Raw genomic sequence first — 57,671 nt, 5'->3', positions numbered from 1 at the left:
GGGAGCGTGAGTACCGCTCCGGCGGCCATCAGCCCTGGCACCTCGACCCGGAGCAGACCGCCCTCTCCTTCACCCGGAACTACCTGGGCTTCGAGGAGGTCGACCGGGTCACCTCACGGTCCGTCGACGGCAGGGAGGCCCGGATCGGCGTCGGCCTGAGCGGTGCGGAGACCACGGGAACCGCGGCCGTCATCCACCTCGTGCGCTTCGGCACCGGCCCGGACGCCCCGTGGGAGGTGGTGGGCACCGACGACACGACGTTCTCGATGACCGCGCCCGCCTACGGCTCCGTCGCACGTTCCCCGATGACGGTCGGCGGCCGCATCACCGGCGTGGACGAGAGCGTCCGCGTGGACGTCCGCCAGCCGTCGTCGCGGGATCTGCTGGGCACTTCCTGCTGCATGTCGGCGGGCGGCAAGGACCGGCCGTGGACGGCTTCCGTCTCCTTCACCGGCGCCGTCGACCCGGTGCTGACGGTCGTCGCCTCCACGGGCGGCCACATCGCCGAGGTCGAACGCTTCACGGTCACGGCGGTCCGCACCGGCTGACCTGGGGGCGGCCGCCGCGACGGCCGCCCACGGTGTTCAGGAGAGCCAGTCGGCGTAGTGGGTGGGGGCGAGGTGGGCGTCCTTGTCGGTGAGGACGTCACCCTTGACGGCGCCGAACATGCCGGCGGCGGGGTCGGTGACGACGGTGCGGCCGTCGGAACGGTGGGCCAGCGTGATCCGGCCCAGTTCGTCCAAGGGGAAGATCTCGGGGCCGGCGATGTTGTGAACGCCTCCCAGCGGTGTGCCCGCGGCGACGTCCGCCACCGCGCGGGCCACGTCCTTGGAGGCGATCGGCTGGATCGGCGTGGCGGGCAGCCGGACGGTGTCGCCGTCGGCGGTCCAGGACAGGACCGCGTCGATGAACTCCATGAACTGCGTGGCGCGGACGATCGAGTAGGGGACCGGTCCGGCCTTGAGGATGTCCTCCTGGAGCGCCTTGGCCCGGTAGTAGTCCAGCTCCGGCACCTGGTCCACACCGACGATCGACAGGATCACGAAGTGACGGACGCCGGCCTTCACGGCCGCGGCCAGCAGGTTGTCCATCGAGGTCCGGAAGAAGGCGGGGGAGGCTTCGTCGAAGGTCGGGGAGTTGGTGACGTTGACGACGACCTCGGCACCCGCCATCGCCTCGTCCAGTCCCTGGCCGCTGATGACGTCGACTCCGGTGGACAGCGCGTGCGGTACCGCCTCATGACCGGCGGCGTTCAGATGGTCGACGACCTGCGACCCGATGAGCCCGGTACCGCCGATGACCGCGAACTTCATGACATGCCCTTCGTCGGTGGAAATGCCCTGTCTCCGCGGATCACCCGCTGTCGCCAGGGGCGAGACGTGAGGTGACCCACGGGGCGAGGAAGTGGCCGAGGAGAGTGGCGCCGATGACGGCTCCGAAGGTGATGCCCCAGGCGACGGGCCCGAGCGGTGTGCAGCCGAAGAAGTGGCTGACGCCGGGGACCTGGATGATGGCGACGAGTACGGCCGCGGAGCCCAGTCCGGCCATCAGCACGTTGCGGTCGGTGCCGCCGGTGGTGAGGGTCTGGGCGAGCTGGGTGCCGACCACCGCCGCGAGGGCCACGGTGGCCGCGCGCCGGCCGCGGCCCGTGAGGCGGGCCGCCGTCCAGGCCAGGCCGGCGCCGAGGGCGGTGACGATGCCGCGGGCCAGCATCTCGTGGGTGAGGGCGGTGCCCAGCGAGCGGTGGGGGCCCTCGGCGAGGAGGCGCTCGCCGGTCTGGCCGGACGGCTCACGCACCGCGATGGCGAGGGACGGGGCGAGGTCGGTGAGCAGGTTCACGAGCATGATCTGACGTGCGTTGAGGGGCGTGGCACCGGTGATCGCGGAGGTGAGGACGCTGAAGGTGACCTCGCCGAGGTTCCCGCCGATGAGGATGGCGAGCGCCGCACGGACGGAGGTCCACATAGCCCGGCCTTCCATGAGGGCGGAGACGATGGTCTCCAGCCGGTCGTCGGTCACGACGAGGTCCGCGGCCGCGGTCGCGGCCGGGGTGCCGCGGCGCCCTAGTGCGATACCGACGTCGGCGAGGCGGATGGCGGGAGCGTCGTTGGCCCCGTCGCCGGTCATCGCCACGACTCTGCCGATGCGCTGGTAGGCCTGGACGATCCTGACCTTGTGACCGGGGCTGCAACGGGCGATGACGTCGACGGTGGGCAGCAGCTCGTCCAGGGCGTCGTCGTCCAGTTCGTCGATCTCCGGGCCGGTGCTGACCTTGAGCTGCGCGACGTCGTCACTGATGGTGGAGGCGATCGCGTCGGCGGTGGCCGGATGGTCGCCGGTGAGCATGACGGTGTGCACGCCGGCCTCGCGCAGCCGTGCCGTCGCGGGTGCCGCGCTGTCGCGTACGGGGTCGGCGAGTGTGACGAAACCGAGGAAGACCAGCCCCTGTACGGCTTCGTCCGTGAGCTCCTCACCGGTCTCCATACGGCGTTCGGCCACGGCCAGGACCCTTCGGCCCGCCGCCGCGAGTTCCTCGGCCGCTCCGGCGAGGGCTGTCCTGGCCGCTTCGTCCAGAGCGACGGCCCCGTGCGGCTGCCGGCGCCGGGTGCATCGGGCGACGACGTTCTCCGGCGCCCCCTTCACGCTGAGCAGGACACCGCCGCCGGTGTGGCCGACGGTGGCGTGGTACGCCCTGGCCGGCTCGAAGGGAAGAGTGTCCGTACGCCGCCAACGGGCCGCGCCGGTACGGGTGGTGACGTTCGCCCGGCGAGCACCGTCCACGATGGCGCGGTCGGTCCGGTGGGCCATCGGTTCGGCCTGACGGGCGGGCGGCGTTGCACGCAGCGCCGCGGCGAGAACGTCCTTGTGGAGGGTGTCGAGCCGGTCGAGGGCGACGGCGTCCTCGCCATGACTGACGCCGGAGAGCTCCAGGGTTCCCTCGGTCAGGGTCCCGGTCTTGTCGAAGCAGAGGACGTCGGCGCGGCCCAGCGCCTCGATCGTGCGGGGGTTGCGTACGAGGGCGCCCCTGTCGGCCAGGCGGCGCGCCGCGGCGAGCTGCGCGGCGTTGACGAGGAAGGGCAGGCCCTCGGGGACGGAGGCGACGGCGAGGTTGACGGCGGAGGCGAGATTGTCGGTCAGGGGGCGGCCGTGGAGGAGGCCGGAGAGGGCGACGGCGGCGGCGGACCCCGGGGCGATGGGCATGCTGGCGCGGGTGAGCGAGGAGAGCCGGGCCTCCACGCCCGTTTCCGGTGCGGCCTGGCGGGCGGTGGCGAGACTGCGTCCGGCTTCGGTTGCCGAGCCGGTCGCCACGACGACGGCGACGGCCCGTCCGGCGGAGACGGTCGTGCCCTCGTAGAGCATCGAGCGGCGTCCGGTGATGTGTGCGGCGACCACCGGCGCGGGATCCTTGCTCACGGCCAGCGATTCCCCGGTGAGGGAGGACTCGTCGACCTCGAGGCCTTCCGCCTCCAACAGTCGGCAGTCCGCCGGCACCACGAAGTCGGGCCGGAGCGAGACGATGTCGCCGGGGACCAGATCCCCCGAGGCGACCAGACGCTCGCGCCCCTCGCGTCGTACCCGGGCCCCGATGGCCGACCGGGCGAAGAGTTCGGCGAGCGCGTGATCGGTCCGCACCCGCTGCACGCCGCCGACCAGTGCGGAGACACCGGTGATGGCGGCGACCAGAGCGGCGTCGGTCCGGGAGCCCACGGCCGCGGCGAGAGCGGCGCCGGCGGCGAGGATCGGGGTGAGCGGATTGGAGAGCTCTTCGACGAAGGCGTACGGCAGGGTCAGCTTCGCGGGTTCCCCCGCGTGCGCCTCGGGGCTGCGGGCGGCCGCTTCCTTCGCGGAGAGACCTTCCGCGCGGGTTCCCAGCCGCTCCATGACGCGGTCGGCCGGCATGAGATGCCAGGGGACGCGGGTCACCGGCGGCGTGAAGGGACGGCTGAGCAACTGCCGGGCGCGCCAGGTGCCGAGGCAGAAGGCCACGGCCCCGGCCGTGTTGCTCACGGCGAGGACCCGCGCGGTCGCCCGCCAGGCGGGCCCCTGCAAGGCGGCGACAGCGCCGACCCCGCTCCCTCCCGCGGCCAGGTAGTGGCTGTCGCGGTCCACCACCGCGGCCACCCCCACCGCGTCGACGATCAGGCCCGCTGCCTCCAGGTCCGCTCCGACCAGCACGTGGGCACCCCATGGGGTGTGCTCGTCCTCGCGCTGCACACCGATCGCGCAGTCGGCCGCGCCCAGCGCGCGGCGATCACCGGAGATCAGCAGAACGACCGCGCCATCGGCCTGGAGGCCACGGACGGACGCCGCCAGGCGATCGCCCGCGGGCACCACGGCATCGGCGAACGTCAAGCCGGGGCTCTCCTGGTCGGACGCGACCACGACCCGCGCGCCGGCCCGTCGCGCCGCCGCGGCGACGGCCTCCGCTCCGGGCGCCGACTCGGTGCCCAGCCCCGCCACAGCCTGGAGCCGACGGCCCTGAGCCAGTCCGAGGGTCTTCTCGCTGCCCCGTCTCCGCAGCCGTTTCGCCGCCTTGTTACCGGTCCGTCCTTCCAGGTCCAGCTCGTCCAGCGGCCCGAGCACCCACTCGCCCGCGCGGCCGACGGCCAGCGGCGCATCGGAGTCGAAGATCGCGAACAGCCGCTCGGAGACCTGCTCGGGATCAGCGCCCTCCAGCAGCTCCAGGTCCACCGGCTCGTACCGGTCCCCCCGAAGCGCGTTCTCCTCCAGGACGATGGTGTCCACCTGCCCCAGGCGCCGCAGCGCGGTGCGGTCCATCGTCACCACGCCGCGCAGGGACAGATACCGGCCCAGAGCCGTTGCGAAGCCCTCACGCCCCGCGCCGGGCGCCTTCGGCACCGAGGCCAGCCCGATCGCGATCGCCTTGCGGACGCCGGCGAACGGCAGGGCGGCCGTAGCGGCGGCGATGCCCGCCCCCATCGACCGCTCCGCGTACCGGTCGGCGGCGTCCTGCGGCGGCCGGCCGGCCCGGCCGGTCGTGACCGCGTCGGCCGAGGCTTCTTCGGGTCCCCGGACGAGCGCGGCCTCGCGCTCGCGCCACGCCGTGCGTTCGGCGTCCGCCTCCCGCCACACCGCCAGACGCTGCAGCACGTCCAGGGCGAGCCCTCCACCGCCTGTGGCCACACCCTGGACCAGCGCGCCGATCACCGGAAGCAGCGAATCGACCTGCTCACGTGGGCCGAGGTCCTCGATCAGGTGCCGAAGCCGCGGATGCTGGCGAATCGCGTCGATGCCGCCGGAGATCTCCGGCGGCAGGCCGAACCAGGGCGCGAGTCGCCGGAACGTCACCAGGGCCAGTCCCAGAGTGTCCGCGACCAGAGCCGGTACCGCCGGGGAGGGCGGACCCTCCACCGGGTGCTGCGGCTCCGGCTGCCACTCGTCGAACGCCTCCGCGTCCGCGGCATGGTCGCCTTCGGCCTGCTCGACCAGCGCGACCAGCTCACTCTCGGGGGGAGCAGGCGAACCGACCGCGATGATCACCCGTTCCATGGGCGCGTTCACCCGGGCCCACAACACCCCCGGATGCCCCTCCACGGCTCGCACCACACGGCGGGCGACGGCCTCTCCGCCCGCGCCGTGGACACCGCAGACCGCGATGTAACAGCGCTCGGACGACCACCACACGTCACGGCCGGGCACGGTCAGCAGACCTTCCGCCATCCCCCAGGCGGCGCGGGCACCGGACGCCGCACAGGAGGCGACGCCGGAGACGATCGAACGCAGGAACGGCGGCGTTCCGAGGGCCGAGGCATGCTCCGGCGGCATGAGGCGTGCCTCCTCGCATCAGAGCGGTCGGTGCGAATGAACCTTCATCGGCAGTCTCATCGACGCTCATGAAAGAGGCGATACGGGATAGACCTATTGATAAGGGTTCCAGAAGTCCTGATCGAACAGTCGAGGCGATACCAGTGACCTCCACACCCCGAACGCACTTCCCGTCCGGCACCGGAACCGCCGCCCCGGGTGAGCGCCTTGCCGGGCCCCCTTCCGAGGGCAGCACACCATCGTCGGAGGCGAAGCAGCGCACGATCCCCCTGACCATGCCCTCACCCGGCCGGGTGGCAAGCGGCGCGCTGAACGCCGCGATGCTCCCCGTCGCCGTCGCCCGGCAGGTCCTGCCCGCCAAGAAGGGCCTCCCGCTCTACCTCGGCCTGGGCGTCCTCGGGGCCGCGGACGTACTGGAATGGCCCGTCGCCCTCGGCATAGGGGTCGGCTATGCCGTCCTGCGCCGGGGCGACGGCGTTCTCGCCGCCCCCGCCGGAACCGCGGGCGCACAAACCGTCACCGAGTCCACCGGGAACGATGAGGAGAAAGCCACGATGACGACCGCACGCGAGATCATGACCCCGGACGCCACCTGCATCGGCGCCAAGGAGACCGCCCTGGACGCGGCGAAGAAGATGACCGAACTGGGCGTCGGGGCGCTGCCCATCTGCGGCACCGACGAACGGCTCAAGGGCATGCTCACCGACCGCGACATCGTCGTGAAGGTTCTGGGCGCCGGCAACGATCCCGCCCAGGTGAAGGCCGGCGACCTCGCCCAGGGAGAAGTCGTGACCATCGGCGCCGACGACGAGGCCGAAGAGATCCTGCGGACCATGAGCCGGCACAAGGTGCGCCGGCTGCCGGTCATCGACGGCCACACGCTGGTCGGCATCGTCGCCCAGGCCGACGTCGCACGCGCTCTGCCCGACCCGAAGGTCGGCGACCTGCTCGAAGCGATCTCGACCTGACGCGCATGACGACGCGCCCCCTTCCGCCGGGCGGAAGGGGGCGCGCGGGTTCGTCCGTCAGATGTCGCGGAAGATCTCGATCTGCGCGCCCACGGAGTTGAGCCGCTCGGCCAGCTCCTCGTAGCCGCGGTTGATCACGTAGACGTTGCGCAGCACCGACGTGCCCTCGGCGGCCATCATCGCCAGCAGGACGACCACCGCCGGGCGCAGCGCGGGCGGGCACATCATCTCGGCGGCGCGCCAGCGGGTCGGGCCCTCCACCAGGACGCGGTGCGGGTCGAGGAGCTGGAGGCGGCCGCCGAGGCGGTTGAGGTCCGTCAGGTAGATGGCCCGGTTGTCGTAGACCCAGTCGTGGATCAGGGTCTGGCCCTGGGCGACGGCCGCGATCGCCGCGAAGAACGGCACGTTGTCGATGTTCAGGCCGGGGAACGGCATGGGGTGGATCTTGTCGATGGGCGCCTCGAGTTTCGAGGGCCGCACCGTCAGATCCACCAGCCGGGTGCGCCCGTTGTCCGCGGCGTACTCGGGAGTGCGGTCGTGGTCGAGGCCCATCTCCTCGAGCACCGAGAGCTCGATCTCGAGGAACTCGATCGGCACCCGGCGGATCGTCAGCTCGGACTCGGTGACGACCGCGGCGGCCAGCAGGCTCATCGCCTCGACCGGGTCCTCGGAGGGGGAGTAGTCGACGTCGACGTCGATGTTCGGGACACCGTGCACGGTCAGTGTCGTCGAGCCGACGCCCTCGACCTTGACCCCGAGCGCCTCCAGGAAGAAGCACAGGTCCTGGACCATGTAGTTGGAGGAGGCGTTGCGGATGACGGTGACGCCGTCGTACCTGGCGGCCGCCAGCAGCGCGTTCTCGGTCACGGTGTCGCCGCGCTCGGTCAGCACGATGGGGCGGCCGGGGGATACGGAACGGTCCACCACCGCGTGGTAGATGCCCTCCGTCGCCGTGATGTCCAGGCCGAAGCGGCGCAGGGCGATCATGTGCGGCTCGATGGTCCGCGTCCCGAGGTCGCAGCCCCCGGCGTACGGCAGGCGGAAGTTGTCCATCCGGTGCAGCAGGGGACCGAGGAACATGATGATGGACCTGGTCCGGCGGGCGGCCTCCACGTCCATCGCGTCCATGTCGAAGCCGGCCGGCGGGACGATCTCAAGGTCGTGCCCGTCGTTGATCCAACGGGTCCGTACACCGATGGAGTTGAGGACCTCCAGCAGCCGGTAGACCTCTTCGATGCGGGCGACGCGGCGCAGCACCGTGCGGCCGTTGTTGAGCAGCGACCCGCAGAGCAGTGCCACACAGGCGTTCTTGCTCGTCTTCACGTCGATGGAACCGGAGAGCCGGCGCCCGCCGACCACGCGCAGATGCATCGGGCCGGCGTAACCGAGAGAGACGATTTCGCTGTCGAGCGCTTCGCCGATGCGCGCGATCATCTCAAGACTGATGTTCTGGTTGCCGCGCTCGATGCGGTTCACCGCGCTCTGGCTGGTGCCGAGTGCTTCGGCGAGCTGCGTCTGTGACCAGCCACGATGCTGCCGGGCGTCACGGATGAGCTTGCCGATACGTACGAGGTAGTCGTCTGACATGACGGCGAGGCTATCTCACATATGAGATGACGTCGCATCGGGGTCGGCCGTCCGGGTGACGCTCTGTCAAGCGCAGAGTCTGTCTCGATGGTGAGCCCCTCGCCGGTCGACGGCAACCGGAAGGCGGCCGCACGAGCGAGCGGAAAGGGCGGAAATGCCCGATGAATCAGGACATACGGAGGTAGGGCAGGCCCTACCTCCGTTGTCCGTCTGGGCGGATGGCTGCGGCGCCGCCCCGGCTTCTACGGTGATCCGCATGCGTCCCCTCACCGTGCGGCAGGCTGTCGCGCACCCCCGCTACCTGCTCTCCGCATGGCCCTGGCGGGCGGCCGGATATCTGCTCAGCAGCGCACCCGTCGGCCTCCTCGTGCTCGTGGTGCTGCTCGTGGGCGTCGTCGTCGGCGGGGTGCTCGCGGTGGTTCTCGTCGGACTGCCGCTGCTCGTCGTGCTGGCGCTCTCCGGACTGCCGGTGGCGGCTCTCGAGCGGCGCAGGCTCCGGCTCGTCGACGGCAGGCCGGTCCGCAGTCCCCACCGGATGCCGGACGGGCCCGGGCCGGTGGTGTGGGCGCGTACCCGGTTCCGTGAGCCGGCGACCTGGCGGGAGCTGGGCTTCGCACTGGTCCTGGCGACCGTGCTGTGGCCGCTGGACCTGCTGGTGGCCGCGGTCGTGCTCGGCGCGCCGCTGGCACTGCTGGGCACACCACTGGTGATGGCCACGGTGGGCGGGGGCGAGGAGGTGCGGGTGCTCAAGCTGTGGCTGGCGACCTCGTGGCCCCAGGCGTTCGCCGCCGCGGTCGTGGGGCTGCTCATGCTCGCGGTGAGCGGCTACGTCCTCGGCGCCGTCGCCGCCGGGCGCGCCGAAATGACCCGGGTCCTCCTCGTGCCCGCGGACCCCGAGCGACGGGAGCGCGTCGCCGAACTGGTCCGCTCCAGGGTCCGGTTGGTGGACGCCTTCGAGGCGGAGCGGCGCCGGATCGAACGCGACCTCCACGACGGCGCCCAGCAGCGGCTGGTGGCTCTCTCCATGACCCTCGGACTCGCGCGTCTCGACGCGCCGCCCGGTCCGCTCGCCGACCAGCTCGCCAAGGCGCACGACGAGGCGGGCAAGGCGCTCGCCGAACTGCGCGACCTGATCCAGGGCATCCACCCCAAGGTTCTCGCCGACCACGGCCTCGTGCCCGCCGTCGCCGACGCCGCCGACCGGTCCGCCGTCCCCGTGGACGTCACCCTCGACCTGCCGGGCCGGCTGCCGGAAGCGGTCGAGGCCGCCGCGTACTTCGTGGTCTGCGAGGCGCTCGCGAACATCGGCAGACACAGCGGGGCGAGCCGCGCCGAGGTGACCGGCCGCCACGAGGACGGCCTGCTGGCACTCGAAGTGCGCGACGACGGCAGGGGAGGAGCCGACGCGGGGCAAGGCAGCGGACTGACCGGACTCGCGGACCGGGTGTCCGTGCTCGATGGCACAATCTCCCTGTCCAGCCCGCCCGGTGGACCGACCCTGCTGCGTGTGGAGATCCCTTGCGAGTGGAGGACCGAGCACTGCGCGTAGTGCTGGCCGAGGACAGCGTGCTGCTCCGGGAAGGGCTCATCGCCCTGCTGGCCCGCTTCGGACACGAGGTCCTCGCCGCGGTCGGCGACGCCGACGCCCTGCTGACCGCGGTCGCGGACCACACACCGGACGTCGTCGTCACCGACGTCCGGATGCCGCCCGGCTTCCAGGACGAGGGGATGAAGGCGGCCGTGCGGCTGCGGACCGAGCGCCCGTCCCTGCCCGTGCTCGTGCTCAGCCAGTACGTCCAGCGCACCTACGCCTCCGAGCTGCTCGACTCGGGGGACGGCTCCGGTGTCGGCTATCTCCTGAAGGACCGGGTGGGCCAGGTCGAGGAGTTCCACGCCGCCCTCCAGGAGGTCGCCTCCGGCGGCACGGTCGTCGACCCCGAGGTGGTACGCCAGCTGATCCGCCGCCGCCGCGACCCGCTGGAGCGTCTGACACCGCGCGAACGGGAGGTGCTGGGCCTGGTCGCCGAGGGGAAGTCCAACAACGCGATCGCCCGCCAACTGGTCGTCTCGGAAGCGGCCGTGGGCAAGCACATCGGTTCCATCCTGGCCAAACTCGACCTGCCGCCGGCGGAGGAGACGCACCGCCGGGTGCTCGCCGTACTGACGTACCTGCGCGCGTGACACCGGCTCGGCCGGACCCCGGACCCCGGACACCGGACCCCGGACCCCGGATCAGGGGATCAGGCGAGCGGGCATCGTGAGCGCGTGCATCAGGTACTCGAGAGGCCCGCGGCGGAAGAAGCGGGTCCACACGAGGGCGAAGAGCATGGCCGCCGCGGCGAACGAGAGGAAGACCGGCAGGGCGGCGGAGTCCGGCAGGTCGCCGGTGCCCAGCACCTTGATGGCGACGATGTGGCCGACGTACGCGGTCAGGGCGATCGATCCCACCGCGCTGACGGGCGTGGCGACCCACCGCAGACGCGCCGACCGGCCGGTGCAGACGAGACAGACGGCCACCACCGCCAGGGCCACGCCGGCGTTGGCCAGGACGGACAGCGTCGTCTGGCTGTGCGGGGAGGCCACCAGGAGCCATGCCGGCATGCCGGGGACGGGATCCGCGCCCACGGCGTCGGACCACCAGGCCGATGCCGCGCTCCCGGTGCCCGAGGCGTCCCGCACCCCTTCCAGTGCCCCCGGAACCAGGTGCAGGGCCAGCCATGATCCGCCGTACCCGATGACGGCCAGCACGCCGCCGAGCAGTCCTACCTTGCCCACGATGCCCGGCCGCCGAAGGTCCAGTCTGGCCACCGCCATCCCCGTGACGATGAGCGGCAGCCAGGTCAGGACCGGATAGGCGCCCGTGACGAACAGCTCGAGGAGTCCGTCCGAATCGGTGGCGCGGGCCAGCGGGTCGTGCGTGACGAGCGTGTCCGCCCAGGTTCCGCTGTCGACCGCTGTCCGCAGCAGATAGAGGACCTGGGGCATGACAAGTGCCGATGCTCCGGCGACGGCACCCAGAGTGGCGGCCCTCAGCCGGTACAGCGGAAGGGCGAGGACGAAGAGGACGCCGTAGTAGGAAAGGATCACCAGGACGTGGGTGTCGAGGGCGGTGAGGACGTAGCCCAGAGCGATCAGGAAGAAGGAGCGGATCAGGACCTTGCCCACCGCTTGTCGCCCCGCCCGCCCGGTTCTCGGCTCCGGCCGGCCGGTGAGGATGACCAGCGTGAAGCCGGCCAGCAAGGCGAACAGGCTCGCCGAACGCCCACGGGCCGCCTCCATCGCCCAGCCCACGGCGCCGCCCACCGACGGATCAGGGCCGAGGTGTGCGGTGTACATGCCCAAGATCGCCAGCCCGCGGGCCAGATCCAGGCCGACCAGCCGTCCTGTCGACGACGTGTAAGGCGGCCCGGCCGGCGCAGGTGCCCCGGGTGCGAGGTCCGGCGATGCGTCGCGCCTCATACGTTCCACGGTCGAGGGAACGGCCGGGTTCCACCATCCGGCGCGTGCCCGCCCGCGGGTGGTGACCGGCCCTTCGGGTGTCGCCGTCCGTACCCGGCTGAAGGGCCTGGCTGGTTGGCTTCGCGTGATCTCAAGGCGCGGTGCATGGACGGGTTGTGGCACTGTGCCGAGTCGTGGGCGGCCCGGAAGCGGGGCCTGACGGCTGAGTCGTCGTCGCGGTGGGCGGGGTCGATCATGAAGGCCACGCATGATCAGTGGGCGCCGGCCCGGCGCGGGCAGGCCGCACACGTGAAATCCTTCGAGGCCGGTGTCGCGACGATCCGGCACCGGCTGTCGCTGCCGGTCGGTCAGAAGGGCACGAAGCGGGCCCCGGGTGGTTACCGTTCCCGGCGGGAGTGGCATGCCAAAACCCGCCGCCTGCGGGTGCTGGAGGACCGGCTCGGCAAGGTGCCTGTCTGGCGAACGCCCCGCACGGCCGGTACGTCCTCGCCGCGAAGGTCTCCTTCTCGCACCGGGGCGCCGAGTGGGCGGACCGGGTTGCGGCGAACCGGGCCGTGGCCTACCGCATCCACCACGATACCGACCGCGACCGCGGTATCTCACCGCGTCCTGGCAGATCCCGTGTCTCAGGCCGTTTCGCTCGAAGCCGCCCTCGCCCAGGGTGTGATCGGGGTCGACATGAATGCCGACCACCTCGCCGCCTGTCGCCTGGACACCCACGGCAACCCCATAGGCAACCCACGCCACTTCCCCTACACCCTTACCGGCACCACCCAGCACCGCGACGCCCAAGTGCGCCACGCCCTCATCCGACTCCTGCACTGGGCCAAGGCCTGCGGCGTGAAAGCGATCGCGGTCGAGGACCTCGACTTCCAGACTGAGAAAACCAGGGAGAAGCACGGCCGCAGGCGAAGGCTCCGGCAACTGATCTCCGGCATGCCCACCGGCAAGATCCGCGCCCGGCTCACCTCCATGGCCGACCGGACGGGTATCGCGATCACCGCCGGCGACCCCGCCTACACCAGCAAGTGGGGCGCCCAGCACTGGCAGAAGCCGATGACCGGCCCTCACCGCAAGACCAGCCGACACGATGCGGCGAGCATCGCTGCCTCAAGCGCAGCTGTAGCGCCCGTCCTGTGTGTCCGGCTGGAGGGGCGCCCAAAGCACTGTCCGCGTGTGCTTGGGGGCGGGTCACGGCTGGTTGCTGTCCCGGCGGGGAAGCTTGTCGCCGATCGCCTCCACCAGAGCCTTGACTTCCTCGGGGAACTTGTGGGCCCAGGTGGTCAGGAACGCGCTCTTGACGATGTGACCGGAGGTGAAGTCCAGGTCGCCGCCGATCTGCTCCCAGACCATGTGCCTGTCCCAGTTGGTCAGTGCGCGCTCTTTCACGACCTTCTTCACTCGCTCCTGGTCGTGCAGGCCGAGGTGGAGGGCCACCGCAAGCCGACCTGCTTCTTCGTCCAGACAACTCAGCACCCGATTCAGTACGTGTGCCTCGGGGGAGCTGGCCCCGGGCAGGGCGAAGATGCCCTCGTCGGGATTGGCCCGCTCGAACTGGTCACCGTCGAGAATGCAAATCGATGGATAAGTGCAGGTTGGGTCAATGTTGTGGTGAGCGTTGACCTTGATGGCCGGGTCGGCGCCGCCCATCGCATGAACCTTGACCTCATCCAACTCGACGCCGCCGTGGCTGCGAAGGGCGGTGGTGACCATGAGTTCGGCGAAATCGTCCTCGACGAAGATCGCAAGCTTGGCCTCAATCTGACCAGTGATGGTCCGCAGGGCTTTGACGTCGAGCTTCCCCTGGATCACGTTGCCGAGGTATGCCGCCCAGATGGCCTTGGAGGGCAGTGGGGCGAGCGCGTCATTTGAGTGCGTGGTGAAAATGACCTGGCAAGACTTGCGGTGGGCAACGCCGATCAAGTACTCGACCATGCGCTGAGTAGCCACCGGATGCAGGCCGTTTTCAATCTCCTCGATAAAAATCATGGCCCCGGGGGAGGCAGCTTCGACGCCGGCGACGATACGGATGACGCTCGCTTCGCCGGCTCCGAAGTGGAACTCGGAGTATCCATCACCCTGAGGGGTAAGCCCGGAGAAGAGCTTGACCTTGCCAGCAGCGTCCACGTAGAGCTGCTGGAACCCTTTTATGGGCTTGGCCAGGATTTTCGTGGCATGCTCTGCGACCTCGGGAGCAAGGGTCACCTCGCGCACTGCTGCGAAGGACCCGCCGATTGCGACCTTGAAGTTAGACCGCTCTGTGGCGGGCACGGTCCGTTCGACTCCGAACACCAGCACTTCCCGTTCCGGGGCAGTTCGGTTCCATTTGAGCTGCTTGAAGCTCGCGGTGCGCGAGACTGACAGGCGAGGGTTAAGCTCCTTGTCGATAATTTCGTACTCGATTGACCAATTCTGCATGCTGGCGTCGTATTTGCCGCTTTTAGCAAAGAATCGCCCCGGAGCGACGCTCTTGTAGGCCAGTGCCGCCGCCCCCAGGACGGTGGTCTTGCCCCCGCCGTTCGGACCGACCAGTGCGGTAACCGGGAACTCGAAAGTGACTTCACGGTCGGTGAAGCCTCGGAGCTTCCGCAATGTCAGCCGCTTGAGGTACTTGCCGTAGTTCTCCTTGGAGACCTTGGTCTCCAAGTCGGTGATCACGCTCTGCCGGACTTCGCTCCTGTAGTCAGCCACCACTGCCCCGCCTGAGTCTCGATGATTTATCGGGTTATCTTTGCAGATCCCATGAACTGAGATGTGGTGTTCTTGCGTGATGGTAGTCGCCAGAGCGGCTAGTCTGGATTGAGGGTTATGCGCATAAATGCGCCCATTGATCCAGCTTGATCAGGAGTGCCGCTGTGCCGCGGAGCGCTGAGGGAATCGATAGCGGACGTAGTGCCGGAGCAGGGTGTAGGACACCGACTCTTCGTGGTTGTCCATGAGGTTCAGCTAGATCTGTTTCGGACCAAGGCCCTGATCCAGCCTCCATGAGGTCGCTGTCGGGATGCGAATGGCTTCGTTCAACTCCTCGGGGACGCGGCTGCATCGTGTCCAGGGCGTGACGGACGAGACGGCGAGCGGCGTGGTGGCGGAGGGCCAGGTCCTGAATGGTGTGGCCTCTGCGGGCGTCGATGTAGATGAGCAAGGCGAGATGGGGCTGGCCGGGGAACAGCTCGGTGCGAGCAGTGCGCGGGTTGGGCTTCATGCTGGCATCAGCGAGCTCCCGGTCCAGGGATTGCTCGGAACGGCCGGAAGCCGCAGCCACGCGGTCCAGTTGGGGTTTGCCGAACCGGAAAGGTGGTCCGTTGAGGAAGCAGTGGAGATAGCTCGGCTTGAGATGGTTCGCGTGCGCGAGGCGTCGGACGTAGTAGCTCGGGCAGCAGGGGGCTTCGGCGGCCCTCCCTCGCGGCTTCTGCGGCATGGTCCAGGGGGATTGCGTCGAGACCTGCCTTGGTCACGCGTTCTGTGCCGCTGAGGATCGCGTCGAGCGCGGCGCCCCGGATCGCGTGGGAGAGCGCGCCGATCATGCCGTCGGCCCGCTTGTGGAGGTAGCGGTCCATCTTGACCAGGCTGCCCGGCGGGTGACGACTGAGTTCGCTGAGTAAACGCCTCGATTGGATGAGAGCGGTCAACGGTGTCCCGGCATGACCCCGCAGCGGTCATGTACTAGAGTTATCTCGACATCGAGATATCTGCCGAAGGCGTACCGCAAGCCGCCAGTCGGTAAGGGTTACCTAACTAAGCCTTACCTTAGCGGATCGGCGAGGAGCCGTGGCGGCAGCATTGAGGTAGTACGCGCATATTGATGAAGGAGACTGTCGTGTCGGCGAACAGCTTCGACGCCCGCAGCACGCTGCAGGTGGGCGACGAGTCGTACGAGATCTTCAGGCTGGACAAGGTCGAGGGCGCCGCGCGCCTTCCCTACAGCCTCAAGGTCCTGCTGGAGAACCTGCTCCGCACCGAGGACGGCGCGAACATCACCGCCGACCACATCCGGGCGCTCGGCGGCTGGGACTCCCAGGCGCAGCCCAGCCAGGAGATCCAGTTCACGCCGGCCCGCGTGATCATGCAGGACTTCACCGGTGTGCCCTGTGTCGTCGACCTCGCCACCATGCGTGAGGCCGTCAAGGAGCTCGGCGGCGACCCGGCGAAGATCAACCCGCTGGCCCCGGCCGAGCTGGTCATCGACCACTCGGTCATCGCCGACAAGTTCGGCACCGCGGACGCCTTCGGCCAGAACGTCGAGCTGGAGTACGGCCGCAACAAGGAGCGTTACCAGTTCCTGCGCTGGGGCCAGACCGCGTTCGACGAGTTCAAGGTCGTCCCGCCCGGCACCGGCATCGTCCACCAGGTGAACATCGAGCACCTGGCCCGTACCGTCATGGTCCGGAACGGCCAGGCGTACCCCGACACCCTCGTCGGCACCGACTCGCACACCACCATGGTCAACGGCCTCGGTGTGCTCGGCTGGGGCGTCGGCGGCATCGAGGCCGAGGCCGCGATGCTCGGCCAGCCGGTCTCCATGCTCATCCCGCGCGTCGTCGGCTTCAAGCTGACCGGTGAGCTCAAGCCCGGCACCACCGCCACCGACCTGGTGCTCACGATCACCGAGATGCTGCGCAAGCACGGTGTCGTCGGCAAGTTCGTCGAGTTCTACGGCGAGGGTGTGGCGGCGACGAGCCTCGCCAACCGCGCCACCATCGGCAACATGTCGCCGGAGTTCGGCTCCACCGCCGCGATCTTCCCGATCGACGACGAGACCCTGAACTACCTGAAGCTGACCGGCCGCTCCGAGCAGCAGGTCGCGCTCGTCGAGGCGTACGCCAAGGAGCAGGGCCTCTGGCTCGACCCGGCCGCCGAGCCCGACTTCTCCGAGAAGCTGGAGCTCGACCTCTCCACGGTCGTTCCCTCCATCGCCGGCCCGAAGCGCCCGCAGGACCGCATCGTCCTGGCGAACGCCGCCCAGCAGTTCGCCGTGGACGTACGCAACTACGTCACCGACGACATGGAGGCGAGCAAGGAGTCCTTCCCGGCCTCCGACGCCCCGGCGAACACGCCGAACGGCGGACCGTCGAAGCCGGTCACCGTCACCGCCCCCGACGGTTCGACCTACGAGCTCGACCACGGCGCCGTCACCGTCGCCGCGATCACCTCCTGCACCAACACCTCGAACCCGTACGTCATGGTCGCCGCCGCGCTGGTGGCCAAGAAGGCGGTCGAGAAGGGCCTGACCCGCAAGCCGTGGGTCAAGACCACGCTCGCCCCGGGCTCCAAGGTCGTCACCGACTACTTCGACAAGGCGGGCCTGACCCCGTACCTCGACAAGGTCGGCTTCAACCTGGTCGGTTACGGCTGCACCACCTGCATCGGCAACTCCGGCCCGCTGCCGGACGAGGTCTCCAAGGCCGTCAACGACCACGACCTGGCCGTCACCTCGGTGCTCTCCGGCAACCGCAACTTCGAGGGCCGGATCAACCCCGACGTCAAGATGAACTACCTGGCGTCCCCGCCGCTGGTCGTCGCGTACGCCCTCGCCGGCTCCATGAAGGTGGACATCACCAAGGACGCCCTGGGCATCGACCAGGACGGCAAGCCGGTCTACCTGAAGGACATCTGGCCGACCGAGGCCGAGGTCAACGACGTCGTCGCCAACGCGATCGGCGAGGACATGTTCAACAAGTCCTACGCCGACGTCTTCGCGGGCGACGCCCAGTGGCAGGCGCTGTCGATCCCGACCGGCAACACCTTCGAGTGGGACCCGCAGTCCACCTACGTGCGCAAGCCCCCGTACTTCGAGGGCATGACGATGGAGACGACCCCGGTCGCCGACATCTCGGGCGCCCGTGTGCTGGCGAAGCTGGGCGACTCGGTCACCACCGACCACATCTCCCCCGCCGGTGCGATCAAGGCCGACACCCCGGCCGGCAAGTACCTCACGGAGCACGGCGTCGAGCGCCGTGACTTCAACAGCTACGGCTCGCGCCGCGGCAACCACGAGGTCATGATCCGCGGCACCTTCGCCAACATCCGTCTGCGCAACCAGATCGCGCCGGGCACCGAGGGCGGCTACACCCGCGACTTCACGCAGGCGGACGGCCCGGTGTCGTTCATCTACGACGCCTCGCAGAACTACCAGGCCGCCGGCACCCCGCTGGTGATCCTGGCGGGCAAGGAGTACGGCTCCGGTTCGTCCCGCGACTGGGCCGCCAAGGGCACGGCGCTGCTCGGCGTCAAGGCCGTCATCGCCGAGTCGTACGAGCGCATCCACCGCTCGAACCTCATCGGCATGGGCGTCCTGCCGCTGCAGTTCCCGGAGGGCGGCTCCGCCGATTCCCTCGGTCTGACCGGTGAGGAGACCTTCTCCATCTCCGGCGTCACCGCGCTGAACGACGGCACCACGCCGCGCACGGTCAAGGTGACCACCGACTCGGGCGTGGAGTTCGACGCGGTCGTCCGCATCGACACCCCGGGTGAGGCGGACTACTACCGCAACGGCGGCATCATGCAGTACGTGCTGCGGAACCTCATTCGTGGATAGGTCCTAGTCGCCCGGCCCGAGGGCCCGTCCTCCGCACCGGCGGAGGACGGGCCCTCGGCATTGCGTGAAGCGTTTACAGCGAACGTCCGCCGCGCTAGCTTCACTTGGTGAAGCTGTGGGAGCGCTCCCACGGATTCGTTCCGCCCCCTCACCCACCCCCATGGAAGGGACGTCCGGATGATCCGCCGATTACTGGCGCAGAGCCGCCCCCGGGCATTGCTGCTCAGCCTGCTCGCCCTGCTCACCGCCATCCCCGCCCTCGGACTCGTCGTCACCGCCGGCGGCGATGCCGAGGCACACGGCACACCCATGAAACCGGCCAGCCGCACCTTCCTGTGCTGGCAGGACGGGCTGACCGACACCGGGGAGATCAAGCCGATCAACCCCGCCTGCAGTGCGGCGGCCCAGCAGAGCGGCACCACGCCCTTCTACAACTGGTTCTCCGTGCTGCGCTCCGACGGCGCCGGCCGCACCCGCGGCTTCGTGCCGGACGGGCAGCTCTGCAGTGGCGGCAACACCAACTTCACGGGCTTCAACGCCGCCCGTGACGACTGGCCGCTCACTCATCTGACCTCGGGCGCCACCATCGACTTCTCGTACAACGCCTGGGCCGCCCACCCCGGTTGGTTCAAGGTGTACATCACCAAGGACGGCTTCGACCCGAAGTCCGCGCTCACCTGGAACGACGTCGAGGACCAGCCGTTCCTGACCGTCGACCACCCGCCGCTCAACGGCAGCCCGGGCACCGTGGAGGCGAACTACTCCTGGCGCGGCGCCCTGCCCGCGAACAAGTCGGGCCGGCACATCATCTACATGGTGTGGCAGCGCTCCGACAGCCAGGAGACCTTCTACTCCTGCTCGGACGTCGTCTTCGACGGCGGCAACGGCGAAGTGACCGGGGTCAAGGACCCGGGTGACGGCAGCGGCCCGGGCCCCGACCCGACCGACCCGCCGGACCCGACCGACCCGCCGCAGACAGGTGACTGCTCCGCCACCCGCAAGACCACCGGCAGTTGGGGCGGCGGCTACCAGTCGGAGGTGACCGTCAAGAACACGGGCACCGTGCCGATGCTGGGCTGGATGGTCGACTGGAACCTGCCCACGGGGCACCGGATCGACAGTCTGTGGAACGGCGCCATGACCGCGCAGGGCCAGGCCGTCATGGTCCACAACGCCGGGCACAACGGCAGTCTCGATCCCGGTGAGTCCACGACGTTCGGTTACGTGGCCTCGGGGCCGGGGGCCGATCCCGCCACCGCCTTGGCCTGCCGGCTGGGGTGATACGCGACGGAGCCGCACTTCCGGGGGGAAGTGCGGCTCCGTACTGACCGCCGTCCGTGCGGACGGCTGCCGGATCAGAACATCAGGCGGTAGGTGTTCCAGCCGCTGCTGCCGATCTTGACCTTGGCCTTGAACGGGGACGAGGCCGAGCCGGTGCCCTTGTACAGCCACAGGGAACCGTCGGTGTGACGGGCGATCATGTCCGTCTTGTCGTCCAGGTCGATGTCGCCGACCGAGGTGAGGTTGTTGAAGATGTTCCAGCCCGTACCGATCTTGGTGCGGGTGGAGAAGGGAGCCGTGCGGTTGCCGGTGCCCTTGTACAGCCACAGGGTGCCGCTGCCGTCGCGGGCGACGATGTCGGCCCGGCCGTCGCCGGTCAGGTCGCCCTTGCCGGTGATCTGGTTGTAGGTCTGCCAGCCGTTGCCGACCTTGGTGCGGCCGGTGACCTTGCCGTTGCCGTAGCCGAGGTAGATCCAGAGCGCACCCGCGGAGTCACGGGCGATCAGGTCGTCGGCAGCGGCGCCGCCCAGGTCTCCGGGCGAGACCATCTTGTTGTAGATCCCCCAGCCGGTGCCGGCGGAGACCGGCGTGCCGCCCCACTCGAGGTAGGAGAAGACGCCGTTGCTCTCGATCGCCCAGATGCCGTCGGACAGGCCGTCGGCGTCGTGGTCGACCTGGGTCGCGTGCTTGACGGGACCCCAGTTCTCACCGCTGTACTCACGGCTGCCCAGGCCGGTGCCGTTCGGCTCGTAGCCGTACAGGATGCCGGAGCTGTTGACGCCGTAGAGGTAGTTGTACGGGGTCGGGGCGGCCTGCGTCCCGAAGGTGTTGCCGGCCTCCGCGGCCGGCCCGGCGGCGGAGCGCGCGGACGGGGCGGGGTCGGCGGCGGACGCGGAGCCGGCGCCTATGCCGGTGATGAGCAGCGCGGCAGCGGTCGCCGCGGCAGCGAGGCGGGCACGTGTCCGGCCGCGCTTGAGGCCAGAAAGTTCGGCCACGTAGGTCTCCATAAGGGTGTGTCGAAGAAGTGGCCCGCCGCGCGATCGGGGCAGGCCATGCTTTCGTCCCGATCTTTCCACACAACCTTCACTGGTCGAATTCGTTTTCGTGTACCGGAATTGCTACAGCCGGATAGCCTGCCGCCGCCGTGCCTGGCCGGCGGTCCGCGCCGGCTTTTCGACGCGAACGGGCCGCACTCCCTGTGGAGTACGGCCCGTCGCGGTGGTGCGGGTTCAGTTCAGCAGCTCCACTTCCGCGAGCGTCACCTCACCCGTGGCGACCAGCCGGTAGTGCCGGTACGAACCAGGCTCTGCCACACCGAAGACGCGGGTCTGCCTGTCCCATCCGAAGGTCTCTGCGGACCGCTTGTCCAGATCCGTCCACGTCTGCCCGTCGGCCGAACCCTGCAGCACCCAGCCCGTCGGCGCCTTCTCCTTCGCCGCGGAGGTGAGCGTGTACTGCACCGCGCGGGTCCCGGACGTCACGGGGAGGTCCACCGAGGTGAACGCGGACGTGGTCGCCGAGGTGTTGTCGAACAGCGGGCCGCCGGCCGGGATCACGTCGTGCCGCGGCGCCGGCGTCTCGTCGTCCTGGGTGATGGAGACGGGCGCCGCGTCCTTCCCGGTGCCCCACGCGGACGGCTTCGGGCCCATCGCGAACTCGATCTCGCCGCCCCCGGCGATCGCCTCGTGCGGCAGGGCCGTGGAGTTCCACTTCTTGCCGTTGACCTTCAGGCCCTGCACGTAGATGTTCTTCGCGCTGTTCTTCGGGGCCTTCACGACCAGTTCGCGGCCGTTCTCCAGGTGCACGGTCGCCTTGGTGAACAGCGGAGAACCGATGGCGTACTCGCCGGAGCCCATCACCAGCGGGTAGAAGCCGAGCGCGGAGAAGAGGTACCAGGCCGACTGCTCGCCGTTGTCCTCGTCGCCGTGGTAGCCCTGCCCGATCTCGCTGCCGGTGTAGAGGCGGGAGAGGACCTCACGGACCTTCTCCTGCGTCTTCCACGGCTGGGAGGCCGCGTTGTACATGTACGTGGCGTGGTGGGCGACCTGGTTGGAGTGGCCGTACATGCCCATCCGCACATCGCGCGCCTCGGTCATCTCGTGGATGACGGAGCCGTACGAGCCGACGAACTCGGGCGACGCCGTCTCGGGCGTGGCGAAGTAGGTGTCGAGCTTCTCACCGAGGCCGGAGCGGCCGCCGTACAGGTTCGCCAGGCCGCGCGAGTCCTGCGGGGCGGTGAAGGCGTAGCCCCAGCCGTTGGTCTCGGTGTAGTCGTAGCCCCACACGCGCGGGTCGTACTTGGAGCTCTCCACCCGCCAGTCGCCCTTCAGGTCCCGGCCCTGGAAGAAGCCGGCCTTGGAGTCGAAGAGGGTGACGTAGTTGCGTGCCCGGTTCCGGAAGTACTCCGACTCCTCCTTGTAGCGGGCCTTCTTCGTCTTCTTGTAGAGGGCCTCGCCCATCTCGGCGATGCCGTAGTCGTTGAGGTAGCCCTCCAGCGACCAGGACAGGCCCTCGTGGGTGGAGGTGGAGGCGTAGCCGAGGAACGGCGAGGTCTCCATGCCCTTGCGGCCCACGCCGGAGGCCGGCGGGACGACGGTGGCGTTCTTGAGCGCCGCCTCGTAGGCGGCCTCGGCGTCGAAGTCGACACCCTTGACGTACGCGTCGGCGAACGCCACGTCGGAGCTGGTGCCGGTCATCAGGTCCGCGTAGCCGGGGGAGGACCAGCGGGAGATCCAGCCGCCGTCCTTGTACTGCTGGACGAAGCCGTCGACCAGCTCGCCGGCCTTCTTCGGGGTGAGGAAGGAGTAGGCCGGCCAGGTCGTGCGGTAGGTGTCCCAGAAGCCGTTGTTGACGTAGACCTTCCCGTCGACGATCTTCGCGCCGGTGCGGGTCGGGGTGTCGGGACCGGTCATCGGCGAGAACGGGCTCGCGTACCGGTACTCCGGGCGCTTCTTGGTGCCGGTGTTCTCGAAGCCCGAGTTCGGATAGAGGTAGAGCCGGTACAGGCTGGAGTAGAGCGTGACCAGCTGGTCCCGGGTGGCGCCCTCGACCTCGACCTTGCCGAGGATGTCGTCCCAGGCGTCCTGCGCCCGGTCCTTCACCCGCTCGAAGCGGGTACCGGCCGGGATCTCGTCGGCGAGGTTCTTCTTCGCCTGGTCCACGCTGATCAGCGAGGTCGCCATCCGCAGATTGACGGTGCGGTCGTCGCCGGCGTCGAAGCGGAGCCGCCCGGTGACGCCCTCCGAGGCCGAGTCGGTCACCGGCGCGTCGAAGACGCCGTACACGAACAGCCGTGTGGCGCCCGTGGACAGGCCGCTCTTGACGTCCGAGTAGCCGGTGAAGGAGCGGGTCGCGGCGTCGAGGGTGAGGCCGCCCTCCTTGGTGACGTTGTCGAAGATGACACTCGCGTCGTCACCGGGGTAGGTGAAGCGCATCATCGCCGCGTGGTCGGTCGGCGTCATCTCGGCCTTGAGGCCGTTCTCGAAGGTGACGCCGTAGTAGTGCGGCCTGGCGGTCTCCTTCTCGTGCCGGAAGGGCAGGGCCCTGGCCGTGCGCGAGGTGTCCGGGGTGCCCTCGGCCGCCGACGGCATCACCTGGAACGTCTGCCGGTCGCCCATCCAGGGGCTCGGCTCGTGGCTCGTGCTGAAGGCCTGGACGGTGGGCAGGTTGTCCGCGTTGTTGCCGCGGGCGTACTCGTACAGCCAGCTCTTGGACTCCGAGTTGGTGACCGGCGTCCAGAAGTTGAAGCCGTGCGGGACCGCGGTGGCGGGGAAGGTGTTGCCCCGGGAGAACGAACCGCTGGAGTTGGTGCCGCGGGTGGTGGAGGCGTAGTCCGAGAGATGCTCGAGCCGCTCCTCCGGCGCCTTGGGCGCGAGGGTGACGTCGTCGATCCAGCCCTGGAACTTCGCCGGGCCCTTGGGTGAGTCGTAGGCCACCAGGATCCGGTCGACGGTCCTGCCGGCCGCGACGGTGCCGATGCCGGAGGCGACGGCGTTCCACTGGTTGACGTACAGGCGCTTCGCGGCGCCCTGGCCCGCGGGCGTGAGGAGCCCGCCGTGCGAGTCCGTGGCGCCGAGCTCGCTCAGATACGTGCCGTCGGTGAAGGCGAGGTCCACCGACACGTTCGTGGCGGGGTAGTTCAGGTCCGTCTCCGCCATGGCGGGGAAGACCTTGTACGACAGCTCGGTGTCGCGGCGCACGGCGACATCGACGTCGAAGACCTTGTTGTACGAGTACGCCCTGCCGTCCGGCTTGTGGGTGCCGGCGTACTTCAGGGCGCGCTTGCCGGTGAAGCCGGCGCCGGCCTTCGCGGTGGGGGAGCCGCTGGGGCCGCGGTCGACCTGGCTGCGCATGTCGTCCGGCACGGGGGCGCTGGTGTCACCGTTGGAGAACTGCACGTCCGCCAGCTGGGTGATGTCGGACGCGCCGTTGTTCTTGGTGATCTCCAGGCGGTAGTGGGCGTAGGCGGTCACCTCGGAGGGGGCGCCGATGTCGAAGGTCCTGGTCCGGAAGCGCTCGGCGAACGTCTCGTCGGAGCGGCTGTCCAGGACCGTCCAGTTCTCCCCGTCGGCGGACCCCTTCAGCGTCCAGTCCCTGGGATCGCGCGCGGCGAAGTCGTTGGCGGACGTCAGGGCGTACGTGGAGACCTTGACCGGCTCGTCGGTGTCGAACTCGATCCAGGCGGTCGGCTCGAACGCCAGCCACTTGCTGCTCGGCAGCAGGTCGACCAGATTTTCCTTGGTCTCGCCTCCGCCGGTGTTCTCGGCGCTGGCCCGCAGCTCGATCACCTTGGCGGTGACATTGCCCGGTATTCCGCTGGAGAAGCCGCCGTCGACACCCGATGACCGCTTCTTTCCGTCGGTGCCGACTTCAACGGTATTACGCCAGTCCGGCTGGGCTTCGTCCGATTCGAAGGACGAGCGGAATTCCCGGCCCGGCGAGGTGGATTGTCCGGGCTCCGCGGGAAGGGCGATGGCGGCGGAAGGCGCCGTCAACACCAGCATGGAAGCGGTCACCACGAGGGTGACCGGATTGATCTTTCTGGGCCGGGGTCTGTTTCTGGGCTGCATCCCGGGTCTTCCTCCAGAGGGGAGTCGCGTTGGACAACGTTGTCAGGCGCGAGGCGCAGGCTCCAGTAGGGAGGCAAGTGTCCTACGGTGTCAAGGGTGTTGGCGGGACGTGCCGGTCCGAATCGGACGATCCGTTAAGAGTGCTGCGGTCGTAAGGGTGTTTTCGGGTCCCATGTGTCCGCGAGGTCTCAACTCGGGAAAGATGGGCGTCCAACCTTGCATTTGATCTTGCTCACTCGGCGGGAAGTGGACTATACCTGTCGGCGTCCGCATAGCTGTTCCGTATGGCGGCGGACCAGGGGGGACGGGGGCGGCGGACACGTGCGGAGCACGCGACCGCCGACCGCAGCTACTCCGTTCCCGCTGTCAGCCGCACGATCCGAGCTTCACTGAGTTTCCCTTCGGGAAAACACAGCAACTGACCGCGGTGGCGGGGCCCTTCGCCTGAGGCGAGAAGGACGGGCGACCGGTACACCGCCTGAGTCCTGGAGAAGGCGAGGACTTGAGCATGGGATCCACCTCCGCCCACAACGAGGGCGTCGGCCGTCGCAACCTGATCAAGCGTTCTGCCGCGCTCGGCCTGCTCACGATTCCGACGATGAGCTTCCTGTCCGCCTGCGCCACCGGCGGTGGCGGCACCGACAAGGAGACCAAGGCCCCCGGGGGCGAGAAGTCCGAGAAGAACCCGCTCGGTGTGAAGCAGGGCGCCCCGCTCGAGGCCTTCATCTTCAAGGGCGGACTCGGCGACCAGTACGCCAAGGACGCGGAGGCCGACTACAAGGCCACCTACGGCGCCGAGGTCAAGCACACCGGCACCCAGCAGGTCGGCCCCAAGCTCACCCCGCGCTTCGCGGGCGGCAACCCGCCGGACGTCATCGACAACTCCGGCGCCGACCACCTCAACATGAACCAGCTCTCCACCCAGGGCCAGCTCCAGGACCTGACCGTGCTGCTGGACGCCGCCTCGATGGACGACCCGGCCAAGAAGGTCCGGGACACGATCCACCCGAGCACCATCGAGAAGGGCAAGCACGGCGACAAGTTCGACGTGCTCTACTACGCCTTCACCATCTACGGCACCTGGTACTCCCAGAAGCTGCTCGACGACAAGGGCTGGGCCTACCCCAAGTCCCTCGACGAGATGGTCAAGCTCTGCGGCGAGATCAAGAAGGCCGGCATCGCCCCCTGGACGTACCCGGGCAAGTATCCGTACTACGTCCACTTCAACCTCTTCGCCCAGATCGCCAAGATCGGCGGCATGGAGAAGTGGATCGCGATCGACAACCTGGAGCCGAACGCCTGGACCTCCAACGACGCCGTCAAGGAGGTCATAGAGCACTACGAGGAGCTCGCGGCCAAGAAGTACTTCCTCGAGGGCAGCCAGGGCCTGACCCACATCCAGTCGCAGACCGCCTGGAACAAGGGCAAGGCCGTCTTCCTCCCGAACGGCTCCTGGGTCGAGAACGAGTCCGCCCCCACCACGCCGAAGGACTTCGGCATGGCGGTCGGCCCGCTCTTCGACGGCACCGGCGACAAGATGCCGCACGGCACCCTGCGCGGCGAGCCGAGCGAGCCGTACATCGTCGCCTCCAAGGGCAAGAACCCGGCCGGCGGCATGGAGCTGCTGCGCATCATGCTCTCCAAGAAGCACGCGCAGAACTTCGCCACCAAGGTCAAGTCCCTGACCTGCGTCATGGACGCCACCGAGGGCATGAGCCTCTCCCCGGGTCTGGCCTCGGCCAGCAAGGTCTTCGGTGAGGCCGGCGACAACCTGATCAGCCTCCAGCTGCAGGAGTGGTACCCGGCGCTGACCGATGAGAAGATCGGCGGCCTCACCGGGCAGCTGCTCACCGGTGAGCTGAAGGCCGCCGACTGGATCAAGAAGACCCAGGCGGAGGCCGACAAGGTCGCCAAGGACGACTCGGTGACCAAGTTCAAGCGCACCGCCTGACCTGACAGTTCGGCTTTCGAGGGAAGGGCCGGGAAGCAAACAGTGCAACACGGCAAATACCGATTCATCGTGGGCTTCCTGGCCCTGCCCCTGATCGTTTACGCGATCTTCGTCATCTCGCCGTTCGTCCAGGCCTTCCAGATCTCCATGACGAACTGGTCCGGTCTGGTGGGAACCGCCGAATTCATCGGCCTGGAGAACTTCCAGCGGCTCTGGGAGAGCAGCGACTTCTGGAACGCGCTGCGCCACAACGTCTACATGCTGGCGCTCGTCCCGGTGGTCACGCTCGGCCTCGGCCTTTTCTTCGCCTTCATGCTGAACGTCGGCGGAAAACGCCGGAAGAACGAAGTCATCACCGGCGTCGGCGGATCGAAGATGTACAAATTCGTCTTCTTCTTCCCGCAGGTCATCTCCGTCACCATCATCGCGGTCATCTGGTTCAACATCTACAACCCCGACCCCGACGACGGAATGCTGAACTCCTTCCTCGGATTCATCGGCCTCGACGGTCTCCAGAATTCCTGGCTCGGCGAGAAGAGCCTCGCGCTCTGGTGCATCAGCGCCGTCATGGTCTGGGGGCACGTCGGCTTCTACGTGGTCCTGTTCTCCGCGGCGATGGCCTCCATCCCGCGTGACATCTACGAAGCGGCACTGCTGGACGGCGCCAGCCGCTACCACACCTTCTTCCGGATCACGCTCCCGCTGCTGTGGGACACCGTCCAGACCGGCTGGGTGTACATGGGCATCATCGCGCTGGACGCCTTCGCCCTGGTCCAGATCATGTCGGTGAACATGGGCGGACCGGACGGCGCGACGGACGTCATGCCGCTCCGGCTGTATCTGACGGCCTTCCGCGACAGCCAGTTCGGCTACGCCTCCGCCATGGGCGTCGCGATGCTCATTGTCACGATGACCTTCGCAGTGCTCACCATGCGCTTCGCGCGGCGTGAGCGGATCGAGTACTAGGGGTAGGGCGGATGACGACCGAAGAGATCGAAACGGTGGCCGAGCAGGATGCCCCTGCCAAGGCCGACCGCACCCCCGAGCCGGCGAAACGGAAGTCCTCCGAGGGCGGCATCCTCAACGTCTTCTCCCACGGCATCCTCATCGTGTGGGGGCTGATGGTGGGCGTGCCGCTGCTCTGGGTGGCCTGGAGCGCCTTCAAGGACAGCAACGGGATCCTCACCGACCCCTGGGGCCTGCCGACGGTCCTGCACTGGGAGAACTGGTCCAACGCGTGGGAAGACGCGAACATGGGCCAGTACTTCATCAACACCGCCATCATCGTGGGCGGTTCGGTGATCGGCACGATGGTCCTCGGGTCCATGGCCGCGTACGTGCTGGCCCGCTTCGAGTTCCCCGGCAACCGGTTCATCTACTACCTGTTCGTGGCCGGCATGTCCTTCCCGGTCTTCATGCTGGTGATCCCGCTGTTCTTCGTCATGCGGGACTTCCCCGGCAGCTCGCTGCTGGCCACCTACCACGGACTGATCCTGGTCTACATCGCCTACTCGCTGCCGTTCACCGTCTTCTTCATGACGGCGTTCTTCCGGACGCTCCCGGCGTCGGTGGCCGAGGCGGCGCTGATCGACGGCGCGTCGCACAGCCGGACGTTCTTCCAGGTGATGCTCCCGATGGCCAAGCCCGGCCTGATCAGCATCGGCATCTTCAACTTCCTCGGCCAGTGGAACCAGTACCTGCTGCCGATGGTCCTCAACCAGCAGGAGGACAAGTACGTCCTCACCCAGGGCCTGGCGATGATCGCGCTCCAGCAGGGCTACGAGAACGACTGGGGAGCGCTGATGGCAGGCATGATGATCGCAATGCTGCCGGTGCTGGTCGTCTACGCGATCTTCCAGCGCCAGGTCCAGTCGGGCCTGACGGCGGGCGCGCTGAAGTAACCACCCCCGTACCGGACCGGGCCCGGCCCCTGCCGCTTCCACGGCCGGGGCCGGGCCTTTTCCCGCCGCCGCCCCGTCCCTTCCCGAACCGGGGCTCCGCCCCGGACCCCATGGGCGCTGACGCCCCCAGCCCTCCCGGGGGACGGGACGTTTCCGTGAGGGCTGACGCCCCCACGCCCTCGAACAGGCCGTGCGCTGCGCGGCTGTTCCCCACCCCGCCCCTTCCCGAAACCGCGGCTCCGCCCCGGACCCCGAGGGGGCCGTGGAGATGCCGCACCCATGAACCTGGCCCGGGCGGGTCCGAAAACCGCCGCACCCGTGGACCTGGCCCGGAGGGTCCGAACACCGCCGCGCCGTCCGGACCTGGCCGGTGAGCCCCGAGACCGCTGTCACCGGCGACCGGGCCGCACTCGCATCATGGGGCGCCGGCCCCGCCGAGACCGTCGCGCCGCCTGCGCGTGAGCTGTCGGGCCGGGCCGGCGCGAGACCTCGTCGGCGCGGATCGTCACGTTGCGGCACTGGTCGTCACTCACCGCGCCCCCGCCCCGGCCGTGCTCATCAGAGGTTGCCCCCGCTCAAGGTCTTGACGGGATAAGCCCCAAAAGGTTGAGCTTAGGGTTCATAAGTTGGAGAGACGTCGGGGTCGCGACACGCGCCCCCGGCCGGGGGCGGTCGTCGCGCCGCCCACCGGGGGCAGGAGTGGATGAGTCAATGGAGACTCCGGGATCGCAGACATCTCTGCACCGGGCCAATCTCGAGCGTGTCGTGCGTGCCGTACGCATGGCGGGTTCGCTGACGCAGGCGGAGATCGCGAGGAGCACCGGCCTCTCCGCGGCCACCGTCTCCAACATCGTCCGTGAGCTCAAGGACGGCGGCACGGTAGAGGTGACGCCGACCTCGGCCGGGGGCCGCAGGGCCCGCAGTGTCTCCCTCAGCGGCGACGCCGGCATCGTGATCGGCGTGGACTTCGGCCATACGCATCTGCGCGTGGCGATCGGCAACCTCGCTCATCAGGTGCTGGCCGAGGAGGCGGAGCCGCTCGATGTGGACGCGTCGTCCGCGGAGGGCTTCGACCGGGCGGAGGCGCTGGTCAACCGGCTGGTGGAGGCCACCGGGATCGGTCCCGGCAAGGTGATCGGCGTGGGGCTCGGCGTGCCGGGCCCCATCGACGTGGAGTCGGGCACGCTGGGCTCGACGGCGATCCTGCCGGGCTGGACCGGCATCAACCCGAGCGAGGAGCTCTCGGCCCGGCTGGGCGTGCCCGTGTACGTCGACAACGACGCCAACCTGGGCGCGCTCGGCGAGATGGTGTGGGGCAGCGGCCGGGGGGTGAAGGACCTCGCGTACATCAAGGTGGCGAGCGGTGTCGGCGCGGGCCTGGTGATAGACGGCCAGATCTACCGCGGTCCGGGCGGTACCGCCGGCGAGATCGGGCACATCACGCTGGACGAGTCGGGCCCGGTGTGCCGTTGCGGCAACCGCGGCTGCCTGGAGACGTTCACGGCGGCCCGGTACGTGCTGCCGCTGCTCCAGTCGAGTCACGGGGCCGAACTGACCATGGAGCGCGTCGTTCAACTGGCGCGGGACGGCGACCCGGGCTGCCGCCGGGTGGTGGCGGACGTGGGCCGCCACATCGGCAGTGGTGTCGCCAACCTGTGCAACCTCCTCAATCCGAGCCGGGTGGTGCTCGGAGGGGATTTGGCGGAGGCTGGAGAGTTGGTACTGGGACCCATTCGTGAGTCCGTCTCCCGTTACGCCATTCCCAGTGCGGCGAGGCAGCTTTCGGTGGCTCCTGGTGCTCTGGGCGGGCGTGCCGAAGTGCTCGGTGCGCTGGCCCTCGTGCTCAGCGAAATGGGTGATTCGACCCTTCTGGACAGTGCGTTGCCGGTCGGAGCGCCCGCCTTCACTTAGATAACGAATGGCACCGTTGTCATCTCGTTAAGGATTTACTCCTTGACGCTGACGGCGGGGCCGAGTTGACTTCCAGCCACCTCGGCCGCAGCGACGCGGCCTCGTCAGGGAGGTTTCTCAACGTGAACGCACATCTGCGTCGTGCTGCTGTTGCTGTCGCCGCTTCCGCGATGGCCGTATCGCTTGCCGCCTGCGGCCAGGCCGGAGACTCGGGCGACAGCGCCGAAGAGTCGGCTGCCAAGAAGGGCGACAACATCACGATCGGCCTGCTCCTTCCGGAGAACCAGACCGCTCGTTACGAGAAGTTCGACAAGCCGCTCATCGAGAAGAAGATCAGCGAGCTGACGAACGGCAAGGCGAAGGTCGTCTACGCCAACGCCAAGCAGGACGCCACGCTGCAGACGCAGCAGGTGGACACCATGATCACGAACAAGGTCGACGCGCTCATCGTCGACGCGGTCGACTCCAAGGCCATCGCCGGCGGTGTGAAGAAGGCCAAGGACGCCGGTATCCCCGTCGTCGCCTTCGACCGTCTCGCCGAGGGTCCGATCGACGCCTACACCTCCTTCGACAACGAAGAGGTCGGCCGGGTGCAGGGCAAGGCGCTGCTCGAGGCCCTGGGCGACAAGGCCAAGGACGGCCAGATCGTCATGATGAACGGCTCGGTCACCGACCCGAACGCCGCGCTGTTCAAGAAGGGTGCCCACGCCGAGCTCGACGGCAAGGTGAACATCGGCAAGGAGTACGACACCAAGGAGTGGAAGCCGGAGAACGCCAACGCCAACATGGAGGCCGCGATCTCGTCCCTCGGCAAGGACAAGATCATCGGTGTCTACTCCGCGAACGACGGCATGGCGGGCGGCATCATCACCGCCCTCAAGTCCGGCGGCTTCACCAAGCTCCCGCCGGTCACCGGCCAGGACGCCGAGCTTGCCGGTGTCCAGCGCATCGTCGCGGGTGAGCAGTTCATGAGCGTCTACAAGCCGTACGCGCCGGAGGCCTCCGCCGCCGCCGAGATGGCCGTGGCGCTCGCCAAGGGCGAGTCGCTCGACGCGATCGCCAAGGAGAAGGTCGACAGCCCCTCCCAGAAGGGCATCCCGTCGGTCCTCGTCCCGGTGGTCTCGCTGACCAAGGACAACATCAAGGACACCGTCGTCAAGGACGGCGTCTACACCGTGAACGAGATCTGCACCCCGAAGTTCAAGGCCGCGTGTGACCAGCTCGGCCTGAAGTAAGGCCGCACGCCGGAGCCCGGTCCCCGGTGCTCCGGCCTCTGCCCGGGCGCCCGCGTCCCGCAGAAACCTTCCGGTGCCCCGCCCCGCCATCAGCCCCCGCTGCCGGTCGGGGCACCGGTCGGAACACCCGCTGCATTTCCAGTCTGCTCAACCTCCGCGCCGCATTTCCCCCGGCGCGGCATCCCCGCCGGTCAGGCGGCGAAGGAGATGGTTCACGTGTCCGCTACGCCCGTGTTGGCGTTGCGCGGGGTCTCCAAGCGGTTCGGTGCCGTCCAGGCGCTCACCGACGTAGAGCTTGAGGTCCACGCCGGCGAGGTGGTCGCCCTGGTCGGCGACAACGGCGCCGGAAAGTCCACGCTGGTCAAGACGATCGCCGGTGTGCACCCCATCGATGAAGGCTCCATCGAGTGGGAGGGCAAGCGGGTCTCGATCAACCGGCCGCACGACGCCCAGAACCTCGGCATCGCGACCGTCTACCAGGACCTCGCGCTGTGCGACAACATCGACGTCGTCGGCAACCTCTACCTCGGCCGGGAGCTGCACAAGCGCGGCGTGCTCGACGAGGTCGAGATGGAGCGACGCGCCCTCGAACTGCTGAAGACGCTGTCGATCCGTATCCCCAGCGTCCGTATCCCGATCGCCTCGCTCTCCGGCGGTCAGCGCCAGACCGTGGCCATCGCCCGTTCGATGCTCGGCGAGCCCAAGCTCGTCATCCTCGACGAGCCCACCGCCGCTCTCGGTGTCGAGCAGACCGCACAGGTGCTCGACCTCGTGGAGCGGCTGCGGGAGCGCGGCCACGCCGTCGTCCTCATCAGCCACAACATGGCCGACGTCAAGGCTGTCGCCGACAAGGTCGCCGTGCTCAGGCTGGGCAGGAACAACGGTGTCTTCGAGGTCAAGTCGACCTCGCAGGAAGAGATCATCTCCGCCATCACCGGTGCCACGGACAACGCCGTGACCCGCCGTGCGGCGCGCAACGCGGAGGTTACGAAGTGACCACGGAAAAGACCCCCACCGCCACGAAGGTGGTCAACCCGGACGCCGCGCACGACGCGCTGACCGCGGTCGACCCCCGTCTGCTGGTGCGCGAGCAGGGGCTCAAGGGCTACTTCTCCGAGTTCAAGCGCAAGGTGCACGCCGGCGACCTCGGGTCGATCCCGGTCGTCATCGGTCTGATCGTCATCGCGGTGATCTTCCAGACCATGAACTCGCAGTTCCTCTCGGCGGAGAACCTGAGCAACATCGCCGTCACGATGGTCGCCACCGGCATGATGGCCGTCGGCATCATCTTCGTGCTGCTGCTCGGTGAGATCGACCTGTCGGTCGGCTCCGTCAGCGGTGTCTCCGGTGCGATCGTCGCCGTGCTGAGCGTGACGCACGGGATGAACGAATGGCTGGCGCTGGTCGTCGCCCTCGCCAGCGGCGCCGCCATCGGCGCCCTGCACGGCTTCTTCTTCGCCAAGATCGGCGCCCCGGCGTTCGCCGTGACGCTGGCCGGCCTGCTGTTCTGGCTGGGCTTCATGCTGCAGCTGCTCGGTGAGAACGGCACGATCAACCTGGACGGCGAGGGCGTCGTCGGACAGCTGACCACGTACTACTTCTCCGACATCGCGGCCGCCTACGGGCTCGCCGCCGTCGCCGTGGCCGGCTTCTTCCTGTCGTCCTTCTTCGACAACCGCCGCCGCGCCGCGGCCGGCGTCCCGTCCCGGCCGCTGTCCGACATCGTGATGCGCACGGTGCTCCTCGGAGTCGTCGCGTTCGCCGCGGCCGCCATGTTCAACCAGTACAAGGGCCTGCCCCTGGCGCTGGTGCTGTTCCTGGCCGTCCTCGTGATCACGGACTTCGTGCTCCGCCGGACGGCCTACGGCCGGAAGATCTTCGCGCTCGGCGGCAGCGTCGAGGCCTCGCGCCGCGCCGGTATCAACGTCACCGCGGTGCGTGTCTCGGTCTTCGCGCTGGCCGGGCTGTTCGCGGCCGTCGGTGGTCTGTTCTGGGCCTCCAAGATCGCGGCGGCCAACCAGAGCGCCGGCGCCGGTGACCTGCTGATGAACGTCATCGCCGCGGCCGTCATCGGCGGCACCAGCCTCTTCGGTGGCCGGGGCCGCACCTGGAACGCCCTGCTGGGCGTCATGGTCATCGTCTCGATCCAGTACGGACTCGCCCTGGAAGGCATCGCGACGCCGATCCAGTACATGATCACCGGTGGTGTCCTGCTGGCGACGGTCGTGATCGACTCCGTCACCCGAAGGACGCAGAAGACCGCAGGTCGCGCCTAGTACGACCGCACAGTGCCCGGTGCCGCCCAGCGGTGCCGGGCACTGCTGTGTCACGTCATAGACGTGACACAGAACCCACCGCCCGATGACCGAGCGCGTGCACGGAACATTAGACTCGGGCAATCGGCAAGGTCGATCAGCCCAGAGTCGATCGGCTCGGATGCAGCTCGAATGCAAGGAGGCACGGGTGGCACTGCTTTCCCGTATCAGGGGACCGCGCGACCTGGACCGGCTCGGCCCGGAGCAGTTGGAGCAGCTGGCCGCAGAGATCCGCACCTTCCTGGTGGACGCCGTCTCCAAGACCGGTGGGCACCTCGGACCCAACCTCGGCGTGGTCGAGCTGACCATCGCCCTCCACCGTGTCTTCGAGTCCCCCAAGGACAAGGTCCTCTGGGACACCGGGCACCAGAGCTATGTCCACAAGCTGCTGACCGGCCGCCAGGACTTCTCCAGGCTCAAGATGAAGGGCGGACTGTCCGGCTACCCCTCGCAGGGCGAGTCCGAGCACGACGTCATCGAGAACTCGCACGCCTCCACCGTGCTCGGCTGGGCCGACGGCCTCGCCAAGGCGAACGAGGTCCTGAAGAAGGACGACCACGTCGTCGCCGTCATCGGCGACGGCGCGCTCACCGGCGGCATGGCCTGGGAGGCGCTGAACAACATCGCCGCCGCCAAGGACCGTCCGCTGGTCATCGTCGTCAACGACAACGAGCGCTCGTACGCGCCGACCATCGGCGGCCTCGCCAACCACCTGGCCACCCTGCGCACCACCGACGGCTACGAGCGCTTCCTCGCCCGTGGCAAGGACCTCCTGGAGCGCACCCCCGTCGTCGGCAAGCCGCTGTACGGCACGCTGCACGGCGCGAAGAAGGGCCTCAAGGACTTCATCGCCCCGCAGGGCATGTTCGAGGACCTCGGCCTCAAGTACGTCGGCCCCATCGACGGCCACGACATCGAGGCGCTCGAGTCGGCCCTCGCCCGCGCCAAGCGCTTCGGCGGCCCCGTCATCGTGCACTGCCTCACAGAGAAGGGCCGCGGCTACCAGCCCGCCCTCGCGGACGAGGCGGACCGCTTCCACGCCGTCGGCAAGATCCACCCCGACACGGGTCTGCCCATCTCGAGCTCCGGCCTCGACTGGACCTCGGTGTTCGGCGAGGAGATGGTCAAGCTCGGCAAGGAGCGCGAGGACATCGTCGCCATCACGGCCGCGATGCTCCAGCCGGTGGGACTCGACCGGTTCGCCAAGGCGTTCCCCGAGCGGGTCTACGACGTCGGCATCGCCGAGCAGCACGGCGCGGTCTCGGCCGCGGGCCTGGCGACCGGCGGCCTGCACCCCGTCTTCGCCGTCTACGCCACCTTCCTCAACCGCGCCTTCGACCAGGTCCTGATGGACGTCGCCCTGCACAAGTGCGGTGTGACCTTCGTACTGGACCGTGCCGGTGTCACCGGCACCGACGGCGCCTCGCACAACGGCATGTGGGACATGTCGATCCTTCAGGTCGTCCCCGGCCTGCGGATCGCCGCCCCCCGCGACGCCGACCAGGTCCGCGCCCAGCTGCGCGAGGCCGTCGAGGTCGACGACGCGCCGACCGTGGTCCGCTTCTCCAAGGGCGCGGTCGGACCGGCCGTCAAGGCCGTCGGCAAAGCCGGCGGCATGGATGTGCTGCGCCGGCCGGACGCCGACCGGCCCGACGTCCTGCTGGTCTCCGTCGGCGCCCTCGCCCCGATGTGCCTGGAGATCGCCGACCTGCTCGACGCCCAGGGCATCTCGACCACCGTCGTCGACCCCCGCTGGGTCAAGCCCGTCGACGAGGCGCTCGCGCCGCTCGCGGAGCGGCACCGGGTGGTCGTCACCGTCGAGGACAACAGCAGGGTCGGCGGCGTCGGCTCCGCGATCGCCCAGGCGCTGCGCGACGCGGGCGTGGACGTGCCGCTGCGCGACTTCGGCATCCCGCCCCGCTTCCTCGACCACGCCTCCCGCAAGGAGGTCATGGCGGAGATCGGCCTGACCGCACCGGACATCGCCCGTCAGGTCACCGGTCTGGTCTCCAAGCTCGACGGCCGCATCGACAGCGAGGCGGTCGAGCCCGCCCGCGACTGATCCGCCGCCGCCCGATGCGATCGATCCGTGGACGAACGGGACGGATCGTGTGCACGACGTGCCGAGCGCGGGCCGGAGGGTAACCCTGAAAGGGTGGTCCCTTCGGCCCATTCGGCTGAACTCCACCCGTTCCGGCTCTCTGTGGACCACGCACCGTCCCGATCATGACGAGGACGACAAGTGTGGAGGTGCAGGGGTGAGCACAGATACTGACCCGTCCGGCGGCAGGCGAGGCGTCTTCCGGACCAAGCCCGTCGAGCAGTCGATCAGGGACACCGAAGAGCCGGAGCACGCACTCAAGAAGTCCCTCTCCGCCATGGACCTCACCGTCTTCGGCGTGGGTGTCATCATCGGCACCGGCATCTTCGTGCTCACCGGCACGGTCGCGAAGAACAACGCCGGTCCGGCGACCGCACTCGCTTTCGTCGCCTCCGGCATCGTCTGTGCCCTGGCGGCGCTGTGCTACGCCGAGTTCGCCTCCACCGTCCCGGTGGCCGGCTCCGCCTACACCTTCGCGTACGCCTCACTCGGCGAACTGCCCGCCTGGATCATCGGCTGGGACCTGGTGCTGGAGTTCGCGCTCGGCACAGCCGTGGTGGCGGTCGGCTGGTCGGGTTATGTGCGTTCGCTGATGGACAACGTGGGGTGGAACCTGCCCGCGGGGCTGCAGGGTCCTGATGTGGAGGGCGGCACCTTCGATCTGCTGGCCTTCGTCCTCATCCTGCTGCTGACGGCGATCCTCGTCGTCGGCATGAAGCTCTCCGCACGCATCACCGCTGTGGTCGTGGCCATCAAGGTCGGCGTGGTGCTGATCGTCATCGTCGCGGGCCTCTTCTTCGTCAAGGCCGCCAACTACGACCCCTTCATCCCCGAGAAGCAGGGCCAGATCGAGGGCAGCGGCTGGGACGCGCCACTGGTGCAGCTGCTGTTCGGCTACGAGCCCACCAACTTCGGCGTGATGGGCATCTTCACCGCCGCGTCCATCGTCTTCTTCGCCTTCATCGGCTTCGACGTCGTGGCCACGGCGGCCGAGGAGACCAAGCTGCCGCAGCGAGACATGCCGCGCGGCATCCTGGGATCGCTGCTCATCTGCACCGTGCTCTACGTCGCCGTGTCCCTCGTGGTGACCGGCATGCAGCACTACAGCGAACTGTCGATCAGCGCCCCGCTGGCGGACGCCTTCAAGGCCACGGGCCATCCGTTCTTCGCGGGCGTCATCAGCTTCGGCGCGGCGGTCGGCCTGACGACGGTGTGCATGATCCTGCTGCTGGGGCAGACCCGGGTGTTCTTCGCCATGAGCCGCGACGGCCTGCTGCCGCGGTTCTTCTCCAAGACCCACCCGCGTTTCCGCACCCCGTACCGTCCGACCATCCTGCTCGGTGTGATCATCGCCGTCGTCGCCGGCTTCACCAGCATCAACGAGCTGGCCACCCTGGTGAACATCGGCACGCTCTTCGCGTTCGTGGTCGTCGCCCTCGGCGTGATCATCCTGCGGCGCACCCGGCCGGATCTGCACCGCGCGTTCCGTACCCCGATGGTGCCCCTGGTGCCGATCCTGTCGGTCGCGGCATCGGTGTGGCTGATGCTCAACCTGCCGGGCGAGACGTGGTTCCGGTTCGCCGTCTGGATGGCCATCGGGATCGTCGTGTACGCGCTCTACGGGCGCAGGAACAGCCGCCTCGGCAAGGCGGGCCGCGAGGCCGAGTACTAGGCCCTGTCCTGGTCGGGCTCCGCAGGGCGCACGGCACGCGGGCCCACGCACCGCGCGCCGTGCGCCTCGGCCCTTCTCCGGAGCTCGCGGTCGGCCGTGACGACCACGCAGGTCCGGCCGGCCGACTCCCGCACCCTCGCAACGATCAGGTCGTCACCGCTCCCCGGCGCCGGCTCCACCGTGACGCCCGGCACGGAGCCGACGCCCCGGGCCGCCCCCTCCACGACGAGCAGCACCTCCACGGGCCCCGGCTCCCCGGCGATCCCCTCCGTCGCGGTGACGGCCAGCCGGTCCCGAAGCCGCTCCGCCGCACCGAAGCGGTCGCGCCACCATCCGTCGGGCACGGAGCCGACGACGTTGGCGCCGTCCACGATCAGGAGCAGGGGCGGCTCGTTCATGGCACCAGGGTCGCAGGGTGCGCGGGGCCGTGGCGTACGCGGCCCGCCGGTGCTGCCAGAATTGACCGGACGGTGAGGCAACTCGCCGCCCTCCCCGACCCGTTCCGACGCACTGGACTTCCCATGCCGACTGAGCGTGCGACCACGCTTCGAGACCGAGACCAGGCCGATGAAAGACGGCTTTCGGGTGAATGGCTGACCCGCGGCAAGGACGGTGTCCTCACCGCGTACGCACCCGCGGACGGCGCGGTGCTGCGCTGGACGGAGACGCCGTCCGGATGGAGCGGGCCTGACCGGCTCGACGCACCCGGGCTGATGCCGGTGCTCACCGTCGCCCAGGGAGCGGACGGCTACGCCCACCTGATCGGCCTGCGCCGGACCGGCACCGACGCTGAGGGGGAGCGGGAACTGGAACTGGTGCACGCGGTGCAGTTCCAGACCGGGCGCCCGCTGCTCGGCTGGCACGCGCTCGGTCACCCGAACAAGGTCCGCCGGTGGACCGGCGACCCGGTGGCCGCGGTCGACGGCGAGGGCCGGGTCTGCGTGTTCCTGCGCAACGGCGGCAACGGTGTGAGCTGCCGGGTCCAGGGGGTCCGCGGCGGCTGGGGCGGCTGGCAGGACCTGGGCGGACGCGGGACGGGGGAGGCACTGGCGGTCGCCACCGACGGGGAGGGTCTGGTCGAACTCTTCGTACCGGGCCGGAACCAGATCACCCGGTACACCCAGGAGAAGCCCGGTGCGGCCTTCGCCCCGGCGGAACGCCTGGACGTCCAGGCGGCGCCGGGAGGAGCGTTCTCCGCGATCACCACGGTCTCCGGGACCGTCTCGCTCTTCTACACCGACGGCGACGGGGTGATCCAGGTCTGGGCACCGGGCCGGCTGCCGGAGCCCCGGCCGCTGATGGACGCCGCGGGGCCCGGGCCGCTGGCGCTCTCGCGGCTGGTCATCGACGACCATGACTGCACGGTCCTCGCCCAGGAGGCGGACGAGGGGCAGGTGGCGTTCGCCGCGTACCCCACCGAGGACGAGTCGGCGGGCGGCTGGTGGACCCGTACGGCCACCACCGGCTCCGGCCACCTGCCGCTGGCTGTGCGGGAACACGGCGGGCACGGCCTGGTGGCCATGGCCCTCACGCGGGACGGCAGTCCGATCGTCAGCAGACAGAAGACCGAGGCGGGCGGGTTCGCGCTGGGGAGCTGGAAGCCTCTGCGGTGAGGCCGCCGGGCCGCCGGGCCGCGGAGTCCTGAGGACCGTCGACCGGAGCGGTCCGGCGGACCGCGGCGTACGCGCGAAGCCACGGCGCGCGCGAGGCGCGGCCGTGGCTTCCGGGCCGGCGGTCCGTCAGCCGCCCGTGGCGGGCGACTTCTTCGCGGACTCAGGGATCGCGGAGTCCTCGCGGATCGCCTTCCACAGCTCGGTCGCCTGCGGCTCGGCGGCCACGACCCGGTTCGGGTCCACCTTGTCGTAGGCGACGGGCAGCATGATCGTCTCCATCGACGCGGGGTCGACACCGTCCATGCTGCGGGCGAAGTCGGCGAGTTTCGTCAGGGAGTCGAGTCCGGAGTCGGTCGTCAGGGACTGCGTCAGCGAGTCGGCGATCTTGAACGACTTGGCCGGACTGCCCAGCAGGTCCTGCGACTTGACCTCGCTGAGGAGCGCCATCATGAACTGCTGCTGGAGGCCGATGCGGCCGAGGTCGCTGCCGTCGCCGATGCCGTGCCGGGTCCTGACGAACGCCAGTGACTGCGTGCCGTCGAGCTTGTGGGAGCCGGCCGTGAGATCGAGGCCGGACTCCTTGTCGTGGATGGGCTCCTTCACGTCGACGGTCACGCCGCCTATCGCGTCGACGAGTTCCTTGAACCCGGAGAAGTCGATCTCCATGTAGTGATCGATCCGGACGCCGGACATCTTCTCGACGGTGCTGATCACACAGGCGGGACCGGCGCTGGTGTAGACGGAGTTGAACATCACCCGCTCCGCGGCCGGGAGCTCGGAGCCGTCCTTCTTGGTGCACTTGGGCCGGCTGACGAGGGTGTCGCGCGGAATGCTGACGGCGACGGCCTGCTGCCGGCCCTCGGGTATGTGGACGACCATCGCCGTGTCGGAACGCGCGGTGCCGCCCACGTTGCCGCCCGCGAGGTCCTTGTTGTCGCCCGAGCGTGAGTCGGAGCCGAGCACGAGGATGTCCCGGGCGCCGGTGGCGAGTTTCTCCGGCCGCTCGCCGTTGACGGCATCGTCGATGTCGATCGACTCGATGTTGCCGTCGAGGCGGCTGTACAGCCAGTATCCGGTGCCGGCCGCTGCGAGGACGAGTACGAGCAGCGTTCCTAGAACGATCCGGAGCACGGGTCGCTTGCGGGACCGGCCCCGCTTTCTGCGGCCGCCTTCGTCAGTCATGGTCGTCCAACCTTCGTGCTGAGCCCGTCCGGGCATGTGTCATCGCGTCGCCTTGATGGCCGTTCATGGGGGAGGCTGCTGTCACGAAGGTGCACGATCGGGGCCGGTGGGGACGGCCTCTGTTGTCCGAGGTGCGTACCCCGAGCAGGGCAGCGGCGGAAGTGATCGTACAGTGAACAGACTATGGTGATCCAACGATCAACGGGTGAATGAAAACCCAACCGGTCCTATCTTACGCACTGGATTGACATGCCTACTGCACGCACCCGCCCGTCCCGAGAGGACGGCACGCTCGGTGCCTCCCTTCTGACAGGGTCGTGGCTGACCTGCGGAAAAGAAGGGCTCTTCAGTGCCTATGCGCCCACGGAGGGCGCTGTGCTGCGCTGGACGGAAGGCCGCTCCGGATGGTCGGAGCCGGACCGGCTGACCCATGACGGGCTGACCGCCGACCTGACGGTCGCTCAAGGAGCGGATCGATATGTCCATCTCGTGGGCATACGTCGCACCGGCGCGGGTGACGAGGTGGAGTTGACCCACGCCGTGCAGTTCCAGACCGGGCGGCCGGTGCTGGGATGGACCTCGCTGGGGCATCCGAACAGGACCGGCCCGTGGACGGGGCACCCCGCCGCGGCCGTCGACGCCGACGGGCGGCTCTGCGTCTTCGTGCGCAACGGTGGCGGCGGTGTGAGCTGCCGGGTGCAGAACAGTCGCGGGTGGGGCGGCTGGCAGGACCTCGGCGGCGCGCGGACCGGCGACACTCTGGCCGCGGCGGCCGACGGAGCGGGCCGGGTGCAGCTCTTCGTGCCGGGGGCGCGGGCGATCCGCTGGTTCACGCAGGAGAAGGCCGGCGGCGCGTTCGTCCTGAGCGGTCAGCTGGACGCCGTCGCGGCGCCGGGTGCGTTCACCGCCCTCGCGACCAGCTCCGGCTCCGTCTCGCTGTACTTCCTCGACGGCAGGGGAGTCGTCAACGTCTGGGCCCCGGGACGTTCCCCTTACGCGCACCCGCTCGTGCAGGCCGCCGGCGCCGGGCCGCTGGTGGCGACCCGCGCCATGATCGGCGGATACGACTGCACGGTCCTGGCACAGGAGTCCGGGCCGGGGCGGGTCTCCTTCACGGCCCATCCCACCGAGCAGGAGTCGGCGGGCGCGTGGTGGTCGGAGACCGACACCGGGGCGCCTTCCGTCGTGCCGGCCGTGTGTACCGGCACCGACGGCCGCATGGTCGCCGCCGCCCTGGCGGATCGGCATCAACTGTGGCTTACGCGACAGAAGGTGTCGGACGAAGGTTTTCTGCTGGACAAATGGAGAAAGAAAATGTGAAGATCCTGCGCGTGATCGATCAGTTCAGGGTGAAGTGATCGGTTCTCTGTCGATCTTGGGTGTGCGTCTCATGGGGGGGCCGTGACGACCGCGCCGGGCCGCCGATCTGCCGCAGCGTCGCTGGCAGGGGCGCGGCGTGCCTCGTCTGGGATGGTGCGGTAGTTCAGTGGTCAGCCTCGAGAACCCCGAGGCCAGCGCGCTTGTGTCGACTTATCGATCTCTCGTGCCGGTCCGTGCGCGCAGGAAGATTGTCCGGCGGGTCCCGCAGCCGCTGCGTAACGCGGTCATGGCCGCTCTGGCACTCGCCGACGCCGTGCGCACCGCCACCGTCGTCTGGATGCTCGGCGGGCGCCGTAAGCCGGCCCGCCACAGTGCCGCGGCGCTGCTCAAGGTCGTGAAGGTGGGCGGCAGGCACGCCCGCGCCACGCTGGTGCCCGGAGCCACCGCCTGGGCGGCCCGGGCGCGGAACCTGCACATCGTCGTCGCCGCCCTCGAGGCCGCGGACATCGACTACTTCTGCGTCCGTGGCGTGTCCGGCCCCCTTCCCTGCGTGGCGGTGCCCTCCGGTTCCAGAGGCGACGTGGAGGAAGTGCTGCGGCTGGTGTTCGGACGCAACCCCGGCTACGTCGGCACCATCGGCGCGCGGATGCACCCGGGCGCCTCCGCGAAGACCTGGCGGCGGCTGACCTCGCAGAAGGTCCTGCGCCTGGCCTGGTACGTGTGCGACCCGACCGGCGAACTCGTCTTCGGCGACGAATCGGGCTGCGACCTGGAGTTCTGGACGGAGACCGACGGCCGGCTCGTCGCTCCGCGACCCAACCGGGTGGTGACCGAGGTGCCGTCGGCACGGGAGACCGGCTGGGCCCCGCAGACGCTGTTCAGCACCGTCCCGGCCGCTTACACGACCGGATACGCCCGTACTCTGCCCGAGTTCGCCGCGCCGCTCCCCGAGGACCACCTCTTCCCGATCGACGTCGTCTACACATGGGTCGACGGCGACGACCCGAAGTGGCGTGCCAGCAGGGACGCGGTCCGCAACGGGAAGACGGCGGCCGACGCGCCGCCGCTGCACGAGCAGGCCGCGAACGACTCCCGCTACACCAGCCGTGACGAACTCCTCTTCTCCCTCCGCGCCCTCCACCAGTACGCCCCGTGGGTACGCCGGGTCCACCTCGTCACCGCCGGCCAGGTGCCGCGGTGGCTGAACACCGACCACCCCGGGCTGCGGGTCGTGGACCACCGCGAGATCTTCTCGGATCCCGACGCGCTGCCGACCTTCAACTCGCACGCGATCGAGAGCCAGCTGCACCACATCCCGGACCTCGCGGAGCACTTCCTGTACCTGAACGACGACGTCTTCTTCGGCCGTCCCGTCCAGCCCGGACAGTTCTTCCACCCCAACGGACTGACCAAGTTCTTCATGTCCAAGGCGCTGATCCCCTCGGGCAGCGCGGGCCCCGACGACCTGCCGGTCAACGCGGCCGGCAAGAACAGCAGAGGCCTGATCGCCCAGCAGTTCGGCACGGTCATCTCGCAGAAGATGAAGCACACCCCGCACGCCCTGCGGCGCAGCGTCCTCGACGAGATCGAGCAGGTCTACGCCCAGGCGCACCGGGTCACCCAGCACTCCCGCTTCCGCTCGCCGCACGACGTGCCCATCGCCTCGTCGCTGCACCACTACTACGCGTACCACTCCGCGCGGGCGACCGTCGGCGACATCCGGTACGTCTACATCGACCTCGCGGACAAGCTCGCCCATCGGCGTCTCAACTCCCTGCTGGCGAAGCGGAACTTCGACACCTTCTGCATCAACGACACCGTCGAGGCCGACGATCCCGATGCCCAGGCGCGCATGATCGACACGTTCCTGAACACGTACTTCCCGGTTCCCAGCCCGTACGAGCAGGCCGGCGCCGACGCGCTCGAGGCCCCGCGTACCGGCGGCCTGGGGCTGAGCGCATGAGCCGTGTCCGCAGACGCCTGGGCGCCGCGCGCCGCGGCGTCCGTGCCCGCTTCGGCGCCGTCCGCCTGCGGGTGATGACCCGCTTCTTCCTGCCCCGGCGGGAGAGCGGTACCGCTGTGCTGCGCTACGCGGCACTGCTCGACGGACAGACGCTCAACCTCCACGCCGTGCTGCCGACGTCCGTCAAGGCGGCGGACAGCGCGGAGATCCTCGTCCGGCGCCGGGGGAGCCGCCACCGGGTGCCGGCGACCGTGTACGAGAGCGGAGGCCGGCTGCTGATGGACGCGGCCGTCCTCTTCGGCGAGCAGGCCGGCGGACTCCCGGTCGGGCGCGGGCGCTGGAAGCTGCGGCTGAGGGTCGGCGCCGGGAAGAAGTCGCGCCGGATGCCCCTGCTGCTCCGTGAACTGCCCGCCCCCACCGGCGGCCCGACCGGCGCGATGAGCGTCTCGCCGGTCACCGGCGACCGCTACCGCGTGGGCCGCACCCTGCGGGGCGACGCGCGGGTCGTGTGCAGCAAGGCCAGTCCGGCGGCCGAGGTCGCCAACGTCCACTCGGCTCATTCCGGGGTGGAACTGGACCTCTATCTCTTCGGCGTGCGGGCGGCCCGCCCGGTGGCGGAGTTCGTGGCGGCCGGACAGAGCGTCGAACGGCCCCTGTCCGAGACGGTTCCGGGACTGTGGCGGGTCGAGGTGCCGCTGTCCGAGATGGTCCCCGACAGCGGCCGGCGGGTGCACTGGGACGTCATGGTGCATCCCGGAGGCGGCAAGCGTCCGCTGCGTCTGGCCAGGCGGCTGCACGACGTACGCGACCCCGGCAAGGTGTTCGGGATGCGAAGGATCACGGTCGCTCCGCAGCGGGAGCGGCTGATGGTGGTCGAGCCCCGCTACACGCCGGCGGGCAACTTCCGGCTCACCTGCAGCCGCGAGGCAGAGGGCAAGTAGAGGGTTCTGTATGAAGATCGCGTTCCTGCTGGCGCGTGCGGATGTCATGAGCGACGCCGAGCGCGCCGTGTTCCAGCATGCGTCCCTGCTCGCCCACCGCCACGAGGTCCGTGTCGTCAGCGTCTTCAAGGCGCGGCGCAGGCGTTTCGTGTCCCCGGACGAACGGATCGCCGTCCAGTTCCTCGTCGAGGCGGCGGAGTCGGTCCATCAGGCCGTACGCCGCTCGGGACCCGACGCCGCGACCGGGGCGGCCCTGGCCGCCATGCCCAGCGAGATCGTCGAGCGGCGCTGGGACGGCCTGTACCACCGGCTCGCCGACATCGAACTGGAGTACCTCCTCCAGGACATCGACGCGGACGTGGTCGTCCCCACCTCTCCGGCGCTGCTCGCGTACGTGGCCCGGTTCGCGCCCGCGCGTGTGCTCACCGTCCACCATGAGCTGCGTGCCGTGGAGAGCGGGGGAGCCGAGCGGGAGCCGCTGGCCCTGCACGGCGCGCGGTGCGACGCCCTCACGTTCTCCGGCGCGCGCTCGCAGCAGTGGTTCGCCGACACCTTCGGCCCCGGCGCGGCCAGGCTGACTCATCTGCCGCCGGGCCTGCCCGAGGGCTTCCGGCCGCGTTCCACCCTGGAGACGCGGATGGTGACCATGGCCTCCCGGCTGGAGAAGGAGTCCCGGATCGGGGACGTGCTCGGCGCCTGGGCCAAGGTCACCGCCCTCCACCCCACATGGACGCTGCGCATCCTCGGCGACGGGCCGCACGGCAGGTCCCTCCGGCAGCGCCGGGACCAGCTGGGCCTCCAGGGCAGTGTGCAGTTCATCGGCGAAGCGCCGCACCAGGCGGAGGAATGGGCGAAGGCGAGCATCGCGGTGAGCACCGCCGACGAGGACGCCGTCGGCCTTTCACTGATGGAGGCTCAGGCAGCGGGGGTCCCGGTCATCGCCTACGACGCCCCGGGCGTCTCCCGCGATGTCGTGATGGAGGGCCAGACCGGCCTGCTGGTGACCCCGGGGGACGTCGATGCCCTCACGTCGGTCCTGCTCGCGGTGATCGAGCAGCAGGAGATGCGCCACTCGCTGGGCCGGTCGGCCGCCTCGTACGCCGCCAGGTTCCGGCCCACGGAGGGGTGGGAGACGCTGCTCGCCGCGCTGCGGGCCGATCAGTCCTCCGGGCGCCGGGAGCTGATGAAGGCGGAGCGTGTGGCGGCGTACGCGCTGCACTGCGGAGTCGACGGCAAGGGCCGGCCGGCCGCCGCCGCGCCTACGAGCACCCGGCACTCCCGCCGGCTCTCGAACGCGGAGCAGCGCGTCCTTCAGGGCGGGACCGGGCTGGTGCGTGACGGCGGACAGATCTGCCGGGTCACCGACGCCGAGACGCCGTTCGACGTGATCCAGGCCAACCTCGCCCTGGCCGCGAACGCCCTCGAGCAGGGCGGAATCCCGTACTTCGTGACCCGTACGTCCAAGATCAGGCACAGTCTCGCCGTGTTCGTGGGACAGCGGGAGGCGGCGCTCAAGGCCCTCGCCGACAGCTGCCAGGGCCAGGCGGTGTACATGGCTCTGCTCAACGACTCCGACGCCGCCATGACGACGACGCTGGCCTCGCTGGCCACCGATCACGTGAACACGCCGTGCGCCGGGGTGCGGGTCTACCAGAACGTGGTGACACCGGCGCGCACGCTGCGGCTCGGGGCGGCGTACGGGTGCACCATCTCCTTCTGGGAGGAGGATCCGGAGGAGCCGGACCACATGACCTCCCCGCTGCGCACCCTGATCGGCTCCCGCATCCCCAAGGAGGCCCTGACCCGGGTCCCCACCGTTCTGGGCGGGCGGCGGTACCCGACGATCGCACCCTTCGAGCGGACGCTGCACCACGACGTCGCCTTCCCCATCGACGCCGTCTACACCTGGGTCGACGGATCGGACGTCGACTGGCTGGAGCGGAAGAACGCGGTGCTCGCCGCGAAGGGCATGGACACAGAGGACGCGGCGGCCAGCGCCGCCCGCTTCCGCAACCGCGACGAACTGCGCTACTCACTGCGCTCGCTCGACATGTACGCACCCTGGATCCGCAACATCTACATCGTGACGGACCGCCAGGTGCCGGCCTGGCTCGACCCGGCCCACCCGCGTGTACGGGTGGTCGACCACACTGAGATATTCGGCGACGACGGCGCGCTGCCCACGTACAACTCGCACGCCATCGAGAGCCGGATGCACCACATCAAGGATCTGTCGGAGCAGTTCCTGTATTTCAACGACGACGTCTTCGTGGCCAAGCCGATCCAGCCGAGCCTTTTCTTCCTCGGCAACGGGCAGTCCAAGCACTTCATGTCGTCGAACGCCATCCCGATGAACCCGGTGCGGCTCACCGACGAGTACAGCCGCAGCGCGGCGAAGAACAACAGGGAGCTGATCTCCTGGGCGTTCGGGCGGCTCCTCGTCAATTCGTTCATCCACGCGCCGCACCCGTTGCGGCGCAGCGTGATGTACGACCTTGAACGGACCTTCCCCGAGCAGCTCAGGGCCACGGCCGCGAGCCAGCTGAGGGACCGCTCCGACGTGTCGGTCGCCTCCTCGCTGCACCACTACTTCGGCTACTACACCGAACGCAGCGTGCCCGGCAGCATCTCCAGCGGCTTCGTCAACGTCGGTATCAGCGAGCAGGTCAAGAAGCTCAACCACCTTCTCGCCGCGCGCTCCAACGACGTCTTCTGCCTGAACGACTTCCACGACGGCGACGTCTCGGAGGACGAGCAGGACGCCACGCTCGCCGCCTTCCTCCCCAGCTACTTCCCGATCGCGAGCCAGTTCGAGGCGGGATCGGCGCGCAACCAACTCTTCCATGCCGGCCGCCTTCCCGGCTGGCCTCTGTAAGGAACAGCGTGAACAAGTTCTGCATCCTCGGCAATTCCGTCGCGACGTCACGCCGCCCGGAGGAATCCCCGATGGCCGGCTGGGGCCAGTACGTCCAGGAATTCCTGGGGCCCGGTTACGAGGTCAAGAACTTCGCCCGGGACGCGATGACGCTTCGGGGCTATTTCACCGACCGGTTCGTGAAGCTGTTGAACATCCTGGAGCCTGGGGATTTCGTGGCGATCGACTTCGGCGCCGTCGAGCAGCGGGTCAATGTGCCGCTCAGATATCACAGCCCCCGCGAGTTCAAGGAGTATCTGAGGCTCTACGTCGAGGGTATCCGCGGCGAGGGCGCCGTTCCCGTGGTGGTGACCCCCGCCGCGCGCTGCGTCTTCGACGTGCACGGGAACGTGTCGGACACCCATGACGGATATGCGCAGTACGCACGGGAGGCCGCCGCGGAGACCGGGGCCGTCCTCGTCGACCTCAACGAACTCACGACCCGGATGCTGCACCAACTCGGCTGTACCAGGGCGAGGGCCCTGTTCCGGTGGGAGGACGCCGGTGCTCATCCGAACCACCCCGAGGGGATCATCGACTCCACGCACTTCAACGAACCGGGCGCCCGCGAGGTGGCCAGGCTCTTCGCCGGGGCGCTCCGGTCGGCCCCGGGCATCGCACCCGGAGTCGTCGACGCGGAAAGGCTGATACCCGGTGACTGTCCGGCGGTGCTGCCCGAATTCACCGTGCAGAACCCCGAGTCCGCTCTCGTCGAACAAGGCCGCGTCGGCGCCCCGCCCGTCATCACCTCGCCCGTGCATGGCCGGATGGTCAGCGGGCAGCTGAAATTCACGGGTACGGCCGAGCCGGGCACGAGCTATCTGCTGTTCTTCGCCGGGGTGGGGGAGTACATCGGCGGCACCTCCGTCAACGCCGAGGGCCAGTGGATGTGGCGGCGCGTGGTCAGCTGGCCGGCGGGCGAGCACGTCGTACAGACCGTCGGTCTCCACGACCGAGGCATGTCGCCTGTGGCAGCCGTGGGATTCGTGGTCCGTGACCACGTGGAGGCACCCGCGGTGCTCGGCCCGCGCGAGGGGGCGTGGAGCGGCCCACGGCCGAGGTTCTCCGGCACGGCCGCCGAGGGCGTGAGCAAGGTGATGGTCCTGGAGAGCGGGCGCCTGATCGCCGAGGCCGCCGTCAAGGAGGACGGCAAGTGGAGCGTGAAGCACCCGCACGACTGGGAACCGGGCGTCCACCACCTCGAGTTCGTCTCCGTCTTCAGCGCGCTGCGCTCCGCCCCGGCCCGGCTGACGCTCAAGGTCCACGGCATCCCCCGGGACAACTGGCTGCGTGAATCCGCGCGTGCCCGCCGCACCTGCGGGACCGCGTGCGAGCACCTTCCGCACGAACCGGCCTGGTGACGGCCGACCGCACTTCGGCCCCCGAAACGCCTCCGCCCCGGCACCGCGTCTGCGGTACCGGGGCGGAGGGCTGTGCGCGTTACGCCGGGACGCTCGCCACGCCCGGAGCGAGGAACGGCTTGCCGTTCACCCGCTGCGAGACACCCTCACGGTCCAGGTACGGCGTGATGCCGCCCAGGTGGAAGGGCCAGCCGGCGCCCGTGATCAGGCAGAGGTCGATGTCCTGGGCCTCGGCCACGACGCCCTCCTCGAGCATCAGGCCGATCTCCTGCGCGACGGCGTCCAGGACGCGGTCGCGGACCTGCTCCTCCGTCAGGACGGTGTCGCCCTGCTTGAGGAGCGCGGCGACCTCCGGGTCCAGCTCCGGCTTGCCGGAGTCGTAGACGTAGAAGCCGCGCTTGCCGGCCTTGACGACCGCGGCCAGGTTCTCGGAGACCGTGAAGCGCTCCGGGAAGGCGCGGTTCAGGGTCTCGGAGACGTGGAGGCCGATGGCCGGGCCGACGAGCTCCAGCAGGACCAGCGGCGACATCGGCAGGCCGAGGGGCTCGATGGCCTTCTCGGCGGTGGCCACCGGGGTGCCCTCGTCGATGACGTTCTGGATCTCGCCCATGAAGCGGGTCAGGATGCGGTTCACGACGAACGCCGGGGCGTCCTTGGTGAGCACCGCGGTCTTCTTCAGCTTCTTCGCGACACCGAAGGCGGTGGCCAGCGAAGCGTCGTCCGTCTTCTCACCGCGGACGATCTCCAGCAGCGGCAGGACCGCGACCGGGTTGAAGAAGTGGAAGCCGACGACCCGCTCGGGGTGCTTCAGCTGCGACGCCATCTCGGAGACCGACAGCGAGGAGGTGTTGGTGGCGAGGATCGCGTGCGCCGGAGCGACCGCCTCGACCTCCGCGAACACCTTCTGCTTGACCGACATCTCCTCGAACACGGCCTCGATGACGAAGTCCGCGTCCGCGAAGCCCTCGGCCTTGTCGAGCACACCGGTCACCAGGGCCTTGAGGCGGTTGGCCTTGTCCTGGTTGATACGGCCCTTGCCGAGCAGCTTCTCGATCTCGGCGTGGACGTAGCCCACGCCCTTGTCGATGCGCTCCTGGTCGATGTCGGTCAGCACGACCGGCACCTCGAGGCGGCGCAGGAACAGCAGCGCCAGCTGCGAGGCCATCAGACCGGCGCCGACGACGCCGACCTTGGTGACCGGGCGGGCCAGGCTCTTGTCCGGCGCGCCGGCCGGGCGCTTGCCGCGCTTCTGGACCAGGTTGAAGGCGTAGATGCCGGAGCGCAGCTCGCCGCCCATGATGAGGTCGGCCAGGGCCTGGTCCTCGGCGTCGAAGCCCTTCTGCAGGTCGCCGTCCTTGGCGGCCTCGATGATGTCGAGGGCGCGGTAGGCGGCCGGAGCGGCGCCGTGCACCTTGGAGTCGGCGATGAACCGGCCCTTGGCGACGGCCTGGTCCCAGGCCTCGCCGCGGTCGACCTCGGGACGCTCCACGGCGATCTCGCCCTTGAGGACGGACGCCGTCCAGAGCAGGGACTGCTCCAGGAAGTCCGCGCCTTCGAAGATCGCGTCGGCGATGCCGAGCTCGAAGACCTGCGCGCCCTTGAGCTGCCTGTTCTGGCTGAGCGAGTTCTCGATGATGACCGAGACCGCGCGCTCCGCGCCGATCAGGTTCGGCAGGATCGCGCAGCCGCCCCAGCCGGGGACGAGACCGAGGAAGACCTCGGGCAGCGAGAAGGCCGGGATCGCCTTGGAGACGGTGCGGTACGAGCAGTGCAGACCGACCTCGACGCCGCCGCCCATGGCCGCGCCGTTGTAGTACGCGAAGGTCGGGACCGCGAGGCCGGAGAGACGCTTGAAGACGTCGTGGCCGCCCTTGCCGATGGCGAGCGCGTCGGAGTGCTCCTTGAGCAGCTCCACGCCCTTGAGGTCCGCGCCGACGGCGAAGATGAACGGCTTGCCGGTGACGCCGGCGCCGACGATGTCGCCGTTCGCCGCCTCCGCCTCGACCTGGTCGATCGCGGTGTTCAGGTTCGCGAGCGACTGCGGGCCGAAGGTGGTCGGCTTGGTGTGGTCCAGGCCGTTGTCCAGCGTGATGAGCGCGAAGCGCCCGGCGCCGCCGGGGAGGTCGAGGTGGCGTACGTGCGCCTGGGTGACGACCTCGTCGGGGAACAGCTCGGCTGCGCCCTTCAGGAGTTCAGCGGTGGTGGTCACTTGTCGCCTCCGGCGTCCTTGTGGTGCGGGTTCTCCCAGATGACCGTGGCGCCCATGCCGAAGCCGACGCACATCGTGGTGAGGCCGTAGCGGACCTCCGGCTGCTCCTCGAACTGGCGGGCCAGCTGCGTCATCAGACGGACACCGGAGGAGGCCAGCGGGTGACCGTAGGCGATCGCGCCGCCGTACTGGTTGACGCGCGCGTCGTCGTCGGCGATGCCGTAGTGCTCGAGGAACGCCAGCACCTGGACGGCGAAGGCCTCGTTGATCTCGAAGAGGTTGATGTCCTCGATCGACAGGCCGGCCTTGGCGAGGGCCTTCTCGGTCGCGGGGATCGGGCCGTAACCCATGACCTCCGGCTCGACACCGGCGAAGGCGTACGAGACGAGGCGCATCTTGACCGGGAGGTTGTGCTCGCGGGCGAACTCCTCGGACGCGATGATCGAGGCGGTGGCGCCGTCGTTCAGACCCGCGGCGTTGCCGGCGGTGACGCGGCCGTGGACGCGGAACGGCGTCTTCAGGCCCGCGAGGGACTCGAGCGTGGTGCCCGGGCGCATCGGCTCGTCGGCGGTGACCAGGCCCCAGCCGGTCTCGCCGGCCTCGGGGTTGGTGCGGCGGACCGAGACCGGCACCAGGTCCTGCTGGATCTTGCCGTTGGCGTACGCCTTGGCGGCCTTCTCCTGCGAACGCACGGCGTACTCGTCGGCGCGCTGCTTGGTGATCTGCGGGTACCGGTCGTGCAGGTTCTCCGCGGTCATGCCCATGAACAGGGCCGACTCGTCGACGAGCTTCTCGCTGACGAAGCGCGGGTTCGGGTCGACGCCCTCGCCCATCGGGTGGCGGCCCATGTGCTCGACACCACCGGCGATGACGGCGTCGTACGCGCCGAACGCGATGGATCCGGCGACGCTCGTCACGGCGGTGAGCGCGCCGGCGCACATCCGGTCGATGGAGTAGCCGGGCACGGACTGCGGCAGTCCGGCGAGGATGCCGGCGGTACGGCCGAGGGTCAGACCCTGGTCACCGATCTGCGTGGTCGCGGCGATGGCGACCTCGTCGATCTTCGCGGGGTCGAGGGCCGGGTTGCGGCGCAGCAGCTCCCGGATGGCCTTCACGACGAGATCGTCGGCGCGGGTCTCGTGGTAGATGCCCTTCGGGCCCGCCTTGCCGAACGGGGTGCGGACGCCGTCGACGAAGACGACGTCCCTGACGGTACGAGGCACGATGGCTCTCCTCCAGGGTGCGGGGTTGCACTGCTGCGGGCGCACGGCTGAGCGTGCGCTTGCTCGCCCCATGCTACTTGTGGGTAACCAGGCTGCCCACCCCCTGGGCCGGGAGCGGTGAAGGTCACACGTCGCAGGCGGCTGCGCCGAGCCTTTCCCCGCCCCGGTCAGGCGCGAAACGCCCCGCTCCGGTGGTCGCTCGGTACGCACGGCCGCACCGGCGGCAGCCGGCGCCGTCGGTCGGTGGGGGAGCTGACCGGTCTGATCCGGGGCCGGCTGACGGTCGGCATGGTGGCGGGATGCGCCGTCACGCCGTTCTTCGACGGGCTCGCCGTCTTCCACCGGGCGCACCGGGGGTGGAACTGCGTCTGCTGGAGGACGACTCCGACCGGCTGATCGAGGCGGTACGCGAGGGCGGCGTGGATCTGGCGCTCGTCGGGACCGCCGCCCCGGCGGTCGAGGGCCTCGACACATGGGCGGTGATCAGCGAGCGGCTCGTCGTCGCCGTCCCCCATGACACGCTCTCGCGCGGTGCCGCCGCGTCACGCTGCGGGAGGCCGCGGCCCACCCGCTCCGTCCGCATGCCGTCCGGCACCGGCCTGCGCACGGTGCTCGACAGCGCCTGCGCGGGGCAGGGGATCGAAGCCCGGATCGCACTCCGGGCGAGCGCCGCGGACGCCGTCGCGGACGTCGCCCGGCGGGGACTCGGTGTCGCGGTGCTGAGCCGGTCCATGGCAGCCGGGTATCAGGACGGACCGACGCCCGGCTCATCGACGACGTGCGGACCCCCGCGCAGCTCGCCCTTGTGCGGCGGCGGACGGGCAACCCCGCGGTGCGGGCGCTGAGCGCCCACTGCCGCGGGGCCTTCACCGAGGTCGCGGACCGCGTCGCGGTGGACGCGGCCGCTACGCCGGGCCGGCCGTGAGCGACCCGGCCAGCAGGGGCGCGACGAGCTGCCGCTGCCACTGACGCGCGCCGAGAGACTCCAGCATGTCGGCCACCGACGTGACCGTGACCGTCGCGGGCGGCTCCCAGCACACGCGCCGCACCGTGTCCGGCGTGATCAGGTTCTCCTGCGGCATGTTCAGTTCCTCCGCCAGCGCGGAGACCGCCGCGCGCGCGGCGGACAGGCGGGCCGCGGCGGCGGGATCCTTGTCGGCCCACGACCGCGGCGGCGGCGGACCGTTCAGCGGCTGGCCGGGCTGCGGGAGCTCGGAGTCGGGCAGGGCCTTGGCCCGGTCGACCGCGGCCTGCCACTGCTCGAGCTGACGCCGGCCCATCCGGTGCCCGAAGCCGGGCAGCGCGGTGAGGGCGTGCACGTTCGCGGGCAGGGCGAGCGCGGCCTCCACGATCGCGGCGTCGCCGAGCACCTTGCCGGGCGACACGTCCCGGCGCTGGGCGACCCGGTCGCGCACTGTCCACATCTCCCGCACGACCGCCATCTGGCGGCGGCGGCGCACCTTGTGCATCCCCGACGTACGCCGCCAGGGGTCGCGGCGCGGCGGCGGGGGCGGGGCGGAGGCGATCGCGTCGAACTCCTGGTGGGCCCAGTCGAGCTTGCCCTGCCGGTCCAGTTCCTTCTCCAGCGCGTCGCGCAGGTCGACCAGCAGCTCCACGTCGAGCGCCGCGTACCGCAGCCACGGTTCGGGCAGGGGGCGGGTGGACCAGTCGACGGCGGAGTGGCCCTTCTCCAGGGCGTAGCCGAGGACGCTCTCGACCATCGCGCCGAGCCCGACCCGCGGGAAGCCGCCGAGCCGCCCGGCCAGCTCCGTGTCGAAGATCCGCGCCGGGACCATGCCTATTTCGCGCAGGCAGGGAAGGTCCTGGGTCGCGGCGTGCAGGATCCACTCCGTGTCGGCGAGCGCGTCGCCGAGCGCCGACAGGTCGGGGCAGCCGACAGGGTCGACGAGCGCGGTGCCGGCGCCCTCACGGCGCAACTGCACGAGGTACGCGCGCTGTCCGTAGCGGTAGCCGGACGCGCGCTCCGCGTCGACGGCCACGGGGCCGGTGCCCGCCGCGAAGGCGGCGATCACCTCGGCCAGCGCGTCCTCGTCGGCGACAACCGGGGGGATGCCTTCACGGGGCTCCAGCAACGGGATCGGCAGCCCTGCGGCAGGGACCTCGTCGTCCGAGGGGGCGCCCCCGGTGGTATGCAGTGTCGTCTCTGCTGCGGTCTCTTGGGCGTCGGTCACGTGTCAAGGGTATCTGTGAACGGAACGCGCCCGTCGACGGAACGTTCCGTCGACGGGCGCGGGAAGAATTACGGAGCGGTCAGTGGATGATTCCGGTGCGCAGTGCCACGGCCACCATTCCGGCACGGTCGCCCGTGCCCAGCTTGCGGGCGATACGGGCGAGGTGGCTCTTGACGGTCAGCGCGGACAGGCCCATGGAGACGCCGATGGCCTTGTTGGACTGGCCTTCCGCGACGAGGCGCAGGACCTCGACCTCGCGGCCGGACAGCTCGCGGTAGCCGCCCGGGTGGCTCGGGGCACCCGGGGGGCGACGGTGCATACGGTTCGCCGCGGCGCCGATGGGGGCGGCGCCGGGGCGGGTCGGGTGGCCGATGTTGGTTCGGGTGCCGGTGACGACGTAACCCTTGACGCCGCCGGCCAGGGCGTTGCGCACGGCGCCGATGTCGTCGGCGGCGGACAGGGCCAGGCCGTTGGGCCAGCCCGCCGCGCGGGTCTCGGACAGGAGGGTCAGCCCGGAACCGTCGGGCAGATGGACGTCGGCAACGCAGATGTCGCGCGGGTTGCCGACGCGGGGACGTGCCTCCGCGATGGACGACGCCTCGATGACGTCACGGACCCCGAGTGCCCACAGGTGGCGGGTGACGGTGGAACGGACGCGCGGGTCGGCCACGACGACCATGGCCGTCGGCTTGTTCGGGCGGTAGGCGACCAGGCTTGCGGGCTGCTCGAGAAGAACGGACACCAGGCCTCCTGGAAAGGTGCGGGACGGAGCCGGCTCGGGGGGTGAAGCCGGGGCGAACCGTGCAGTTGGGTCATTGACCTCTTCGGCACCGAACCCGTCCGCCTTTAGAGAATGATCACGATTTGGTGAGTAATAATCGGGGCAATTCGGACAGGCGATCGATCATCCTACGAGCGAACCGTTCAGGCGGGCGGTCCACGGGCGGCGTGAGAGCCCGCTGCTCCGGCGCACGGCCGCGCCCAGTCTCCCCACGCCGCGACCCCGGCCCGGTCAGGTCTGCTGGGGGCCGCGACGCTGCGGAAGGGTCACCACGCCCGTCGCGTTGTCCGCCGGACCGGCCGGGGACGGCGGCAGTCCGGCGATCTGGCAGAGCAGATCGCACCAGGCCGCGAGGTGTGCGGCGGTGTCCGGTGCCCCGCCCGGACCCTCGCGGGGGGTCCATGACGCGCGGATCTCGATCTGGGTCGCGGGACGCCGGTCGGAGAGTCCTCCGAAATAGTGAGACCCCGCGCGGGTGACGGTGCCGCTCGGCTCCCCGTACGACAGCCCGCGCGCCTCCAGTGCGCCCGTCAGCCATGACCAGCACACCTCCGGCAGCAGCGGATCCGCCGCCATCTCCGGTTCCAGCTCGGCCCGCACCAGGGTCACCATCCGGAACGTGCCGTTCCAGGCGTCGTGGCCGGCCGGCTCGTGGAGCAGCACCAGACGGCCGTCCGCGAGATCGTCCTCACCGTCGACGACCGCCGCCTCGAGCGCGTACGAGTGCGGGGCGAGCCGCTGCGGAGGCCGGGTCGGTTCGACCTCGATCTCCGGCCGCAGCCGTGCGGACCGCAGCGCCTCCACGGCATGACGGAACGCGGGCGGAACAGCGCCCGCTTCGGTACCGGGGTCACTGCTCGGTTCGGGGTTCCCCTTCTCGTCAGCGCTTTTGGAATGATCGGAAAAATGTCCCTGAGCCGCAGCCATGCGGGGAAGAGTAGGCGGAACGGGGGCTTCGCGCAGGGAGGGACACCCGGGCCGGGGCGGGCACTTCCCGCGCACATGCGAAGATTCAGTGCGTGAGCGCCAACAACCGCCCCCCGGGCCACCAGACGACGTACGACTCCGCTTTTCTGAAGGCGTGCCGCCGCGAGCCGGTGCCGCACACGCCGGTCTGGTTCATGCGTCAGGCGGGCCGCTCACTGCCCGAGTACCTGAAGGTCCGCGAAGGCATCCCGATGCTCGAGTCGTGCATGCGGCCCGACCTCGTCACGGAGATCACGCTGCAGCCCGTGCGGCGGCACAAGGTCGACGCGGCGATCTACTTCAGCGACATCGTGGTGCCGCTCAAGGCCATCGGCATCGACCTCGACATCAAGCCGGGCGTGGGCCCGGTGGTCGCGGAGCCGATCCGCACCCGCGCCGACCTCGCGCGCCTGCGCGACCTCTCGCCGGAAGACGTCTGGTACGTCACCGAGGCCATGGGGATGCTCACCGGCGAGCTCGGCGGGACCCCGCTCATCGGCTTCGCCGGCGCGCCCTTCACCCTCGCGAGCTACCTCGTGGAGGGCGGGCCCTCGCGCAACCACGAGAACACCAAGGCCCTGATGTACGGCGACCCGCAGCTGTGGGCCGACCTGCTGGACCGCCTGGCGGAGATCACCGCCGCCTTCCTGAAGGTCCAGATCGAGGCCGGCGCGTCCGCGGTACAGCTCTTCGACTCGTGGGTGGGCGCTCTCGCTCCCGCCGACTACCGGCGCTCGGTGATGCCCGCGTCGGTCAAGGTCTTCGAGGCCGTCGCCTCCTACGGAGTCCCGCGGATCCACTTCGGCGTCGGTACGGGCGAGCTGCTCGGCCTCATGGGCGAGGCGGGCGCCGACGTGGTCGGCGTCGACTGGCGCGTCCCGCTGGACGAGGCCGCGCGCCGGGTCGGCCCCGGCAAGGCGCTCCAGGGGAACCTGGACCCGGCGGTGCTCTTCTCCACGCCGGAGGCGGTCGAGTCCAAGACCCGTGAGGTGCTGGACGCCGCCGCGGGGCTGGAGGGCCACGTCTTCAATCTCGGGCACGGGGTCCTGCCGACGACGGACCCGGACGCGCTGACGCGGCTGGTGGCGTACGTGCACGAGCGGACCGCGCGCTGATTCCGCCCGGACACGCGGCTCGCCGCGGTGCCGGCCGGCCCCCCCCGGGCCGCACGGGGCTGCACAGGGAAAGGGTGAGACGTCCAGCCATCTAGCGCACCGCTACGCCGATAAGGCGG

The 57,671-nt window shown here is 69.7% G+C and carries 38 protein-coding genes and 1 pseudogene (1 of these 39 running past the window's edge); 25 read left to right on the top strand and 14 right to left on the bottom strand.

Annotated elements, in window-relative coordinates; genetic code table 11:
* Positions 1–548, top strand: partial view of a hypothetical protein gene (locus AB0K36_RS11295; protein ID WP_364591540.1) — the 3' portion only. It extends 307 nt beyond the left edge of the window; the window shows 548 of its 855 coding nt (coding positions 308–855); the start codon falls outside the window, past its left edge; the stop codon is at positions 546–548.
* Positions 549–584: 36 nt separating this feature from the next.
* Here the strand turns inward: AB0K36_RS11295 and AB0K36_RS11290 are convergent, their stop codons facing one another.
* Both AB0K36_RS11290 and AB0K36_RS11285 read right to left on the bottom strand, forming a co-directional pair.
* Positions 585–1,313: an SDR family oxidoreductase gene (locus AB0K36_RS11290; protein WP_364591537.1), complete on the bottom strand. Its 729-nt coding sequence runs from the start codon at positions 1,311–1,313 to the stop codon at positions 585–587.
* A 40-nt stretch (positions 1,314–1,353) separates the two neighbouring features.
* On the bottom strand, positions 1,354–5,787 hold the full coding sequence (locus AB0K36_RS11285) for a cation-translocating P-type ATPase (protein ID WP_364591534.1): 4,434 nt from the start codon (positions 5,785–5,787) through the stop codon (positions 1,354–1,356).
* 554 nt (positions 5,788–6,341) lie between these two features.
* Here AB0K36_RS11285 and AB0K36_RS11280 point away from each other — a divergent pair.
* A complete protein-coding gene (locus AB0K36_RS11280; protein ID WP_364591710.1) occupies positions 6,342–6,755 on the top strand; it encodes a CBS domain-containing protein in 414 nt (137 codons plus the stop codon).
* A gap of 57 nt (positions 6,756–6,812) precedes the next feature.
* Here AB0K36_RS11280 and AB0K36_RS11275 read toward each other — a convergent pair whose 3' ends face one another.
* A complete protein-coding gene (locus AB0K36_RS11275; RefSeq protein WP_364591531.1) occupies positions 6,813–8,342 on the bottom strand; it encodes a helix-turn-helix domain-containing protein in 1,530 nt (509 codons plus the stop codon).
* A gap of 256 nt (positions 8,343–8,598) precedes the next feature.
* On the opposite strand from AB0K36_RS11275, the gene AB0K36_RS11270 reads away from it, so the two are divergent.
* Both AB0K36_RS11270 and AB0K36_RS11265 read left to right on the top strand, forming a co-directional pair.
* Positions 8,599–9,891 carry a sensor histidine kinase gene (locus AB0K36_RS11270; RefSeq protein WP_364591528.1) on the top strand — a complete coding sequence of 431 codons (1,293 nt, stop codon included), beginning with the start codon at positions 8,599–8,601 and terminating at the stop codon, positions 9,889–9,891.
* Complete coding sequence (locus AB0K36_RS11265) at positions 9,891–10,523, top strand: LuxR C-terminal-related transcriptional regulator (protein ID WP_364591707.1); 633 nt, start codon at positions 9,891–9,893, stop codon at positions 10,521–10,523. The genes AB0K36_RS11270 and AB0K36_RS11265 overlap by 1 nt, the downstream gene beginning before the upstream one ends.
* 51 nt (positions 10,524–10,574) lie before the next feature.
* On the opposite strand, the gene AB0K36_RS11260 is transcribed toward AB0K36_RS11265, so the two are convergent.
* Positions 10,575–11,678 (bottom strand): DUF418 domain-containing protein, encoded by a 1,104-nt coding sequence (locus AB0K36_RS11260; protein WP_364591525.1) that lies wholly within the window; start codon positions 11,676–11,678, stop codon positions 10,575–10,577.
* Positions 11,679–11,799: 121 nt separating this feature from the next.
* Here AB0K36_RS11260 and AB0K36_RS11255 point away from each other — a divergent pair.
* Positions 11,800–12,923 (top strand): annotated as a pseudogene (locus tag AB0K36_RS11255) (IS200/IS605 family accessory protein TnpB-related protein); the annotation flags it as partial.
* Between the two features lie 69 nt (positions 12,924–12,992).
* On the opposite strand, the gene AB0K36_RS11250 reads toward AB0K36_RS11255, so the two are convergent.
* A complete protein-coding gene (locus tag AB0K36_RS11250) occupies positions 12,993–14,492 on the bottom strand; it encodes an ATP-dependent nuclease (RefSeq protein ID WP_364591522.1) in 1,500 nt (499 codons plus the stop codon).
* Between the two features lie 1,126 nt (positions 14,493–15,618).
* On the opposite strand from AB0K36_RS11250, the gene acnA reads away from it, so the two are divergent.
* Together acnA and AB0K36_RS11240 are read left to right on the top strand one after the other, a co-directional pair.
* A complete protein-coding gene (acnA, locus tag AB0K36_RS11245) occupies positions 15,619–18,336 on the top strand; it encodes an aconitate hydratase AcnA (protein ID WP_364591519.1) in 2,718 nt (905 codons plus the stop codon).
* A gap of 177 nt (positions 18,337–18,513) precedes the next feature.
* Entirely contained in the window at positions 18,514–19,617 is a 1,104-nt protein-coding gene (locus AB0K36_RS11240) for a lytic polysaccharide monooxygenase auxiliary activity family 9 protein (RefSeq protein ID WP_364591516.1), read from the top strand.
* A 74-nt stretch (positions 19,618–19,691) separates the two neighbouring features.
* On the opposite strand, the gene AB0K36_RS11235 is transcribed toward AB0K36_RS11240, so the two are convergent.
* Together AB0K36_RS11235 and AB0K36_RS11230 are read right to left on the bottom strand one after the other, a co-directional pair.
* Positions 19,692–20,612 carry an FG-GAP repeat domain-containing protein gene (locus AB0K36_RS11235; RefSeq protein WP_364591514.1) on the bottom strand — a complete coding sequence of 307 codons (921 nt, stop codon included), beginning with the start codon at positions 20,610–20,612 and terminating at the stop codon, positions 19,692–19,694.
* Positions 20,613–20,846: 234 nt separating this feature from the next.
* Positions 20,847–24,620 (bottom strand): GH92 family glycosyl hydrolase, encoded by a 3,774-nt coding sequence (locus AB0K36_RS11230; RefSeq protein WP_435877842.1) that lies wholly within the window; start codon positions 24,618–24,620, stop codon positions 20,847–20,849.
* A 574-nt stretch (positions 24,621–25,194) separates the two neighbouring features.
* On the opposite strand from AB0K36_RS11230, the gene ngcE reads away from it, so the two are divergent.
* The 9 genes from ngcE to AB0K36_RS11185 all read left to right on the top strand — a co-directional run bounded on the left by ngcE (position 25,195) and on the right by AB0K36_RS11185 (position 37,772).
* Positions 25,195–26,637 (top strand): N-acetylglucosamine/diacetylchitobiose ABC transporter substrate-binding protein, encoded by a 1,443-nt coding sequence (gene ngcE / locus AB0K36_RS11225; protein WP_364591508.1) that lies wholly within the window; start codon positions 25,195–25,197, stop codon positions 26,635–26,637.
* 42 nt (positions 26,638–26,679) lie between these two features.
* Entirely contained in the window at positions 26,680–27,603 is a 924-nt protein-coding gene (locus AB0K36_RS11220) for a carbohydrate ABC transporter permease (protein WP_189471702.1), read from the top strand.
* Between the two features lie 11 nt (positions 27,604–27,614).
* Positions 27,615–28,538: a carbohydrate ABC transporter permease gene (locus AB0K36_RS11215; RefSeq protein WP_364591504.1), complete on the top strand. Its 924-nt coding sequence runs from the start codon at positions 27,615–27,617 to the stop codon at positions 28,536–28,538.
* Between the two features lie 711 nt (positions 28,539–29,249).
* Positions 29,250–30,449: an ROK family transcriptional regulator gene (locus AB0K36_RS11210; protein ID WP_189471698.1), complete on the top strand. Its 1,200-nt coding sequence runs from the start codon at positions 29,250–29,252 to the stop codon at positions 30,447–30,449.
* Between the two features lie 170 nt (positions 30,450–30,619).
* Positions 30,620–31,684 carry a substrate-binding domain-containing protein gene (locus AB0K36_RS11205; protein ID WP_189471696.1) on the top strand — a complete coding sequence of 355 codons (1,065 nt, stop codon included), beginning with the start codon at positions 30,620–30,622 and terminating at the stop codon, positions 31,682–31,684.
* Between the two features lie 207 nt (positions 31,685–31,891).
* Positions 31,892–32,680: an ATP-binding cassette domain-containing protein gene (locus AB0K36_RS11200; RefSeq protein WP_189471694.1), complete on the top strand. Its 789-nt coding sequence runs from the start codon at positions 31,892–31,894 to the stop codon at positions 32,678–32,680.
* On the top strand, positions 32,677–33,960 hold the full coding sequence (locus tag AB0K36_RS11195; RefSeq protein WP_364591499.1) for a sugar ABC transporter permease: 1,284 nt from the start codon (positions 32,677–32,679) through the stop codon (positions 33,958–33,960). Before AB0K36_RS11200 ends, AB0K36_RS11195 begins: the two co-directional genes overlap by 4 nt.
* Positions 33,961–34,147: 187 nt before the next feature.
* Positions 34,148–36,061, top strand: a complete 1,914-nt coding sequence (dxs, locus tag AB0K36_RS11190; RefSeq protein WP_364591496.1) for a 1-deoxy-D-xylulose-5-phosphate synthase — start codon at positions 34,148–34,150, stop codon at positions 36,059–36,061.
* Positions 36,062–36,257: 196 nt separating this feature from the next.
* Complete coding sequence (locus AB0K36_RS11185) at positions 36,258–37,772, top strand: amino acid permease (protein WP_364591493.1); 1,515 nt, start codon at positions 36,258–36,260, stop codon at positions 37,770–37,772.
* Here the strand turns inward: AB0K36_RS11185 and AB0K36_RS11180 are convergent.
* Positions 37,769–38,170: an NYN domain-containing protein gene (locus tag AB0K36_RS11180; protein ID WP_364591490.1), complete on the bottom strand. Its 402-nt coding sequence runs from the start codon at positions 38,168–38,170 to the stop codon at positions 37,769–37,771. The two genes, AB0K36_RS11185 and AB0K36_RS11180, sit on opposite strands and share 4 nt — an antisense overlap.
* Before the next feature lie 123 nt (positions 38,171–38,293).
* Here AB0K36_RS11180 and AB0K36_RS11175 point away from each other — a divergent pair, with 123 nt between their 5' ends.
* Positions 38,294–39,385: a PLL family lectin gene (locus tag AB0K36_RS11175; RefSeq protein WP_364591487.1), complete on the top strand. Its 1,092-nt coding sequence runs from the start codon at positions 38,294–38,296 to the stop codon at positions 39,383–39,385.
* Positions 39,386–39,511: 126 nt separating this feature from the next.
* On the opposite strand, the gene AB0K36_RS11170 is transcribed toward AB0K36_RS11175, so the two are convergent.
* Positions 39,512–40,567: an LCP family protein gene (locus tag AB0K36_RS11170; protein ID WP_364591484.1), complete on the bottom strand. Its 1,056-nt coding sequence runs from the start codon at positions 40,565–40,567 to the stop codon at positions 39,512–39,514.
* A gap of 249 nt (positions 40,568–40,816) precedes the next feature.
* On the opposite strand from AB0K36_RS11170, the gene AB0K36_RS11165 reads away from it, so the two are divergent.
* The 5 genes from AB0K36_RS11165 (at position 40,817) to AB0K36_RS11145 (ending at position 49,066) form a co-directional block, all read left to right on the top strand.
* Positions 40,817–41,887 carry a DUF8189 domain-containing protein gene (locus AB0K36_RS11165; protein ID WP_364591481.1) on the top strand — a complete coding sequence of 357 codons (1,071 nt, stop codon included), beginning with the start codon at positions 40,817–40,819 and terminating at the stop codon, positions 41,885–41,887.
* 166 nt (positions 41,888–42,053) lie between these two features.
* Positions 42,054–43,850, top strand: a complete 1,797-nt coding sequence (locus AB0K36_RS11160) for a stealth family protein (protein ID WP_189471681.1) — start codon at positions 42,054–42,056, stop codon at positions 43,848–43,850.
* Positions 43,847–44,791, top strand: a complete 945-nt coding sequence (locus AB0K36_RS11155) for a hypothetical protein (protein ID WP_364591478.1) — start codon at positions 43,847–43,849, stop codon at positions 44,789–44,791. Before AB0K36_RS11160 ends, AB0K36_RS11155 begins: the two co-directional genes overlap by 4 nt.
* A 10-nt stretch (positions 44,792–44,801) precedes the next feature.
* Complete coding sequence (locus tag AB0K36_RS11150; protein WP_364591475.1) at positions 44,802–47,666, top strand: stealth conserved region 3 domain-containing protein; 2,865 nt, start codon at positions 44,802–44,804, stop codon at positions 47,664–47,666.
* Between the two features lie 8 nt (positions 47,667–47,674).
* Entirely contained in the window at positions 47,675–49,066 is a 1,392-nt protein-coding gene (locus AB0K36_RS11145; protein WP_364591472.1) for a hypothetical protein, read from the top strand.
* Positions 49,067–49,145: 79 nt separating this feature from the next.
* On the opposite strand, the gene AB0K36_RS11140 is transcribed toward AB0K36_RS11145, so the two are convergent.
* Both AB0K36_RS11140 and AB0K36_RS11135 read right to left on the bottom strand, forming a co-directional pair.
* Entirely contained in the window at positions 49,146–51,275 is a 2,130-nt protein-coding gene (locus tag AB0K36_RS11140) for a 3-hydroxyacyl-CoA dehydrogenase NAD-binding domain-containing protein (protein WP_364591469.1), read from the bottom strand.
* A complete protein-coding gene (locus AB0K36_RS11135) occupies positions 51,272–52,498 on the bottom strand; it encodes a thiolase family protein (protein WP_189471673.1) in 1,227 nt (408 codons plus the stop codon). Before AB0K36_RS11135 ends, AB0K36_RS11140 begins: the two co-directional genes overlap by 4 nt.
* Positions 52,499–52,741: 243 nt before the next feature.
* On the opposite strand from AB0K36_RS11135, the gene AB0K36_RS11130 reads away from it, so the two are divergent.
* Both AB0K36_RS11130 and AB0K36_RS11125 read left to right on the top strand, forming a co-directional pair.
* Positions 52,742–52,894 (top strand): hypothetical protein, encoded by a 153-nt coding sequence (locus tag AB0K36_RS11130; protein WP_364591466.1) that lies wholly within the window; start codon positions 52,742–52,744, stop codon positions 52,892–52,894.
* The gene (locus tag AB0K36_RS11125) at positions 52,855–53,343 is read left to right on the top strand and encodes a LysR substrate-binding domain-containing protein (protein WP_364591463.1); all 489 of its coding nucleotides are present in this window, start codon (positions 52,855–52,857) and stop codon (positions 53,341–53,343) included. The genes AB0K36_RS11130 and AB0K36_RS11125 overlap by 40 nt, the downstream gene beginning before the upstream one ends.
* 60 nt (positions 53,344–53,403) lie before the next feature.
* Here the strand turns inward: AB0K36_RS11125 and AB0K36_RS11120 are convergent, their stop codons facing one another.
* The 3 genes from AB0K36_RS11120 to AB0K36_RS11110 form a co-directional block, all read right to left on the bottom strand.
* Positions 53,404–54,690, bottom strand: coding sequence for an HRDC domain-containing protein (locus AB0K36_RS11120; protein ID WP_364591460.1), 1,287 nt, complete (start codon positions 54,688–54,690; stop codon positions 53,404–53,406).
* A gap of 79 nt (positions 54,691–54,769) precedes the next feature.
* Positions 54,770–55,432 (bottom strand): helix-turn-helix transcriptional regulator, encoded by a 663-nt coding sequence (locus AB0K36_RS11115; protein WP_005310513.1) that lies wholly within the window; start codon positions 55,430–55,432, stop codon positions 54,770–54,772.
* Positions 55,433–55,702: 270 nt separating this feature from the next.
* A complete protein-coding gene (locus AB0K36_RS11110) occupies positions 55,703–56,398 on the bottom strand; it encodes a DUF3000 domain-containing protein (protein WP_364591456.1) in 696 nt (231 codons plus the stop codon).
* Positions 56,399–56,490: 92 nt separating this feature from the next.
* Between AB0K36_RS11110 and hemE the strand changes: the two genes are divergently transcribed.
* Complete coding sequence (gene hemE / locus AB0K36_RS11105) at positions 56,491–57,552, top strand: uroporphyrinogen decarboxylase (protein ID WP_364591453.1); 1,062 nt, start codon at positions 56,491–56,493, stop codon at positions 57,550–57,552.
* Positions 57,553–57,671: the final 119 nt, after the last annotated feature.

Source organism: Streptomyces kurssanovii (genome assembly GCF_040677245.1).
Lineage (GTDB): Bacteria > Actinomycetota > Actinomycetes > Streptomycetales > Streptomycetaceae > Streptomyces > Streptomyces kurssanovii.
This window is presented reverse-complemented; position numbering and strand designations above follow the sequence as displayed.

Bases quoted from the DNA above. Each gene is read 5' to 3' on its own strand.
- AB0K36_RS11280 (WP_364591710.1), top strand. From the start codon at position 6,342: ATGACGACCGCACGCGAGATCATGACCCCGGACGCCACCTGCATCGGC.
- ngcE (WP_364591508.1), top strand. From the start codon at position 25,195: ATGGGATCCACCTCCGCCCACAACGAGGGCGTCGGCCGTCGCAACCTG.
- AB0K36_RS11170 (WP_364591484.1), bottom strand. From the start codon at position 40,567: ATGACTGACGAAGGCGGCCGCAGAAAGCGGGGCCGGTCCCGCAAGCGA.
- AB0K36_RS11150 (WP_364591475.1), top strand. From the start codon at position 44,802: ATGAAGATCGCGTTCCTGCTGGCGCGTGCGGATGTCATGAGCGACGCC.
- AB0K36_RS11200 (WP_189471694.1), top strand. From the start codon at position 31,892: ATGGTTCACGTGTCCGCTACGCCCGTGTTGGCGTTGCGCGGGGTCTCC.
- AB0K36_RS11175 (WP_364591487.1), top strand. From the start codon at position 38,294: ATGCCGACTGAGCGTGCGACCACGCTTCGAGACCGAGACCAGGCCGAT.
- AB0K36_RS11110 (WP_364591456.1), bottom strand. From the start codon at position 56,398: ATGGCTGCGGCTCAGGGACATTTTTCCGATCATTCCAAAAGCGCTGAC.
- AB0K36_RS11165 (WP_364591481.1), top strand. From the start codon at position 40,817: ATGCCTACTGCACGCACCCGCCCGTCCCGAGAGGACGGCACGCTCGGT.
- AB0K36_RS11205 (WP_189471696.1), top strand. From the start codon at position 30,620: ATGGCCGTATCGCTTGCCGCCTGCGGCCAGGCCGGAGACTCGGGCGAC.
- AB0K36_RS11290 (WP_364591537.1), bottom strand. From the start codon at position 1,313: ATGAAGTTCGCGGTCATCGGCGGTACCGGGCTCATCGGGTCGCAGGTC.
- AB0K36_RS11210 (WP_189471698.1), top strand. From the start codon at position 29,250: ATGGAGACTCCGGGATCGCAGACATCTCTGCACCGGGCCAATCTCGAG.
- AB0K36_RS11180 (WP_364591490.1), bottom strand. From the start codon at position 38,170: ATGAACGAGCCGCCCCTGCTCCTGATCGTGGACGGCGCCAACGTCGTC.
- AB0K36_RS11230 (WP_435877842.1), bottom strand. From the start codon at position 24,620: ATGCTGGTGTTGACGGCGCCTTCCGCCGCCATCGCCCTTCCCGCGGAG.
- AB0K36_RS11285 (WP_364591534.1), bottom strand. From the start codon at position 5,787: ATGCCGCCGGAGCATGCCTCGGCCCTCGGAACGCCGCCGTTCCTGCGT.
- AB0K36_RS11270 (WP_364591528.1), top strand. From the start codon at position 8,599: ATGCGTCCCCTCACCGTGCGGCAGGCTGTCGCGCACCCCCGCTACCTG.
- AB0K36_RS11240 (WP_364591516.1), top strand. From the start codon at position 18,514: ATGATCCGCCGATTACTGGCGCAGAGCCGCCCCCGGGCATTGCTGCTC.
- AB0K36_RS11260 (WP_364591525.1), bottom strand. From the start codon at position 11,678: ATGTACACCGCACACCTCGGCCCTGATCCGTCGGTGGGCGGCGCCGTG.
- AB0K36_RS11215 (WP_364591504.1), top strand. From the start codon at position 27,615: ATGACGACCGAAGAGATCGAAACGGTGGCCGAGCAGGATGCCCCTGCC.
- AB0K36_RS11275 (WP_364591531.1), bottom strand. From the start codon at position 8,342: ATGTCAGACGACTACCTCGTACGTATCGGCAAGCTCATCCGTGACGCC.
- AB0K36_RS11155 (WP_364591478.1), top strand. From the start codon at position 43,847: ATGAGCCGTGTCCGCAGACGCCTGGGCGCCGCGCGCCGCGGCGTCCGT.